Genomic DNA, 55,219 nt, shown 5'->3' with positions numbered 1-55,219 from the left:
GCAGCCATGAAGGCGAGGCGCACCGACTCCTTGGCGACGGCCGCCTCGGCCGGGTCGGCGGTCGTGGGCAGCACGCGGGCGTCCGGCATCGGCTCCAGCCAGGTGTGGTCGGGGCGGGGGGACAGAGCCGCCTGGGCGAGCGGCGTCGACTCGGAGAGATCCATCGGCCTGGCCCGCTTGTTGCCCGCGTTCAGCATGTCCAGGCAGACGTTCGTCGCGATCCGGTAGAGCCAGGAGCGGATGCTGGAGCGCCCCTCGAACTTGTCGAAGCTGCGCCAGGCACGGACCAGGGTGTCCTGCACCGCGTCCTCGGCCTCGAAGGAGGAGCCGAGCATGCGGTAGCAGTAGCCGGTCAGCTCGACTCGGTGCTTTTCCAGTGTGGCGTCGAGGTCCGTTGTCGTCGCCGTGCCGTTGCTCATGGTCCACCCACCCCTGTGGCCGTTCCTGTCCGTGCGCGCCTTTGCGCCCAGCACTTCGGAAGCTACAGCAGGCCACCGACAACGGCTCGCCGTCTGGGGAAAGGGCCAGGTCAGGGGCGTGCGGTCCGCAAGCGCTCAGCGGCGGCAGTTCTTCCGCCGCCGACCGAGCGTCTTCGGGGCCTCTTGCTACAGCAGGCCAGTCAACTGCCGCGACCGAGCGCCGTACGGCTTGCACAGCGCTCGCCACTGGGTGTGACGCCACGCTTGCGTCCAACTGCCCCGATGGGCAGTAGGGGCGATTGACTGCGCCCCGCGCCTACGTGGTCTGACGCCGCCATGCAACCGGGTCCACCGGCGAAGCCGGATCTGTGCCTTCAAGCGACTCCCACGTGGGGGCATCAACTTATCGTCACCGAACGGAGTTTGACAACCTCGCCGTGTGACTATGAGCCCGTGCCGCCCTGGACCCCAGCACCGTGATGCCCACTACACCCAGCACCGCCAGCAGCCCGACCCCAACGGTCCCGGCCCAGCCGCCCGCGTGGAAGGCCATGGCCCCCACCGTGCTGCCCGCGCTGGAGCCGATGTAGTAGGCGGACTGGTACAGCGCCGAGGCCTGGGCGCGGCCATGTGTCGCCGTCTTGCTGACCGCCGAGGACGCCGCCGCGTGCCCCGCGAAGAAGCCGCCGGTGATCAGGACCAGACCCAGCAGGACAAGCGGCAGCGATCCCGCCAGGGACAGCAGCAGACCCGTCGCCGTGGTGCCGCCCGCCAGATAGAGCGCGCCCCGGCGGCCGAGGCGGCCGACCAGCCGGCCCGCCGTCGACGCCGACACCGTACCGACCAGGTAGACCAGGAAGATCGAGCCGACGATGCCCTGGGGGAGCGAGAACGGGTCCTCGGTCAGGCGGTAGCCGATCACCGTGTAGACGCCGCCGAACACCGTCATGAACAGGGCGCCGATCGCGTACAGGCGGCGCAGCAGCGGGTCGGCGAGGTGGGCGCGGACCGTGCCGGCCAGGACGCGCGGGCGCAGCGAGCCCGGCGTGAAGTGCTTCGGAGCCGGGAGCAGGAGGCGGAAGGCGATCGCGCAGGCCACGGCGACCACTCCGAGGGCGCCGAGCGCGACCCGCCAGCCCCACTCCTGCGCCACCCAGCCGGTGATGACCCGGCCGCTCATCCCGCCGACGCTGTTGCCCGCGACGAACAGGCCGATCGCGGTGACCAGCGCCCTGGGCCGGACCTCCTCCGCGAGATACGCGGTCGCCGACGCCGGCAGCCCGGCCAGCGCCGCGCCCTGCACCGCCCGCAGTGTCACCAGCGCGCCCATCGAGGGAGCGAAGGGGACCAGCAGGGCGACCGTCACCGCGACCGCCAGCGACGCGGTCATGACCGTACGCCGCCCGAAGCGCTCCGACAGGGCGCTCATCGGGAGGACGAACAGCGCCAGAGCGCCGGTCGAGGCTGCCACCGTCCAGCTGGCCGCGCTCGCCGTCACGCCGAAGTCCTCCGACATCAGGGGGAGCAGAGCCTGCGTGGAGTAGAGGAGCGCGAAGGTCGCGACGCCCGCGAGGAAGAGGGCGAGGCTCATCCGGCGGTAGCCGGGCCCGCCGGGGGCCATACGGGAATCGGCAGCAGAGACGGCAGGAACAGCGGCAGCGGCGCCCACGATCGTGGACGCCCCGGTATCGGCGGGGTTCATGCCTCGAACCTAAGGACCCGACCATTCATCCGTCCAATGCATGGAATTGCCATAATCGTTCCCATGGAGCATCAGCAGAGGTCACAGGCGCGACTGTCACCAAGCAGTGACACAGAAGACATCGTCGCGCTGCTCGCGCCGCGCCTGGCTCACTTCGCCGGAGTCGCCCGCACCGAGCACGTCACCCGGGCCGCGCAGGAGATGAACGTCCCTCAGTCGACCCTCTCGCGCGCCATGGTGCGCCTCGAACAGGACCTGGGCGTCGACCTGTTCGCCCGGCGCGGCCGGACCGTGTCGCTGACGACCGCCGGCCGGACCTTCCTCGCCTCCGTCGAACGCGCCCTCGCCGAGATCGAGCGGGCCGCAGAGGAGGTGCGCGCCGACGCCGACCCGGCCACCGGGAAGGTCGCCTTCGGGTTCCTGCACACCATGGGCGCCGAGACCGTGCCCGGCCTGCTGCACGCCTTCCGGGCCGACCATCCGGGGGTCCGGTTCAGCCTCGTCCAGAACTACGGCGAGGCGATGCTGGAGCGGCTGCGCGCGGGGGAGCTGGACCTGTGTCTGACCTCGCCCGTCCCGGACGCCCCCGACCTGGTCGCCCGCCGCCTCGACGAACAGAAGCTGCGCCTCGTCGTCCCGGCCGACCACCGTCTGGCCGGCCGTCGGCGGATCCGGCTCGCCGAGGCCGCCGAGGAGATGTTCGTGACTCTGGAACCCGGCTACGGCATGCGCCGGATCACCGACGACCTGTGCCAGGAGGCCGGTTTCAAGCCGCGGATCGCCTTCGAGGGCGAGGAGGCGGAGACGCTGAGGGGGCTCGTCGCCGCCGGTCTCGGGGTCGCGCTGCTGCCGCCGCCGGCGGTGCCGCGTCCAGGCGTCGTCGAGCTGACGGTCACCGCGCCGCGCGCGGCGCGCGAGATCGGCGTCGCCTGGCTGGACGGCCGCCCGGACACACCCCCGGTGGCGGCGTTCAAGAAGTTTCTGCTGTCACGACGCGGGCATCTGCTGCCCGACTGAGCCGTCCTGTCACCCTCAGGCGAAGCAGGCGGACAGGCCCTATCGCCGCAGCGACCGGCCGAACCCCGCGGCCAGCGGCATCCGCAGCCCCAGCGGCGGCGGTGCGGCGAGCGCGTCCTGGACCGGACGGGAGAGGGGCTGCCCGAACAGCGCTCCCATGGTGAAGTCCTCGGCAAGGGCCAGTACTTCGTCGCGGTGCTGGTGCAACCCGTGCCGGTCGGAGTGGACTTCGAAGCGGCAGACGTCCCGGTTCACCTTCTTCGCGCGGGCCGCGTACCGGAAGGACAGCTCGGGGTCGGTGCGCTCGTCGTTGGTGCCGTGCACGATCAGCACCTGCCGACCGACGAGCTGTTTCACCGGTTCGGGTGGCGCCGCGACATCGTCCTCCGGCAGCCAAGGGGCGAGCGCCAGCACGGAGTTGACGGCCTCGTGGCCACCCGCGTGCAGCGCGGCCCGCCCGCCCATGTCGATGCCGGCCAGGCAGACCGGGACGTCGCCGTAGCGCCGTACCGCTTCGTCGGCCGCCCAGGAGGCGTCGCGGGCGAGATGGGCCTCGTTGCCGTTCCAGCCGCGGTAGCGGTAGTGCACGACGTGCGCGACCAGGCCCTCGTCATGGCCGGCGCGCACCAGGCGGCGCCCCAGCCCCCGTACGGACGCGGCCGCGAGCAGGGGGGACGGCCGGCGGGCGGAGACCTCGTCGCCGCCGGGGAGCAGCAGCACCACCCCGTTCACCGCCGTCGGTTCCGGACCGAGCGCCCGCCCCAGCCGGGGCGTGCGGACCGGCGTCACTTCCTGTGCCATGACAGAACAGTGTCAGAAGTGCCGGTGTACACCACCCGTCCGCACGGTCACCGTTACGTATCGACGGTTTCGTACAACCGGCGATCTACGCGCGTAGGAGTTAGAGTGCGGAAATGACGAGCCAGACTGACCGGATGAGGCACACCCCGAGCCCGGACCAGATCCGCCGGGCGCCCAAGGTTCTCCTGCACGACCACCTCGACGGCGGGCTGCGCCCCGGCACCATCGTCGAACTCGCCCAGAAGACGGGCTATCAGGGACTCCCCGAGTCCGACCCCGACAAGCTCGGCCTCTGGTTCCGCGAGGCCGCCGACTCCGGATCCCTGGAGCGGTACCTGGAGACCTTCTCCCACACCGTCGGCGTCATGCAGACCCGTGAGGCCCTCGTCCGGGTCGCCGCCGAGTGCGCCGAGGACCTCGCCGAGGACGGCGTCGTCTATGCCGAGGTGCGGTACGCCCCCGAGCAGCACCTGGAGGGCGGGCTCACCCTCGAGGAGGTCGTCGAGGCCGTCAACGAGGGCTTCCGGGAGGGCGAACGGATCGCCCGCGCGGGCGGCCACCGCAGCCGCGTCGGCGCCCTGCTCACCGCCATGCGGCACGCCGCCCGCGCCCTGGAGATCGCCGAACTCGCCAACCGCTACCGGGACTCGGGGGTTGTCGGCTTCGACATCGCGGGCGCCGAGGCCGGCTACCCGCCTACCCGGCACCTCGACGCCTTCGAGTACCTCAAACGCGAGAACAACCACTTCACCATTCACGCCGGCGAGGCCTTCGGGCTGCCGTCCATCTGGCAGGCCCTCCAGTGGTGCGGTGCCGACCGGCTCGGGCACGGGGTGCGGATCATCGACGACATCGAGGTCGCCGAGGACGGCTCCGTCAAGCTCGGCCGACTCGCCTCGTACGTCCGCGACAAGCGCATCCCGTTGGAGCTGTGCCCCAGCTCCAACCTCCAGACCGGCGCGGCCAACTCCTACGCCGAGCACCCCATCGGCCTGCTGCGCCGCCTGCACTTCCGCGCGACCGTGAACACCGACAACCGGTTGATGTCCCACACCAGCATGAGCCGGGAATTCGAGCACCTTGTCGATGCATTCGGTTACACGCTCGACGACCTGCAGTGGTTCTCGGTCAATGCTATGAAGTCAGCATTCATTCCTTTCGATGAACGACTGGGTATGATCAATGACGTGATCAAGCCCGGATATGCAGAGCTGAAGTCCGAATGGCTGTTCCAGCAGACGGCCTCCACCAGGAGTTCTGCATCCTAGAGGGCTGATCTGGGACGGGAAATGTGGGTGGGTGTTCACAACCCGTCCGCATTTCGATGTTTGCGGCGCCCGCCATCGCGTGTTTACGTTCATGGACCGCCCCCGAACACCGCCATCCCGTTATTCCATTTCCAGTCAGTCAAGGACGCAATTCACCATGAAGCAGTCTGCTGCCAAGTCCCTCGGTGTCGCCGCCCTCGGTGCCGCCTTCGCCGCTGCCGGTGCGGGCGCCGCCAACGCCGCTCCGGCCGTCCCCGACGCGACCCAGGCCCTGGGCACCGTCACCCACACGCTGCCGGCGCAGAACGTCTCTCAGGCGCTGCCGGGTGCCGGCAAGGCGCTGACGAAGGGGCAGCCCGCTCTCGGCAAGGGTCTGAACGCCGCCAAGCCCAACCCCACGAAGACGCTCCCCGGGGGCGCGACCGCGCCGGTCGGCGGGCTGCTCGGCGGACTGCCTACGAAGGGCGTGCCCGTGCAGGCCGCGCCGGTGAACGGCCTGCCGCTGGGCTGAGCACCCGCCTCGTACGTGCCGATGGGGCGCACCCTGGCAGGGGGTGCGCCCCATCGACTTTCCCGTGAGAGGGGCCTTTACCAGGCCGTCCGCGTCTTGCTCTCCGAAGGCAGCAGGATCCACAGCGCGATGTAGAGCAGGAACTGCGGGCCGGGCAGCAGGCAGGACAGCAGGAAAATCACGCGCATCGTCGTCGCGGAGGTGCCGAAGCGCCGTGCCAGCGCTGCGCACACTCCGCCGATCATCCGGCCGCTGGTGGGGCGGGCAAGGCGGGACATGGCGGCTCCTTGTGAGCGTCGGTGCGAGGCCTGCCCTCGTGGCTGCCTCATCTGCCTACAACGCTACGCAGACGAAGCGGGCAAAGCGTCGCTCTCCGGGGCGATGCCGACCCTGGGAATCGTCGGGGTCCGGCCCTGAGCCGACTCCTCCCGAGGGAGGGGCCGGCCCCTGCTAGTGCCGCGGCAGGCAACGTTCGCCCCGTCGCGACGCCCGGCACGCCCTCTCGCCGCACCGGCCGAAAGCCCAAGTACGTCCAGTACGAGGACTTCCGGCCGGCACGCCGAGAGCACGCACCGGACGCCGCTCCTTGACGGGCAAACGTTGCCTGCCGCGGCACTAGTTGGAGCGCGGGGGAGCATTCAGCCGTAAGCCGGAGGAGGATGGCGACGCCATGGGCGCCCCGGCGCTGGAGCGAAAACGAGCGCGGTGGAGTCGGCGACCGACGACAGCGCCGCTGGGGGCGGGCGTGCCGGCCCCCGCGACTCCGGCCGGGCCCGCCGGCCGGCCCCTACGGGAGGCCCGGCGTGGGGACTCCGGCCTGCGACGCAGCCAGTGGCGACCGGCCGGTACGACGAGGATGTGGGCGAGGGCCACACCCACGGTGTTCAGCAGCAACGAGTCGACGTCCACGACCTGCCCCGGCACCCCGGTCTGCAGCAGTTCGATGCCCATCGAGATCAGCGCCCCGGCGGCCACCGTACGGACCAGCGACCCCAGCGGCGACACGGCCAACCGCCCGCCGGCCAGCGGAAGCAGGACGCCCAGCGGTGCCAGCAGCGCGAGCCCCGCGCCGATGCTCCGCGCCGCCTCGGGCCAGCCGAGTGCCAGATCGGCCCGGATACCGGCGAGCGGACGCAGATTGGCGGGCATCACCCAGGGCACATCCAGCGGACGCAGCGCGAACCAGGCGACGAACGCGAGGTGCGCGACCAGGAGGACACCCCCTGTCACACGCATGCGGATCGCGGCGCTGCCGCCCACGGAGCCTTGACGCTGCACGCCCCTCAAGACGCGGCCTTCGGCACCATCGGTTCCGGGTTGTCACCCCCTACCCGGGTGAGGCCTGCGCCACACCCGGGTTCAGCCGCCTGTGACCTCCGTCGACGGCGGCTCCACCGAGCCCGGCCGGGAGCGCACCTCGTCCGTGCACTCGTAACGGCGGGGCTCCTCGGCGCTCGGGCCGCCGAGGATCACCGAACCGTCGCCCTCGGCCGCCGCCGAGTCGGAGAACGTACAGACGATCTGGGCGAGAGCGTACGAGGTGAGCGTCTCGGGGGCGGTGGTGAGGCGCAGCGTGTCCTCGGGGTCCCTGGGGCCCGGACCGCTCACGGTGATGCCGCCGCGTACGTCCGTGGAGTACCCGGCCTCCTTCTCACGGGCCGACGGCGCCTTGGCGAGCTCGTCCAGCAGCCCCTGCGCCACCGGCACCCGCCGCTCGGAGTCCGCCGCGCCCTCGGGGACGCGCACGGCCCGGTCGACGGGCACCAGCGACGAGCCGCACAGCAGGAACACCTGCACCGGCATCCCGCGCGAGGACTGGGTGGTGATGTCCGCCCCGGTGAGGGAGCAGTGCGCGCGCGACGGCGCGGGCCCGAAGTCCGTCGGCACCTCCGTGGCCCGGATCCCGCACCCGGCGAGCAGCCCCGCGAGCAGGGGAAGCGCCAGCAGACGTCCAGCTGCCTTCATCAGGCGTCCCCCTTCTCCGAGCGCTCCTCCTCGGCCGCCTGCGCGAGCGCCGAGGCGTCCCGCGGCAGCCGCAGCGTGAACACCGCGCCGCCCTCGGGGGAGTTGGCGGCGGTGATCTCGCCGCCGTGGATGTGCGCGTTCTCCAGGGCGATGGACAGGCCGAGCCCGCTGCCCTCGGAGCGCGGCCGGGAGGCGCTCGCCTTGTAGAACCGGTCGAAGACGTGCGGCAGGACGTCCTCGGGGATGCCGGGCCCGTGGTCCCGCACCCGGATCACGACCTCCTCGTCCGCCTCCCGCACGGACACCCGCACCGGCGAACCGCCGTGCTTGAGCGCGTTGCCGATCAGGTTGGCCATGATCACGTCCAGTCGGCGCGGGTCGAGCCGGGCGTGGATGCCACGTTCGGCGTCCAGCTCCACCGCGTCGAGCCAGGCCCGCGCGTCGATGCAGGCGGTGATCTGGTCGGCGACGTCGACGTCGTCCGCGACCAGCCGGGCGGTGCCCGCGTCGAAGCGGGTGACCTCCATCAGGTTCTCGACCAGGTCGTTCAGCCGCCGCGTCTCGCTCACCACCAGCCGCACCGCGGGCTCGATCATCGGGTCGATGCCGCCGCCCTCGGAGTCCAGCTCCTCCTCCAGCACCTCGGTCACGGCGGTGATCGCGGTGAGCGGCGTACGCAGCTCATGGCTCATGTCCGCCACGAACCGCCGGGACGCCTCGTCCCGCGCGGCCATGTCCGCGACCCGCTTCTCCAGCGCCTCGGCGGCCTGGTTGAACGTCCGGGACAGATCGGCCAGTTCATCGGTCCCGGACACCCTGAGCCGCGTGTCCAGCTTGCCCTCACCGAGCCGGCGCGCGGCGACAGCCAGCCGGTGCACCGGCTTCAGTACGGTCGTCGCGGCGGCCTGTGCGAGCAGCGCCGAGCCGATCAGCGCGAGACCGGTGGCGATCCCCAGCGACCAGGCCAGCGAGTTGAGGTCCTTCGCCTCCGGCTCCAGCGACTTGAGCATGTAGCCGGTCGGCCCGCCCCCGATCACCCGCGTACCGGCGACGAGATACGGCGTGCCGTCATCGACGACCCGCTGCCAGTACAGGTGGTACGGCGACTTGTTGTTCGAGGTCAGCGGCTGCTGCTTGTTGACGGCCTTGCGCAGCGACTTCGGTACGTCCTCCAGCGCGAAGCCGTCGTTGAGGCCGCCGGAACTGCCGTACACCGTCCTGCCGCTCGCGTCCTTCGCGACGAGCAGCACGCTGAAACGCTGGCTGCTGCTCGCCATCTGACCGGCGGTGCGTTGGAGTTCGTCCTGGCCTGGATGCTCGGGCAGCGCACCCGCGCGGTTCTCCATCTCCTGCTCGAAGTCCCGCAGCACCGCGTCCTGGGTACGGGTGAGCACGGCCTCGCGGTTGAGCCAGTACGCGATCCCGGACGCGGACACCGCGGCGGCCAGCGCCACCAGCCCGAACACCACGACCAGCCTGAACCGCAGACTGGTGAACCGCAGCGTCGACAGAACTCCCCTGCGTGCCGCGGCCCAGCCGCGCATTCCCCCTTGCCGGTCAGTCACTGAGGCGGATCCAGCCGGTAGCCGACACCACGCACGGTTCGGATCAGAGTCGGGGACGACGGCACGTCCTCGACCTTGGCACGCAGCCGCTGGACACAGGCGTCCACCAGCCGCGAGTCACCGAGATAGTCGTGCTCCCAGACGAGGCGCAGCAGCTGCTGGCGGGACAGCGCCTGACCCGGCCGCCGGCTCAGTTCGAGCAGCAGCCGCAGCTCGGTCGGGGTCAGCTGGAGGTCCTCGCCGTTCTTGGTCACGGTCATCGCCGCACGGTCGATGACGAGGCTGCCGAACGACGCCGCGTCGTTCGACTCCCGCTCGCCGCGTCGCAGCACCGCCCGGATTCGCGCGTCGAGCACCCGCCCCTGCACCGGCTTGACGACATAGTCGTCGGCCCCGGACTCCAGCCCGACGACCACATCGATGTCATCGCTGCGCGCGGTGAGCAGAATGATCGGCAACTGGTCCGTGCGCCGGATGCGCCGGCACACCTCGAACCCGTCGATGCCGGGCAGCATCACATCCAGCACGATCAGATCCGGTCGCTGCTCACGCAGCAGCTTCAGACCGTCCTCACCGCTGGCAGCGGTCGCCACGCGGTGTCCCTGGCGCGTCAGTGAGAGCTCCAGGGCCGTACGGATGGCGTCGTCGTCCTCGATCAGCAACAGGGAAGGCACGGGCTCATTCTGGCCCATGGTGGGGTGGCGTTTCGACACTCGGGCGACTGCGTAGCCGTACGGCTCTTCTCCGTGACCATGCTGTGCGTCTCGTACGCCACGCTGTGTGTCTCGTACGAACGACATACGACCGGCCCCTGTGACAGCTCTGTGACAGTTGGCGGACACGGTCATGAAGGTCCCCGGGCAAGCTTTTGGCACAGCACGGAAGCAAGACGGAGCAGGGCCGAACACCGGCAAGTCCACGACGGGGGGCGCGAGATGAACACGCTGCACGGCACCAGCACCAGCGCAGTGGTCACGCGTCTGCACGACGTGAGCACGCACCGGGGTTCCGAGAAGTCCGGTGCCGTGAGCGGGCGGGGGTGCGCTCGCGGCACCGGGCGTCAGCACACCGCGTATGCGCAGCAAGGGCTTCAGCCCTACATGGCGGTGGTTGACGGCTTCACGGGGGAAACGCACGGGGGAGCCGCGTACGGGGAGGAATCGGGGGAGCGGCGTCGCTCGCTGTCGGAGGCGGAGTTCACCGCCTACGTCCAGGAGCGCCGCGCCTCCCTGTACGCAACCGCCTACCACCTCACCGGTGACCGCTTCGAGGCCGAGGACCTTCTGCAGAGCGCCCTCTTCTCGACGTACAGGGCGTGGGACCGGATCAGTGACAAGGCGGCCGTCGGGGGATACCTCCGGCGGACGATGACCAACCTGCACATCAGCGCGTGGCGGCGCCGCAAGCTGAACGAGTACCCGACCGAGGAACTGCCGGAGACGCCCGGCGACACGGACGCGATGCGCGGCACCGAGCTGCGCGCGGTCCTGTGGCAGGCGCTGGCCCGGCTGCCCGAACTCCAGCGGACGATGCTGGTCCTCCGGTACTACGAGGGCCGCACCGACCCGGAGATCGCGGAGATCCTCGACATCAGTGTCGGCACGGTGAAGTCCAGCATCTGGCGGTCCCTCCGCCGGCTGCGCGAGGACGAGGTCCTCAGCTTCGGCCGTGACGAGGAGGACGCCTTCGGGGAGCTTGTTGCCTGAAGGTTGGGGGGATACGGGGGGTACCAGGGGGACACGGGGGAGCACCACGGGGGAGCGGGACTGGAGGGCCGGGGGGTCCGTCCAGTCCCGCTTTTGTGTGTGGGTGTCGCTGCAGGCGCGTGAGTTTCAGGCCGTCGTACGAGCCGTTGTGCACCGGCCTGCCGCCGCGGCCGCCAGCCGGCCCATCGCCTCGTCCTTGTCGCAGGCGTACGCCCCCTGCGCGGTCTGCCGGGCCACGATGGACCGCTCGGCGCGCATCAGACGCCAGCCGCGCCGCAGCAGGAAGGGGACCGACTTGCGTCCCTCCTTCAGGTCGCGCAGGAAGCGTCGGCGGAAGGTCCGCACCGGGCCACGGCTCAGGCACAGTGCGTCGGCGAGGACCCCGAGTTCCCGGCAGTGCGTCACGATCTCGGCGGCGAAGACGCCCTCTGCGACGAACAGCGGGGTCCGGCCGATGTCGACGGTGTCCTCGCCGGTGCGGGCGCTGAGCGAGATGTCGTACACCGGGACGTTCGTACGGCCCGTGCGGCACAGTTCCTCGATCGCGGCGACGGCCGCGTCCGCGTCCCACGACTCGGGGTGGTCCCAGTCGATGTCGGAGCTCCCCGCCACCAGCGGCAGCGTCGGGTCGGTGCCCTCCTTGTAGAAGTCGTCGAGCCGCAGCACCGGCAGGCCGGAGCGGGCGGAGAGGAGGGACTTTCCGGAGCCGGACGGGCCGCAGAGCAGCACGACCCGGGTGGGTATGGGTGGATGGGAACTCACGGGACACCAGTGTGAGGCATCGCCCGACTCCCGAACGACCCCGCGGGTCGCCTTTGATGCGTGCGTCACACCTCAACTACCCTCTGCATGGACCTGATTACCCCTGGTCGCCCTCGCGACCGTCGGCGTGGCCCTCGGGGCGGGCGCGACGAACGCTGCCGCCGCCGACGCCGAACCGGCCGGCCACCCCGTCTCCCTCGGCAGGACCGACCCCCAGGCGGGTTTCCAGGCCTTCCGCCACGCCACCGGCCCCGTCACCGGTCTCAAGCCCAACCCCCTCGCCGGCACCGGCGTCGACCCCCTTGACAACGGCGTCGGCACGCAGTGGCCGACTTCAAGCCGGTGATGTCCCGGGACCTCACGGGGCCGGTGGCGCAGGTGCCGTCGGTTGGGGGCGTGTCGCCACGCCAGGTGGGTTCGGCGGCTTGCGGGCGGTGGGGGGCTTGGGCGCGTCGGCAGGCTCAGGTGGCAGGAGGCCGTGTCCGTTCGGGCGCGTAAGCCGCGTGCAGGCGTCCCACGTGTGTCGGCAGCCGTCACCCCAACGCTGACAAGATCACCAACAGTGCCGCCCCCGCCACTGCCGGTGCCACCAGCTCATACGCCCAGCGGACCGTCACCTCGCCCTGTGCGGTCGCTGCCTTCTCCCGGGCCTCCAGTATCTGGCGCAGGTCGTGGATGATCTGGTCGCTTTCGGCGCGGACCGGTCCGTCCGGCATGGCGCCCCCGCCCCCGAGGCCTCGGACGACACCCCGGCCGCCGCCCCGGCCGCTCTGCTCCGCCTCGCGTCGGGCCTCCTTGCGTGCCGCGCGCTTTCGGCCCCGGAGTGAGACGGGGACGGCCCACAGCTGGTACTTGGTGCCGGACTTGGCGACGACCTCGTTGGTGTACCCCGACCGCAGCGAGGCGACCTCGCCCCAGGGCAGCACGATGGCGCGGAACGGGTTGCGCACCCGCAGTCTGTCTTCGCCCGCGAACACGGCGGGGCGGACGGTGAAGGCGACGACCAGCGGCACCACGACGAGCAGCGCGCCGAGCGCCAGCCAGGGCGTACGGCCCTCGCCCGACACCATCGCGTCGATGCCGAGCCAGGCGGCGAGGGCGAGCAGCAGGACACCGCCGACGAGGCCCATGGGCGACCGGTAGATACGGTCCCTGCTCGTGGGGCCGGGCGGCTGCGGCGCTGGTGACTGGTGGTCCGGGGTCGTCATGCCCCGATTCTGCACGACACCGTCGGCATCGCTCATGCGCGGTGGGTTCCTGCAGGAGGGGGTGGGCAGGAGGGGTGTACAGCCGCTACGCGCGTAGATATGCTCGTCTGGTGACCATGCCCACCTCTGCACACACCCTCACGGACGTGGCGGCCTCCGACAGCATGCTGCGCCGCTTCCTCCACGGGCTGCCCGGCGTCGACGCGGTCGGCCTGGAGGCGCGCGCCGCCTCGCTCGGCACCCGTTCCATCAAGACGACCGCCAAGGCGTACGCCATCGACCTCGCCATCTCGATGGTCGACCTGACGACGCTGGAAGGCGCGGACACCCCGGGCAAGGTCCGGGCGCTCGGCGCCAAGGCGGTCCACCCGGACCCGACGGACCGTACGACCCCGGCGACCGCGGCTGTCTGCGTCTACCCCGACATGGTGCCCCACGCCAAGGAGGCCGTCGCCGGCTCCACCGTCAAGGTCGCCTCGGTCGCCACCGCGTTCCCGGCCGGCCGCGCCCCGCTCGCCGTGAAGCTGGCGGACGTGCGCGACGCCGTGGCCGCGGGCGCCGACGAGATCGACATGGTCATCGACCGGGGGGCGTTCCTCTCGGGCCGGTACATGAAGGTGTACGACGAGATCGTCGCCGTGAAGGAGGCCTGCGGGACGTCCGCCCGTCTGAAGGTCATCTTCGAGACGGGTGAGCTGTCGACGTACGACAACATCCGCCGGGCCAGCTGGCTCGGCATGCTGGCGGGCGCCGACTTCATCAAGACGTCGACCGGCAAGGTGGCGGTGAACGCGACCCCGGCGAACACCCTGCTCATGCTGGAGGCCGTACGGGACTTCCGTGCGCAGACCGGCGTCCAGGTCGGCGTGAAGCCCGCCGGTGGCATCCGCACCAGCAAGGACGCCGTCAAGTTCCTGGTCCTGGTCAACGAGACCGTCGGCGAGGACTGGCTGGACAACCACTGGTTCCGCTTCGGCGCCTCCTCGCTCCTGAACGACCTGCTGATGCAGCGTCAGAAGCTGGCCACCGGCCGCTACTCCGGCCCCGACTACGTGACGGTGGACTGATCACCATGGCATCCGCATTCGAGTACGCACCCGCGCCCGAGTCCCGCGCCATCGTCGACATCGCGCCCTCCTACGGCCTGTTCATCGACGGCGAGTTCACCGAGGCGGCGGACGGCAAGGTCTTCAAGACGATCAGCCCGTCGACCGAGGAGGTCCTCTCGGAGGTCGCCCAGGCGGGCGAGGCGGACGTCGACCGGGCGGTGAAGGCTGCCCGGAAGGCCTTCGAGAAATGGTCGGCGCTGCCCGGTGCCGAGCGCGCCAAGTACCTGTTCCGCATCGCCCGCATCATCCAGGAGCGCGCCCGCGAGCTGGCGGTCCTGGAAACCCTGGACAACGGCAAGCCGATCAAGGAGACGAGGGACGCCGACCTGCCTCTCGTAGCGGCGCACTTCTTCTACTACGCGGGCTGGGCCGACAAGCTCGGCCACGCCGGCTTCGGACCGTCGCCGAAGCCGCTGGGCGTGGCGGGCCAGGTCATCCCCTGGAACTTTCCCCTGCTGATGCTGGCGTGGAAGATCGCCCCGGCGTTGGCGACCGGCAACACGGTCGTCCTCAAGCCGGCGGAGACGACTCCGCTCTCCGCGCTCTTCTTCGCGGACATCTGCCGCCAGGCGGGTCTGCCGAAGGGCGTCGTCAACATCCTCCCCGGCTACGGCGACACAGGCGCCGCGATCGTCGCGCATCCGGACGTCAACAAGGTCGCCTTCACCGGCTCCACAGCGGTCGGCAAGGAGATCGCCCGTACGGTTGCCGGCACGAACAAGAAGCTCACGCTCGAACTGGGCGGCAAGGGCGCGAACATCGTCTTCGACGACGCCCCGATCGACCAGGCCGTCGAGGGCATCGTGAACGGCATCTTCTTCAACCAGGGGCAGGTCTGCTGCGCAGGCAGCCGTCTCCTGGTGCAGGAGTCGATCCAGGACGAGCTGCTCGAGTCGCTGAAGCGTCGCCTGTCGACGCTCCGCCTGGGCGACCCCCTGGACAAGAACACGGACATCGGCGCGATCAACTCCGCCGAGCAGCTGGCCCGTATCACCGCACTCGCCGAGCAGGGCGAGGCCGAAGGCGCCGAGCGCTGGTCCCCGGCCTGCGAACTGCCGGAGAGCGGCTACTGGTTCGCCCCGACGCTGTTCACGAACGTCACCCAGGCGCACACGGTCGCCCGGGACGAGATCTTCGGCCCGGTGCTGTCGGTGCTGACGTTCCGCACCCCGGACGAGGCGGTCGCCAAGGCCAACAACACCCCGTACGGACTGTCGGCGGGCATCTGGACGGAGAAGGGCTCGCGCATCCTGGCGGTCGCGAACAAGCTCCGCGCGGGTGTCGTCTGGTCCAACACGTTCAACAAGTTCGACCCGACCTCGCCGTTCGGCGGCTACAAGGAGTCGGGCTTCGGCCGCGAGGGCGGCCGCCACGGCCTGGAGGCGTACCTCGATGTCTGACGCGACCCGACTCTCCGTCTTCAAGACCTACAAGCTGTACGTCGGGGGCAAGTTCCCCCGCTCCGAAAGCGGCCGGGTGTACGAAGTGACCGACTCCAAGGGCAACTGGCTGGCCAACGCTCCGCTGTCCTCCCGCAAGGACGCCCGTGACGCGGTGGTCGCCGCCCGCAAGGCGTTCGGCGCGTGGTCCGGGGCGACGGCCTACAACCGCGGCCAGATCCTCTACCGCATCGCCGAGATGCTGGAGGGCCGGCGCGAGCAGTTCGTGCGCGAGGTCGCCGATGCCGAGGGACTGTCGAAGTCGAAGGCGGCCGCGCAGGTCGACGCGGCGATCGACCGCTGGGTCTGGTACGCGGGCTGGACGGACAAGATCGCCCAGGTGGTGGGTGGCGGGAACCCGGTCGCGGGGCCCTACTTCAACCTCTCCTCCCCGGAACCGACGGGCGTGGTCGCGGTCCTGGCCCCCCAGGAGTCCTCCTTCCTGGGCCTGGTCTCCGTGGTGGCCCCGGTGATCGCAACCGGCAACACCGCGATCGTGGTCGCCTCCGAGAAGTCGCCCCTCCCGGCGCTCTCCCTGGGCGAGGTCCTGGCCACCTCGGACCTCCCCGGCGGCGTCGTGAACGTCCTCTCCGGCCGTACGGCGGAGATCGCGGCCCCGCTGGCCGCGCACCAGGACGTCAACGCGATCGACCTCGCGGGCGCGGACGCCGACCTGGCGAAGGAGCTGGAGATCGCCGCCGCGGACAACCTCAAGCGCGTCCTGCGTCCACAGGCTGTGGATTACGCGGAGACGCCGGGCATCGACCGCATGACGGCGTTCCTGGAGACCAAGACGGTCTGGCACCCGACAGGGTCGCTGGGCGCGTCCGGCTCCTCCTACTGAAACGACGGCGGACCGGGGCCCTCGAGGGCCCCGGTCCGCCGTCGTTTCAGATGCCGGACGCTGCCGACAGGTCCCGCCTGATCGCCGCCAGCAGCTGCGCCGCCTTCGTCCGGGCGGCCGGGAGGCCGGCGTGGGTGGCGACCGGGACCACGACCTCCAGGTAGCACTTCAGCTTCGGCTCCGTGCCGCTCGGACGGACGATCACGCGGGCGCCGTCGAGCGTGTAGCGCAGGCCGTCCGTGGGCGGGAGCTTCTCGGTGCCCTGGGTGAGGTCCTCGGACTTCGTGATCGTCAGGCCCGCCAGATGGGTGGGCGGCTGCTCGCGCAGGCGGCGCATGGCGTTCGCGATGACCGACAGGTCCTCGACGCGGACCGAGAGCTGGTCGGTGGCGTGCAGGCCGTGCTCCACGGCGAGATCGTCCAGCAGGTCGAGAAGGGTGCGGTTCTCGGCCTTGAGCTGCGAGGCGAGTTCCGTGATGAGGAGGGCCGCGGTGATGCCGTCCTTGTCGCGTACGCCGTCGGGGTCGACGCAGTAGCCGAGGGCCTCCTCGTAGCCGTAGCGCAGGCCCTCGACGCGGGCGATCCACTTGAAGCCGGTGAGGGTCTCCTCGTAGGGGAGCCCCGCCTTCTCGGCGATCCGGCCGAGGAGGGAGGACGAGACGATCGACTCGGCGAAGGTGCCCTGTACGCCGCGGTGCACGAGGTGCGCGCCGAGCAGCGCGCCGACCTCGTCGCCGCGGAGCATGCGCCAGTCGGCGCCGTCCTTCACCGCGGCTGCGCAGCGGTCGGCGTCCGGGTCGTTGGCGATGATCAGGTCCGGCTCCGTCTCGCGGGCCTTCGCGAAGGCCAGGTCCATCGCGCCGGGCTCTTCCGGGTTGGGGAAGGCGACGGTGGGGAAGTCCGGGTCCGGGTCGGCCTGTTCCGCGACGAGGACGGGCTCCGGGAAGCCGGCGCGGGCGAAGGCGGCGAGAAGGGTGTCCCTGCCGACGCCGTGCATCGCCGTGTAGACGGTCCGGGCGGTGCGGGGGGACCCGGGGGCCAGGACCGCGTCCGTGCGGGCCAGGTAGGCGTCCAGGACGCCGTCGTCGAGGGTCTCCCAGCCGGCGGCGGGGCGGGGGACGTCGTTCAGGGACCGTACGGCGGCGATCTCGGCGGCGATCTCGGTGTCGGCGGGCGGCACGATCTGGGAGCCGTCGCCGAGGTACACCTTGTAGCCGTTGTCGCGGGGCGGGTTGTGGCTGGCGGTGACCTCGACCCCGGCGACCGCGCCCAGGTGCCTTATCGCGAACGCCAGCACGGGGGTGGGCAGCGGCCGCGGCAGGACGGCGGCGCGCAGACCGGCGCCGGTCATCACCGCGGCGGTGTCGCGGGCGAAGTCCTCCGACTTGTGCCGGGCGTCGTAGCCGATGACGACGAGGCCGGCGCCTCCGTCCCGCTGGGACTGCCCCTGCTTCTTGAGGTACGCGGCGAGACCGGCGGCGGCGCGGATGACCACCGACCGGTTCATCCGCATCGGCCCGGCACCGAGCTCGCCCCGCAGACCCGCCGTGCCGAACTGCAGCGTGCCGCTGAACCGCGCGGCCAGCTCGGCGACGTCCTTGGCGTCGATCAGCGCGGCGAGTTCCGCACGGGTGTCCGCGTCGGGGTCCTCGGCCAGCCACGCCTGGGCCCGTGCGAGGAGATCGTCGTGCACGTCGGGTCAACCTCTCGTTGTGTTCGTACGGTGTGGGCGCTGCGGTCATCCACCGGCGGGTGATCCACCGGCAGTGATCTACAGCCGGTCGAGCACCTGACCCAGCAGGGCGCCCATCCGCGCCGCCGAGTCCCGGCCCGCCTGCAGAACCTCCTCGTGGTTCAGCGGCTCGCCGGTCATGCCCGCCGCGAGGTTGGTCACCAGGGAGATGCCCAGCACCTCGGCGCCCGCCTCGCGCGCGGCGATGGCCTCGAGGACCGTCGACATGCCCACCAGGTCCGCGCCGATGACGCGAGCCATGCGGATCTCGGCCGGCGTCTCGTAGTGCGGGCCGGGGAACTGCGCGTAGACGCCCTCCTCCAGGGTGGGGTCGATCTCCTTGCACAGGGCGCGCAGCCGCGGGGAGTACAGGTCGGTGAGGTCGACGAAGTTCGCGCCGACGATCGGGGACGTGGCGGTGAGGTTGATGTGGTCGCTGATCAGGACCGGCTGGCCCGGCCGCATGCCCTCGCGCAGGCCGCCGCAGCCGTTGGTGAGCACGACGGTCTTGCAGCCGGCGGCGACGGCGGTGCGCACGCCGTGCGCCACGGCGGCGACGCCGCGGCCCTCGTAGTAGTGGGTGCGGCCGAGGAAGACCAGGGCACGCTTGTCGCCGATCCGGTACGTGCGGATCTTGCCGCCGTGGCCCGCGACGGCCGGCGGCGGGAATCCGGGCAGCTCGGTGACCTGGAACTCGACCTCGGGAGCGCCGAGCGCGTCCACGGCCGGAGCCCAGCCGGAGCCCATCACGAGAGCGACGTCGTGGGACTCGGCGCCGGTGAGTTCGCGCAGGCGCGCGGCGGCGGCGTCGGCGGCGGCGTACGGGTCGCCCTGGATGTCGTCCGGAAGAAGAGATGCGTTCACGCGCACGAGGGTAGCCGGTCTCGGCCTACGCGCGTAGATGACGGAGGTCACGGGATGGCGATCGTTGTCTTGTCGTTTCCGACGAAGGCTGCCGCGCGGAGGGGCGGCAAGCCCTCAGCAGGGCCTCTTGCGCAGCTCCATCACGTAATCGTGTGGCGCCCCGGCCGATTCCGCCGCGTCCGCGATCTCGCCCAGGTAGCGGGCCGACGGCAGGCCGCCCTCGTAGGCGTTCAGAACGTACGCCCAGGCCGTCTCCTCGCCGTCGAGGGTGTGTACGCGGATCCGCATCCGGCGGTAGACCTCGAGGCCGACGCCGACCCACCGGTCGAGTGACTCCTCGTCCATCGGTGCGATGTCGTACAGCGCCACGAAGACCTGGGAGCCGGGCGACTCGACGACGGTCGCCAGCGCCCCCTCCCACCCCATGTGCTCGCCGCCGAACGTCAGCCGCCAGCCGTTCAGCCACCCTGTGGCCCGCATCGGCGAGTGCGGGGCGCGGCGCGACATCAGCCGCGCGTCGAGATGGGCGGCGTACGCGGCGTGGAGGGACATGGGTCGAGCGTACGGCAGTCGGCTCGAGTGTCACTTCCGTCCCAGGGGTACCTGTGGTAGCCGGAGTGGGCCCCGGGGCGGTCGCACGTTGAAGGGTGCGGGACAATGGAGTACGTGACTCGGATCGTGATCATCGGCGGCGGACCCGGCGGATACGAAGCGGCGCTGGTCGCCGCACAACTCGGCGCGGAGGTGACCGTCGTCGACTGCGACGGTCTGGGCGGAGCGTCGGTACTGACCGACTGCGTGCCGTCCAAGACCCTCATCGCCACGGCCGAGGTGATGACCACCTTCGACTCCTCCTACGAGGAGCTGGGGATCATCGTCGCGGACGACACCCCGCCCGAGGAGATGGCCGCCCGCATCATCGGCGTCGACCTCGGCAAGGTCAACCGACGGGTCAAGCGGCTCGCGCTCGCCCAGTCCCACGACATCACCGCCTCCGTCACCCGGGCCGGTGCCCGGGTGCTGCGCGGCCGCGGCCGGCTGGAGGGCATGCAGGCCCTCGACGGCTCGCGCAAGGTCGTCGTGCGCGCCGCCGACGGCACCGAGGAGACCCTCATCGCCGACGCCGTCCTCATCGCCACCGGCGGTCACCCGCGCGAGCTGCCCGACGCCAGGCCGGACGGTGAGCGCATCCTCAACTGGACCCAGGTCTACGACCTCGACGAGCTCCCCGAGGAGCTCATCGTGGTCGGCTCCGGTGTCACCGGCGCCGAGTTCGCCGGCGCCTACCAGGCCCTCGGCTCCAAGGTCACCCTCGTCTCCTCCCGCGACCGCGTGCTGCCCGGCGAGGACCCGGACGCGGCCGGCGTGCTGGAGGACGTCTTCCGGCGCCGCGGCATGAACGTCATGGCCCGCTCCCGCGCCGCCGCCGCCAAGCGGGTCGGCGACCGGGTCGAGATCACCCTCGCCGACGGGCGGGTCATCGTCGGCTCGCACTGTCTGATGGCCGTCGGCGCCGTCCCCAACTCCGCGGGCATGGGCCTGGAGGAGGCGGGCGTCAAGCTGCGCGACTCCGGGCACATCTGGACCGACAAGGTCTCCCGCACGACCGCTCCGGGCGTGTACGCGGCCGGTGACGTCACCGGCGTCTTCGCCCTCGCGTCCGTCGCCGCCATGCAGGGCCGTATCGCCATGTACCACTTCCTCGGTGAGACGGTGGCCCCGCTCAACCTCAAGACGGTCTCCTCGAACGTCTTCACCGACCCCGAGATCGCCACCGTCGGCTACACCCAGGCCGACGTGGACGGCGGCATCATCGACGCCCGGGTCGTGAAGCTGCCGCTGCTGCGCAACCCACGCGCCAAGATGCAGGGCATCCGGGACGGCTTCGTCAAGATCTTCTGCCGGCCGGGGACCGGGATCGTGGTCGGCGGTGTGGTCGTGTCGCCGCGCGCCTCGGAACTGATCCACCCCATCTCGATCGCCGTCGACAACAACCTGACGGTCGAACAGATCGCGAACGCGTTCACCGTGTACCCCTCCCTTTCGGGGTCGATCGCCGAGGTGGCCCGACAGCTCCACACCCGCAAGGCGACCGCCGAGAGCTGACGGCCGAAACCGACTCCCCGCTGGTCACGGGGAGTTGCCGACCATGCGGACGGCATAGGCAACGGGAGTACACCCCTATACCACTTCCCGCTGTTGTGTGCGAACAACTTCTGTTATTCGGCGCAAACTGCTGAAACCAGACGGTCGTTGGGGTTACTGTCAGTTTCGTGTTCGCTGCAGAACGTCGCCAGTTGATCCTCGAAATGGTGCGAGCGAACGGAGCCGTGTCGCTCCGTGAGCTCGCCCGCGTCGTCCAGACCTCCGAAGTGACCGTACGGCGGGACGTGCGCGCACTGGAGGCAGAAGGACTCCTCGACCGCCGGCACGGCGGTGCGGTACTGCCGGGCGGATTCACGCGGGAGTCCGGCTTTCCGCAGAAGTCACATCTCGCGACCGCCGAGAAGACGGCCATCGCCGACCTCGCCGCGGGCCTGGTCGAAGAGGGCGAGGCCATCGTCGTCGGGGCGGGTACGACCACGCAGGAGCTGGCCCGCCGGCTCGCGCGGGTGCCCGGCCTGACCGTCGTCACCAACTCCCTCCTGGTGGCCCAGGCCTTGGCCCACGCCAACCGGGTGGAGGTCGTGATGACGGGCGGGACACTCCGCGGTTCCAACTACGCCCTCGTCGGCTCCGGCGCCGAGCAGTCCCTCCAGGGGCTGCGGGTGTCGAGGGCCTTCCTCTCCGGGAGCGGGCTGACCGCCGAACGCGGTCTGTCCACGTCCAACATGCTCTCGGCGTCCGTCGACCGGGCCCTCGTCCAGGCCGCCGCGGAGGTCGTGGTCCTCGCGGACCACACCAAGCTCGGCACGGACACGATGTTCCAGACGGTCCCGACCGACGTGATCACCCGCCTGGTGACGGACGAGCCCCCGCCGCACGACGACCGCGCGGCCACCGAGTTGCAGGCCCTGGCCGACCAGGGCGTCCAGATCGCCGTGGCGGGGACGGGCGCGTCGGGAAACGGAAGCGTGGGGGGTGATGCCGCCCCGGCGCGTCAGCAGCGCCGGGACGTACCTCTCCCGGGCCCGCGCCGCGGCCAGGTCCCCGGTGGCCCGACCCTGCGCACGGCCGCGGTCCTGGGCGACCAGACACCGGGGACGGACCGGGCACGGGTGGCGGACCTGCGGCGACGCTGAACCGTCGGCGGGCAGGCCCGCCGACGGTCGTGTCAGTCATCAGATCCGCGGTTCGCCGCGCCGGACGTGACCGACCCGTCGATCCTGTGTCGGCCGGGTCAGTCCGCGATCCGCCGCGCCGGACGTGACGCCCGACCCTGGGTCAGCCGTGTCAGTCCGCGGTCCGTGGATCGACGCGTCGCATCTGGCCGACGCGCCGATCCCGTGTCAGCCCTGTCAGTCCTTGATCTCGCAGATCGCCGCGCCCGACGTGACCGACGCGCCGACCTCCGCGCTCAGGCCCTTGATGGTGCCGGACTTGTGGGCGTTGAGGGGCTGCTCCATCTTCATCGCCTCCAGGACGACGACCAGGTCGCCTTCCTTGACCTCCTGGCCCTCCTCGACGGCGATCTTGACGATGGTGCCCTGCATGGGCGAGGCGAGGGTGTCGCCGGAGGCCATGGGGCCGGACTTCTTCGCGGCGCGTCGCTTGGGCTTGGCGCCGGCGGCGAGGCCGGTGCGGGCCAGGGACATGCCGAGGGAGGACGGCAGGGAGACCTCCAGACGCTTGCCGCCGACCTCGACGACGACCGTCTCGCGACCCGGCTCCTCCTCCGCCTCCCCGACGGCGGGGGCCGTGAAGGGCTTGATCTCGTTGACGAACTCGGTCTCGATCCACCGGGTGTGGACCGTGAACGGCTCGGTGGAACCGGTGAGTTCGGGGGCGAACGCCGGGTCCGTGACCACCGCGCGGTGGAACGGGATGGCCGTGGCCATGCCCTCCACCTGGAACTCCTCCAGCGCACGGGCGGCCCGCTGCAGGGCCTGCTGACGGGTGGCACCGGTGACGATCAGCTTGGCGAGCAGGGAGTCCCAGGCCGGGCCGATCACGCTGCCGGACTCCACACCGGCGTCCAGCCGCACGCCGGGGCCAGACGGCGGGGCGAACGTGGTCACCGTGCCGGGGGCGGGCAGGAAGTTGCGGCCGGGGTCCTCGCCGTTGATGCGGAACTCGAAGGAGTGGCCGCGGATGACGGGGTCGCCGTAGCCGAGCTCCTCGCCGTCGGCGATGCGGAACATCTCGCGGACGAGGTCGATGCCGGTGACCTCCTCGGTGACCGGGTGCTCGACCTGGAGGCGGGTGTTGACCTCCAGGAAGGAGATCGTGCCGTCGAGGCCGACGAGGAACTCCACGGTGCCCGCGCCGACGTACCCGGCCTCCTTGAGGATGGCCTTCGACGCCCGGTACAGCTCGGAGACCTGCTTGTCCGACAGGAACGGCGCCGGGGCCTCCTCGACCAGCTTCTGGTGCCGCCGCTGCAGCGAGCAGTCACGCGTCGACACGACGACCACGTTGCCGTGCTGGTCGGCCAGGCACTGGGTCTCCACGTGCCGGGGCTTGTCCAGGTAGCGCTCGACGAAGCACTCCCCGCGCCCGAACGCGGCCACCGCCTCACGCACGGCGGAGTCGTACAGCTCGGGCACCTCTTCGAGGGTCCGCGCGACCTTCAGGCCGCGGCCACCGCCACCGAAGGCGGCCTTGATCGCGATGGGCAGGCCGTGCTCCTCGGCGAACGCGACGACCTCGTCGGCGCCGGACACCGGGTCCGGCGTGCCGGCGACCAGCGGGGCCCCGGCGCGCTGGGCGATGTGCCGGGCGGCGACCTTGTCGCCCAGGTCCCGGATCGCCTGCGGCGGCGGGCCGATCCAGATCAGGCCCGCGTCCAGGACCGCCTGCGCGAACTCGGCGTTCTCGGAGAGGAAGCCGTAGCCCGGATGGATGGCGTCCGCACCGGACTCGCGAGCGGCCTTGAGGACCTTCTCGATGTCGAGATAGCTGGTGGCGGGGGTGTCACCGCCCAGGGCGAACGCCTCATCCGCGGCACGGACATGCAGAGCGTCCCGGTCCGGGTCGGCGTAGACGGCCACGCTCGCGATACCGGCGTCCCGGCAGGCCCGGGCAACGCGGACAGCGATTTCGCCACGGTTGGCGATGAGCACCTTGCGCACGATGAGGCTCCCTCCTTGAAACAAGCCGAGTTTAGGGACTGCCGACACGGCACTTCGACCCGTCCCCAATGGTGAGCTTGCCCACACGGAGCGTGATTCGAGGCTCGCTCGACCCGCGAAATCCCTTGTGGCACGGCGGTACGCAGGATTCCTCCGGAAAACCCTAGCCCTCCAATGTGGTCAAGGTCTCTGTGAGAGCGTGCTGCGCCCCACTCCATTTCTTTGTCGAGTCCCTACGAATGGCCCAACGCATCTTTGCTCTCCGCAGAACCCTTGTCCCGACGTTTACCCGTTAGTAGCGTTCGCGATGGCTCGAACGTACTTGGGGTAACAGCAGTGCTGATCGGATGACGCTCGACAGCTCGACGGCTCGGGAAGTGGGTGGGGACCGGTGGTGCGCAGGCCGGTGGCGTGGATCGTGGCGGTCTTGCTCTTCGTGGAGGCGCTCGGCGTAGCGGCACTGAACTGGTTCCTGGGGGTCGTGGTCGACCGGCAGGACATGTCCCTGGCGGGGCTCGACCCGGACATGATGTCCGTGTCCTCGAAGATCGGCGGGATCGTCTTCGGTCTCTACTTCGCCCTGTGCGGCCTGGTCGCGCTCCTGGTCGCCCTGCGCGACCGCGCCCCCGCCGGGCTCGGCCGGGTCCTGCTGATCAGCGCCGCGGTGGTGCACGGTCTGCTGGGCGCGTTCACGTGGGGGCTGGTGGGCTGGACGGCGTTCCTGTTCATGATGGTCGTGCTCGGGCTCATCGTGCTGCTGCTCATGACGTACGACGCCCAGGCGGAGCCGGCCGACGCCGTACCCGAGGGCGGCAAGGGGGACGACGGCTCCCCGGTCACTCCTCCGCCTGCGCCCACAACTCCGTGATTCCGACGCCCAGTTCGGCCAGCAGCCGGCGGACCAGCGGCAGGCTGATGCCGATCACGTTGCCGTGGTCGCCGTCGATGCCGTCGATGAACGGGGCCGAGCGGCCGTCGAGGGTGAAGGCCCCGGCGACGTAGAGGGGCTCGCCGGAGGCGACGTACGCGGCGATCTCCTCGTCGGTGGGGTCGCCGAAGTGGACGACGGTGGAGGCGGTGCCGGAGGCGTACCGCCCGCTGAGCGTGTCGTAGATGCAGTGGCCGGTCTGGAGCGTCCCGGCCCGTCCGCGCATCGCCTTCCAGCGTGCGGTGGCCTCCTCGGCGTCCGCGGGCTTGCCCAGGGCCTGGCCGTCCAGTTCGAGCACCGAGTCGCAGCCGATCACCAGGGCGCCCTGGACCTCGGGCTTGGCGGCCACCACGGAGGCCTTCGCCTCGGCGAGGGCGAGCGCCAACTCGGCAGGGGTCGGTGCGGTGACCGCGTCCTCGTCGACGCCGCTCACGATGACCTCGGGGTCGAGTCCGGCCTGGCGCAGCAGCCCGAGCCGGGCGGGGGACTGGGAGGCGAGGACGAGTCGGCGGCGCGGCTGATCAGTCATGCGGTCAGCGTAACGGCGTCGCCCGGGCGGCTCATCCCAGCCCGATCACGATCATCACGAGCACCATGGCCAGCGCCACGAGGACGCCCAGTCGCCGCACCATCGCCTGCGTCTCACGCAGTTCCTCGGGCGGCTCGTTCTCCGGGTCGGACCACAGCATGCCCTCGATCGTCGGGCGGTGACGTCGGGCGGCGCCTGAGTACGCGTACTCAACTTTTGCACGACTTCGGCGACCACCTGCAGGTGGTCGCCGAAGTCGTCGCGGACGTGCTTCAGGCGGGCCAGTACGTACGTGCCCAGACCGCCGGGCCCGGTTGGGGCAGGCGGCGGGCGGCGATGCGGGACGGGTCCGACCAGGAGTCCCTCGGGCCGGGCGCGCCGGGCGGTGTGGTGGATGCCGCCGCGGCGCGGGCCCTGACCACCGCCAGGGCGGCGGCGAGCTCCTCAGGGGTCGGATTGCCCCGTACGACCTTGATCGTCATCTCGGCTCCCAGCAGGCCTAGAGGGGGATGTTGCCGTGCTTCTTCGGAGGCAGGGATTCCCGCTTCGTCCGCAGCTGACGCAGCCCGCGCACGATGTGGCCCCGGGTGTCCGACGGCATGATCACCGCGTCGATGTAGCCGCGCTCGGCCGCGATGTACGGGTTGAGGAGGGTGTCCTCGTACTCCTGCATGAGCCGCGCCCGGGTGGCCTCCACGTCATCCGCCTCGGCGATGGTGCGGCGGTGCAGGATGTTGACCGCGCCCTGGGCGCCCATCACGGCGATCTGGGCGGTCGGCCAGGCGAGGTTGAGGTCGGCGCCCAGGTGCTTGGAGCCCATGACGTCGTACGCCCCGCCGAAGGCCTTGCGGGTGATGACCGTGATGAGCGGGACGGTCGCCTCGGCGTAGGCGTAGATCAGCTTGGCGCCGCGGCGGATGATGCCGTCGTGCTCCTGGTCGACGCCGGGCAGGAAGCCGGGGACGTCGACGAAGGTGATGACCGGGACGTTGAAGGCGTCGCAGGTGCGCACGAAGCGGGCCGCCTTCTCGCTGGCCTTGATGTCCAGGCACCCGGCGAACTGCATCGGCTGGTTGGCGACGATGCCGACCGGGCGGCCCTCGACGCGGCCGAAGCCGGTGACGATGTTCGGCGCGAACAGCGGCTGCGTCTCGAAGAACTCGGCGTCGTCCAGCACGTGTTCGATCACCGTGTGCATGTCGTACGGCTGGTTCGCGCTGTCCGGGACGAGCGTGTCCAGCTCGCGGTCCTCGTCCGTGACGGTGAGGTCCGCCTCTTCCGGGAACGCGGGCGGTTCGGTGAGGTTGTTGGACGGCAGGTACGACAGCAGCTGCTTGACGTACTCGATGGCGTCCTTCTCGTCCCCGGCCATGTGGTGGGCCACACCGGAGGCGGAGTTGTGGGTCCGGGCGCCGCCCAGCTCCTCGAAGCCGACGTCCTCGCCGGTGACCGTCTTGATGACGTCCGGGCCGGTGATGAACATGTGCGAGGTCTGGTCGACCATGACGGTGAAATCGGTGATCGCCGGTGAGTAGACCGCACCGCCCGCGCAGGGGCCGACCACCAGGCTGATCTGCGGGATCACCCCGGAGGCGTGGGTGTTGCGGCGGAAGATCTCGCCGTACGCCCCCAGCGAGGCGACGCCCTCCTGGATGCGGGCCCCGCCGGAGTCGTTGATGCCGATGACCGGGCAGCCGGTCTTCAGCGCGAAGTCCATCACCTTGACGATCTTCTGCCCGTAGACCTCGCCCAGCGCACCGCCGAACACGGTGAAGTCCTGGGAGAAGACGGCGACCGGACGCCCGTCGACGGTCCCGTACCCGGTGACGACCCCGTCCCCGTACGGCCGGTTCTTCTCCAGTCCGAAGTTGGTGGAGCGGTGCCGGGCGAACTCGTCCAGTTCGACGAAGGACTCCTCGTCGAGCAGCAGCTCGATGCGCTCACGGGCCGTCAGCTTGCCCTTGGCGTGCTGCTTTTCGACGGCTCGTTCCGAACCGGCGTGGGTCGCCTCCTGGATGCGGCGCTGGAGATCCGCGAGCTTCCCGGCGGTGGTGTGAATGTCGATCTCTTCCGGCTCGGACATCGGGATGCGGCTCCCTGCCTGCTCAAAAGGGGGGACGGTTACTCATCCGTAGCGTAGTGCGGGGCCCTCAGATCGGCAGTGCGGTGTTTACCACACCTAGGGTGGCTTGTATGAAGCCGCACGATGCTGCAGAGCCGAACAACAGCCGGTGGTCCGACCTGGAGCGGCCGCCCCTCAACGCCGTGGCCCTGCGCCGCGCCCTGGTGCGGGAGGGGGGCCTGTGGTCGGAGGTGGACGTGGTGCAGCGCACCGGCTCCACCAACACCGACCTGGTGGCCCGCGCCGTAGAGGGCAAGGTCAGGGAGGGGACGGTGCTGATCGCCGAGGAGCAGACCGCCGCGCGGGGCCGGCTCGACCGCCAGTGGACGGCACCGGCCCGCTCCGGCCTGTTCTTCTCCGTGCTGCTGCGCCCGGCCGAGATCCCGGTGGCCCGCTGGGGCTGGCTGCCGCTGCTCACCGGCGTCGCCGTGGCGACGGGACTGTCCCGGGCGGCAGGCGTCGACACGGCACTCAAGTGGCCCAACGACCTCCTGGTGACCGTCGGCGGCGAGGAGCGCAAGGCCGGCGGCATCCTGGCGGAACGGGCGGGCGACGACGGCGTCGTCATCGGCGTCGGCATCAACGTGACTCTGCGCGAGCCGGAACTGCCGGTACCGACCGCGGGCTCGCTGGCGCTGGCCGGAGCGGTGAGCACGGACCGGGATCCGCTGCTCAGGGCCGTACTGCGGTCGCTGGAGGACTGGTACGGACGCTGGCGGGCCGCCGGCGGCGATGCGGCGGCCAGTGGTCTGCAGGAGACGTACGCGGCGGGGTGCGCGACGCTGGGAAGGGCGGTGCGTGCCGAGCTGCCGGGGAATCGGTCGATCACCGGAGAGGCGGTTGCGGTGGACGGCGACGGGCGGCTGGTGGTGGCGACGGAAGAGGGAGTGCGGGAGCCGGTGGGGGCTGGGGACATCGTCCACTTGAGGCCGACGTGAGTTCGCCGGTGTGCGGCCCCAGGAGTACGGAGAGGCTGCGCAGGCCCGCGAAGAGTGAGCTGGCCCACAGCTGACGTAAAGTTGGGGCCGGTCGATACCTGACCGCGGCAGATCGGAAGGGCAGCAGGCGTGACCGTCGACGACACGGGCTCCGGCACGGGCGCGCACGGCCGAGTGGATCAGTCCCCGCTCTCGGCTTCGCTCGAGCGGGGGGACTCCCATGCCGGCGACTCCGGCGAGGATCCGCTCGCCCTGCGCCTCGAACAGCTCATCCTCGGCGCCGAACGGCGCTACACCCCCTTCCAGGCGGCCCGCAGCGCCGGTGTCTCCATGGAACTGGCGTCCCGTTTCTGGCGGGCGATGGGCTTCGCCGACATCGGGCAGGCCAAGGCGCTCACCGAGGCGGACGTCCTCGCGCTGCGCCGCCTGGCCGGTCTTGTCGAGGCCGGGCTGCTGAGCGAGGCGATGGCCGTGCAGGTGGCCCGCTCCACCGGGCAGACGACCGCCCGGCTGGCCGAGTGGCAGATGGACTCCTTCCTGGAGGGCCTGACCGAGCCGCCCGAGCCCGGCATGACCCGCACCGAGGTGACGTACCCGATCATCGAGCTGCTCCTGCCCGAGCTGGAGGAGTTCCTCGTCTACGTCTGGCGGCGCCAGCTCGCCGCCTCGGCCGGCCGCGTCATCCAGACCGGGGACGACGAGGAGATGGTCGACCGTCGTCTCGCCGTCGGGTTCGCGGACCTCGTCGGGTTCACGCGACTGACCCGCCGTATGGAGGAGGAGGAACTCGGCGAACTCGTCGAGGCCTTCGAGACCACGTCCGCCGACCTGGTCGCCGCGCGCGGCGGGCGGCTCATCAAGACCCTCGGCGACGAGGTGCTCTACGCCGCCGACGACGCGGGCGTCGCCGCGGAGATCGCGCTGCTGCTCGTCGAGACCATGGCGAACGACAACACGATGCCGGAGCTGCGCGTCGGCATGGCCTTCGGCACGGTGACCACCCGGATGGGTGATGTCTTCGGTACGACGGTGAACCTGGCCTCCAGGCTGACGTCGATAGCCCCGCGTGACGCCGTCCTGGTCGACAGCGCGTTCGCGGAGGAACTGATCCGCACCGGTGAGGCTCCCGCTTCCGAGGCGGAGGCCGCCGAGGCCGCGGCCGCCGCGGAGAAGCAGGGTGAGGAGCCGCCGACGTACCGCTTCGCGCTCCAGCCGATGTGGCAACGTCCGGTGCGTGGCCTCGGCGTGGTCGAGCCATGGCTGCTCACCCGGCGGGACGGGGCGTCGTAGGCCCCCGCGTTCAGTCGCTCAGCGGATCCACGCACAGGCCGATGATCGGCACACACAGTCCGGGCTGGTCCGGCTGCGGGGCAGGCGACGGGCTGCTGGGCGTGGGTGTCGGGGCCGGCTGAGGGGCGGAGTTCGTCGGCGCCGGTGGCCGGGGCGGTTCCGTGGTGCCGGGCGCGGACGGGGCGCTGGACGTGGCTGAAGCCGCGGGCGGGGTGGCCGGGGGCGTCGGAGAGGTGGTCGCGGGCAGGAGCGGAGCCGGTCCCGTGCCGGTGCTCGGCGTCGCGTCGGCCCCGCCGAGGGCAACGCCGGCCGAGGGGCCGGCGTCCGGGACGTCCGCGACGGTGGCGGACGCGGTCGTCGCCCGGTCGGAGCCGATCACCGGATCCCGGCTGGGGGCCGCCTGTGCGGTGCCGAGGTCGTCGCCGCCGGACTCCGACGTCATCCGTACGAGGCTCAGCGCACCGGCGGCCAGCGCAAGCCCACCGACGGCGAACAGGGCCTTACGGGGGCGCGGACGCCGGTGCCGGCCCCGCCCGCGCGCGCTCTGCTGCCGGACGCCTGGGTCCTCGCTGTGCGGGTCGGCGCCGACTGGGTTGTTGCTCGCCGAGGTGTGCGTCGTCGTGTCGGTCGTCATGGCGGTTCCTCCCCGGTGCCGTTGCGCCCCCGTTGCGCCCCGATGAGCCCGGCGGTGCGCACGTTATGCGTTCGCGCGGGGGACGGGGCGGGAGTCGCCGGGATGTCACTCGAACGGGGTGTCGGGTAGCGGTCACCCGCTCTTTCCCCGGAGGGGCGCGGCTGCGATGATCGGGACGAGTGCTGTTAACCGTCGTTAACCGGGAGGGTGTCGTGAGCGAGGAACGGTTCGGGGAGTTCGTGCTGGTGCGTCGGCACGAACAGGGGCATGTCGCGGAGCTGGCCCTCGACCGGCCCAAGGCCATGAACGCCGTCTCGACCGAGATGGCCCGGTCCGTCGCCGCGGCATGCGCGGCGCTGGGCGACGACCGGGACGTACGGGTCGTCGTTCTGACGTCGACGCATGAGCGGGCGTTCTGCGTAGGCGCCGACCTCAAGGAGCGCAACTCCCTGAGCGACGCCGAGCTGGTGCGGCAGCGTCCGGTTGCGCGTGGTGCATACACCGGAGTGCTCGAGCTGCCGGTGCCGACGGTCGCGGCGGTGCACGGCTTCGCGCTCGGCGGCGGCTTCGAGCTGGCGCTGTCATGCGACGTGATCGTGGCCGACCGCACGGCCGTCGTCGGGCTGCCGGAGGTGTCCGTGGGGGTGATTCCGGGTGGCGGCGGCACGCAGCTGCTGCCCCGGCGGGTGGGGGCCGCGCGGGCAGCCGAGCTGATCTTCACCGCGCGGCGGGTCGAGGCGGCCGAGGCGCGGGGGCTGGGGCTGGTGGACTTCCTGGTGGACGAGGGGCGGGACCGGGAGGAGGCGCTGGCGCTGGCGTCTCGGATCGCCGGGAACTCGCCGGTTGGGTTGCGGGCCGCGAAGCGGGCGTTGCGGGTGGGGCACGGGCTGGATCTGCGGGCCGGGCTGGAGGTTGAGGACGCGGCGTGGCGTTCGGTGGCGTTCTCGGGGGATCGGGCGGAGGGGGTGGCGGCGTTCAACGAGAAACGGAAGCCGGAGTGGCCGGGAGAGTGAGTCCGGCGTTGCGGTGGGGGCGGGGTGGGTTGCGCGGCCCGGCGCTGATGGGGTGCCGCCCGCGCCCACCCGTGCCGCCCTGGGGGTCCCCCCTTTGGGGGAGGCACGACTGCCCGCGGACTCACGCGCGGCTGCCCGTGGGCTGACGTGGGAAACCGGTCACCCCAGCGCCCCGCAAACCTCCCGCTTCCCCTCAAACCTCCCTAGCCTGGAGTGATGGGTGAGGACAATCGCCTCGCGGCCGTTGTGGCGCTGGCGCAGGGGATGGCCGCGGCGCACACCCCGCGCGAGTCGTGGCGGGCCGCCGCGCTCGGTGCGTGCCGGGCGCTGGACGCGAGCTTTGCCGCGCTGTCGGTGTGGGAGCGGGACCTCGGGCGCCTTCGGGTCCTGGTCAACGTGGGGGAGCGGGCGCCGGACGAGGAGGAGTTCCCGGAGGACGAGGCCTACCCGGTGCACCAGTTCGCCGAGATCACGGAGTTCCTGCACGAACAGTGGGCCGGGGGCGGCGAGCCCGACGCCTGGGTCGAGACCGCGGAGGGGCCGACGGCGGGCCGCGCCGGTTACTGTCACCAGCGGGTCGCCGCCCTGCGTCGCCGCGGCCGCAGCAGCTGCGTCGTCGCGCCGGTCGTCCTGCACGGCCGGGCCTGGGGCGAGCTGTATGTCGCGCGCCCGATCGGTGTCCCCGTCTTCGACCGGGGCGACGCCGACTTCGCCACCGTCCTGGCCGCCGTGGTGGCCGCCGGGATCGCACAGACCGAGCGGCTGGAGGAGGCCAGGCGGCTGGCCTTCACCGACTCCCTGACCGGGCTCGCCAACCGCCGTGCCGTCGACATGCGCCTGGACGAGGCGATCGAACGGCACCGCCGGGAGGGCGTCGTCGTCAGCCTGGTCGTCTGCGACGTCAACGGGCTCAAGCGGGTCAACGACACCCGGGGGCACGCGGTCGGCGACCGGCTCCTGGAACGGTTCGGCTCTGTGCTGTCGCTGTGCGGGGCCATGCTCCCCGGGGCGCTCGCGGCCCGGCTCGGGGGCGACGAGTTCTGTCTGCTCGCGGTCGGGCCGCCCGCCGACGACGTGGTGAAGGTGGCCGACGAACTGTGCCGCCGGGCCGCCGAGTTGGAGCTGGGCGACGGTGTCGCCTGCGGGGTCGCCTCCACCCAGGATCCGGTCGGGCCGGTGCGCTCCGCCCGTCGGCTGTTCCGGCTCGCCGACGCCGCCCAGTACCGGGCCAAGGGGGTTCGCGCCGTCCGGGCGGTCGTCGCCGGGCGCGAGGGGTCCGACGACCCGGTGGTGCGCCTCGCCGACGCACCGACCGACGAGCACACCCCGGAGCGGCGCCGCTTCCGTGGCCGCCGGTGAGCAACGCCGTACCTCAGCGGCAACAGCGGTAAGGGCCACATCGCGCACCCACCCGTGACATCTTCGAATTCACTGCGTACGCTCCTGAATATGGATATGCACACTGTGGTGGATGGGAAAGGCGCGAAGCGCGGCCTTGAAAGGGTGGTGGTGGGCGACGGGCGGGCGTCCGGTGTCACCGCGTCCGACGTCCTCGCCGTGGCGCGCGCCGGCGCCCGGGTCGAGCTCTCCGGCGAGGCGGTGGCCGCCCTCACCGCGGCCCGCGGGATCGTGGACGCGCTGGCGGCCAAGCCCGACCCCGTCTACGGCGTCTCCACCGGCTTCGGCGCCCTCGCGACCCGGCACATCGGCCAGGAACTGCGCACCCAGCTCCAGCGCAACATCGTCCGCTCGCACGCCGCCGGCATGGGGCCGCGGGTGGAGCGGGAGGTCGTACGGGCCCTGATGTTCCTGCGGCTGAAGACCGTCTGCTCGGGACACACCGGCGTACGGCCCGAGGTGGCGCAGACCATGGCCGACGTCCTCAACGCCGGTATCACCCCGGTCGTGCACGAGTACGGCTCCCTCGGCTGCTCCGGCGACCTCGCCCCGCTGTCCCACTGCGCCCTGACGCTGATGGGGGAGGGGGAGGCCGAAGGGCCCGACGGGACCGTACGCCCCGCCGGCGAACTCCTCGCCGCGCACGGCATCCAGCCCGTCGAGCTGCGCGAGAAGGAAGGCCTCGCCCTCCTCAACGGCACCGACGGCATGCTCGGCATGCTGCTGATGGCCCTCGCCGACCTGGACACCCTCTACAAGTCCGCCGACGTCACCGCGGCCCTGTCGCTGGAGGCCCTGCTCGGCACCGACCGGGTTCTCGCTCCCGAGCTGCACGCCATCCGCCCGCACCCCGGCCAGGCCGCCAGCGCCGCCAACATGCTGGCCGTACTGAAGGGTTCGGGCCTGACCGGCCATCACCAGGGCGATGCCCCCCGCGTCCAGGACGCCTACTCCGTGCGCTGTGCTCCGCAGGTGGCCGGCGCCGGACGGGACACGATCGCGCACGCACGCCTGGTCGCCGAGCGCGAACTGGCGTCGGCCGTCGACAATCCCGTCGTACTCCCCGACGGACGCGTCGAATCCAACGGCAACTTCCACGGCGCCCCCGTCGCCTACGTCCTCGACTTCCTCGCCATCGCCGCCGCGGACCTCGCCTCCATCGCCGAGCGGCGCACCGACCGGCTGCTGGACAAGAACCGCAGCCACGGTCTGCCGCCGTTCCTCGCCGACGACGCCGGAGTGGACAGCGGGCTCATGATCGCCCAGTACACGCAGGCCGCGCTGGTGAGCGAGATGAAGCGGCTCGCCGTACCGGCGTCCGCGGACTCGATTCCGTCCTCCGCGATGCAGGAGGACCATGTCTCCATGGGCTGGTCGGCGGCGCGCAAGCTGCGTACGGCCGTGGACAACCTCACGCGGGTCGTGGCCATCGAGCTGTACGCCGCCACGCGCGCGATAGAGCTGCGCGAGGGGCTGACGCCGGCGCCCGCGTCCCAGGCCGTCATCGACGCCATACGGGCGGCGGGGGTCGAGGGTCCCGGTCCCGACCGGTTCCTGGCGCCCGACCTCGCGGCGGCGGACGCGTTCGTGCGGGACGGGCGGCTGCTGGCGGCGGTGGAGACGGTCACCGGACCGCTCCAGTAGGACGGTTGAGGGGCCCTGCCGTACGACCGGCAGGGCCCCGGAGATCACTTGAGCTTGGCGACCTGCGCCTCGACCACGGCCGCCGGGATTTCGGCCGCCTCGCCGGTGCCGAGCGCGGCGAAGTTCACCGTGTAGAACGTGGCGATGGTGTTGCCCTTACGGACGACCTCGGTCTGGAAGGTGGCCGTGCCCTCGCCGTCCATGTCGACGTCCTGGGTGAACGCCACCGACTCGTCACCGCCTCCGGAGCCCTGCGCCGCGGCGACCTTGGTGACCTTCGTCTTCTCGGTGTCGGCCGTGAGGCCGTACCCGCCGGCACAGGCCGACACGCCGTCGGAAACGGCCTTCATGGCCTTCTCGGCGCCGTCGCCCTCGTACGAGGACAGGCCCACGAACGTCATGGCGACGTTGAAGGCGTCCGCGATGTCCTCCGGCTGCGCGGTGGCGGTCGACGCCTTGTCCTCCGCGACGGTGTTGCTGGCGCTCGCGTCCGTGTCGCCCGGGGCGAGACCGGCCGTGGCCCAGGCGAGCGGGTCGCACTCCGCCTTGTCGGTCTTCACCTCGGTCTTGGACTTCGGGAGGGTGTCGTCGCCGGAGGCGACCTTGTAACCCTTGACTTCGCCCTGAGCGAGCAGCAGCTTCTCCAACTCGGCCGCGCTGAGCGCCTTGGCGGCCTGAGTCTGCGAGGAGGAGGACTCCGTGTCCTTGGAGTCGCCGGAACCGTCCGACTCCCCGCCACAACCGGTGATGAGGGCGAGCGACAGCACGCTCACGGCGACCGTGGCGCCTGTGCGCGCCCTCGATGATCTCTTCATGAGCGGACTATGAAGGTCAGGTCAAGGACACGTCAAGCCAGATTTTCCGAACCTTTTCAGAACCCAAGTCGTTCCCGGCGCACCGAATACACCACAAACCCGGCGCCCAGTGTCAGACAGAGCGTGCCGCCGACGACGTACGGGGTGCTGTCGAAGCTGCCGGTGTCGGCGAGCCGGGTGCCGTCGGTCTGAACGCCGGTCGTGTCGGTGGTCGTTGCCGCCGCTCTGGCCTGCGTCGTCTGCGTCACCGTGGGCTGCTCCTGCGCCGGGTCGTCCGCGGTCGCGTTCGCGGAGGGAACGAACCACAGGGCGCCGAGCAGGGTGCCTGCGGCGGTGGTGGTCAGCAACGGACGACGAGCGGATGACACGGAATATCGATCCCCTTGTGATGCTGGCTAATTGGCCGTGTGGGGCGATGTTAGTGAAAGGCGCGGGTCACGGGAAAGTCACGGGGGCCACGGGCCGTACTCTCCGAGCATGAGCACTCCAGAGACATCGCGTTTTGTACGGGTTCGCGTCGAACTCGTCCTTGAGGTCGACGACAACGACGCCCTGACGCAGGCGGCACTGCGGCGGATTTCCGACGACGCGGACATGCCGGCCGAGGAACGGGCGCACGCGCAGAGCGCTGTGACGGAAGACACCGCGGAGGCCCTCGCGTATCTCGTGGACCCGTTCGACCTGGTCAGCGAAGTCCCGGGGGTCGAGCTCCAGCAGGCCTCCTGGAGCAGTGAGCAGGTCGACTACGACCCGGACTCGCCGGAATGGGACCTCGCCGAGGATGATGTCGACGACCAGGAAGACGGAGAGCGGGTCGGCTGACGCGGCTTGGGGAAATCGTGACCCCGGGCGGCAACCGCCGCCCGGGGTTTCCTCGTCTCAAGGGGCGCACAGACCGACACCTGCACCACCGGCTCATCAAAACGTGGTGTGCCCCACACAAGCAAGGTATGTGGAACGGGACGAACCGGTCGTAGCGTTGAAAGTTCTTAACGGGGACTCTCGGGGTTTTCGGGGAATCGGCAACGATGGAGAAGCGTGTGATAACGGTCAGTAAGCGGCGCAAGGGCCTGAGGGCCGCGTCCGCACTGCTCGGCAGTGTTCTGGTGCTCTCGGCGTGTTCCGGCGGTAACGAGGCCTCCGGAAGCGACAGCGGCAACGACACCTCGCAGGCCAAGGTCGACGAGGCGGCGGCCCAGAAGAGCTCCGAGGCCCAGATCAAGATCACGCCGAAGGACGGCTCGGCCAACGCCTCCATCAACAACTCCGCCGCCGTCACCGTGAGCAAGGGCACGCTCACCGAGGTGACGATGACCACGTCCGACGGCACCGCCGTCGAGGGCGAGATTTCCGCCGACAAGAAGAGCTGGAAGCCCACCGTCCAGCTGGAGCGCTCCACCACCTACAAGGTCGCGGCGACCGCGCAGGACTCCGAGGGCCGGGAGGCCCACGAGAACGCCTCCTTCACCACGGTCTCGCCGGACAACAGCTTCATAGGCACCTTCACGCCGGACGACGGCGCCACCGTAGGTGTGGGCATGCCCGTGTCGATCAACTTCGACAAGGCGATCACCAACAAGGTGGACGTCCAGAAGGGCATCACCGTCTCCACCAGCAGCGGCCAGGAGGTCGTCGGCCACTGGTTCAACGCCAACCGGCTCGACTTCCGGCCCGAGGACTACTGGAAGGAAGGCTCCACCGTCACGCTGGAGCTGGCGCTCGACGGCGTCGAGGGCGCCGAAGGTGTCTACGGCGTCCAGCAGAAGACGGTCACCTTCACCATCGGCCGCAACCAGGTCTCCTACGTCGACGCGAACACCAAGCAGATGAAGGTCACGCAGGACGGCAAGGTCGTCAAGACCATCCCGATCTCCGCCGGCTCGCCCGAGAACAAGACGTACGAGGGCCAGATGGTGATCTCCGAGAAGTTCAAGGAGACCCGGATGAACGGCGCGACGGTCGGCTTCACCGACGACGACGGCAAGGGCGAGTACGACATCAAGGACGTCCCGCACGCCATGCGCCTGTCCACGTCCGGCACCTTCATCCACGGCAACTACTGGGGCGCCGACTCCGTCTTCGGCAACGTCAACACCAGCCACGGGTGTGTCGGTCTGAACGACACCAAGGGTGCCAACGACCCGAAGACCGAGGGCGCCTGGTTCTACAACAACTCGATCGTCGGTGACGTCGTGGTCGTCCAGAACACCGGCGACAAGATGATCGCGCCGGACAACGGCCTGAACGGCTGGAACATGGACTGGGCGCAGTGGAAGGCGGGCTCCGCCATCTGACGCGCCCTCTGATTCTCGCGAATGCCGCCTCTTGGAGGCGGCATTCGTGTTTTCACAGGCTTACGGACCCGTTTCCGAGGATCGGACGCACCCTTCTCATCCTTCTCTTATGCCGGCCTTATGCGGCCATCACGGTGCGTCCCTAGCTTGCGGCGCATGTTCTTCACCTACCTGAGGCGCGAACTGCGCCGCCGCAGAAAGGCGGCCCTCGTCGTCGCCTCCGGACTGGCGCTCGGTATCGCGCTGGTCATCGTGGTCAGCTCGGTGACCTCCGGCATGGGCAAGGCCCAGGACAAGGTCCTGCAGTCCCTGTACGGGCTCGGCACCGACATGACCGTCACCAAGGCGGCCGCCGCCCAGGAGGAGGGCCAGGCACAGCGGCCCCGCTTCCGGTTCGACGCGCAGGACAGCGATTCCGACGAGGAGCAGAGCAGCGACCGGGTCATGGTCCAGGGCTTCGAGACGCTGTCGAGCTCCACCGTGAGCAAGGTCGGCGCGCAGGACGGCGTGTCGGACGCCGTCGGCGGACTGAGCCTGCAGGTCATCAAGGTCAGCGGCCAGTTCACCCGCGGTCAGTTCCAGCAGGACGGCGGCGGCGAGCAGCCGGGCGGCGGCACCGGGCAGCCCGAGGGCCGCGTCCAGGGCGGCGGCGCCGACTTCGACGTCAACAACTACTCCGTCTACGGCACCGACGTCAGCAAGCCCGAGCTCGGCCCGTTGACCTCCTCGAAGATCACCAGCGGCCGTACCTTCAAGGCGTCCGAGACCAACGCCAAGGTGGTCGTCGCCGACGCGTCCTACGCCAAGGAGAAGAAGCTCGCCCTCGGCGACACCGTCACCATCAAGGGCGTCAAGTACGAGGTCATCGGCATCGCCACGCCGGAGAGCGGGGACGCGGCGGCCAACCTCTACATCCCGCTGAAGCAGGCACAGACGCTCAGCGACTCGGCGGACAAGGTCACCACGATCTACGTCAAGGCGACCGACTCGCAGCGGATCGACGCCGTCAAGTCGGCGATCCAGAAGAACATCTCCGGTACGACCGTGACGACCTCCGCGGACCTTGCGGAGACCGTGTCCGGCTCGCTGTCCACCGCGTCCGATCTCGCAACGAGCGTGGGCAAGTGGCTGTCGGTCGTGGTGCTTGCGGCGGCGTTCCTGGTGGCCGGGCTGCTGACGTCGTCGGCGGTGTCCCGGCGGGTGCGGGAGTTCGGCACGCTGAAGGCGCTGGGCTGGCGGTCCGGGCGGGTGACCCGGCAGGTGGTCGGGGAGGCCGTCGTCAACGGGCTGGTGGGCGGTGCGCTCGGTATCGGGCTCGGGCTGGCGGGGGCGTATGTCGTGACCGCGGTCAGTCCTACGTTGCAGGCGGAGCTCGGCGCGGCGGGTGGGGGCATGACCGGCGGGGGCCCCGGGGGATTCGGTGGCGGGCCCGCGCGTGAGGCCGCGTCGCGGACGCTCGATGTCGCGCTCACTGCGCCGGTGAGCGTCACGACGATTGCCCTTGCGGTTGGGCTTGCCGTCACCGGTGGGCTGATTGCTGGTGCGTTCGGTGGTTGGCGTGCGTCTCGGCTCCGTCCGGCGGATGCGTTGCGACGCGTTGAGTAGCTGACGTCGGCTGGGGCTGGGCGGGGGTGGGTCGCGCAGCCCGGCGCTAGCGGGGCGCCTCCCCCACTCTCGACTTCGCTCGAGCGGGGGACCCCCACCGCCCACCCGTGCCGCCCCAGGCGGCACGCATGCCCGCGGCCTGAGCCAGCCCGGCCCTTACAAGTACCAGGAGTTGCACTCACCATGTACGAACTCAGAAGCGTCACCAAGTACTACACCCGCGGCAAGGAGACCGTCCACGCACTCGACGGGATTGACCTCACCATCGCCGACGGCGACCGGCTCGTCATCCAGGGCCCCACCGGAGGCGGCAAGTCCACGTTGCTGCAGATGCTCGGGGGGCTCGACCGACCCGGTTCCGGTGAGGTGGTGCTGGACGGGGTCGATCTGGCGCGGCTGTCCGAGGCCAGGCTCACCACCGTGCGCAGTGAGAACATCGGGTTCGTCTTCCAGAGCTTCAACCTCATCCCGACGCTCACCGCTCAGGAGAACGTCGAAACCGCCCTCGTGCCCCTCGGTGTGAAGGGGAAGGAGCGGCGCGAACGAGCCGCCGAGGCGCTGAAGTCGGTCGGACTCGGCGAGCGGCTCGGGCATCTGCCCGGTGAGATGTCCGGCGGTCAGCAGCAGCGCGTGGCGATCGCCCGTGCGCTGGTGAAGCAGCCGAAGGTCCTGCTCGCCGACGAACCCACGGGAAACCTCGACGAGTCGATGCGCGACGAGATCATGGACGTACTGGAGCGCATGTGGAAGGAGTTGGGGGTGACGTTCATCATGGTCACCCACGACTCCTCCATCGCCAGGAAGGCCCCGCGACTGGCGACGATCCGCAAGGGGCGGATCAGCGTAAAGGAGAACGCCAACTCCTGACCGCTTCCGCGCCTATGGCGAAATCGTAACGGAACGTTCTATTGAGGTGCCTGATCACCCCCCGGCATACTGCGTGTCTCCGGGGGGTGCACGCGCAGGTGTGCGGAACGGCCCCCGGCCGGGTGAATCGGGAATTCGCCCGGTTCCTCAACTCCAGGGGGAGTTTTGCGCAGACAAGTGAAGAGAGCCGGTGCCGCCGCGGTCGCCACCGCGGCCGCCGTCGCCCTCGCCGCGGGACTGACCAGCCCGGCGTCGGCGAAGCCGGAGCAGCGCGTGACCGGCGCTGCGAAGCTCACGTCCCACCACCGCATCACCCTGATCACCGGTGACCGGGTCAGCGTGGACGCCAAGGGGCGGGTCGTAGGCCTGGAACGGGCCGAAGGGCGCGAGCACATACCCGTACAGATCCGCAAGGCCGAGGGGCACACCCTCGTCATACCCGCGGACGCGGCCCGTCTGGTCGCCACCGGCAAGCTGGACCAGCGGCTGCTCGACATCACCGAGTTGAACAAGTCCACGACCCGCAAGGCCCAGAAGAACGGCCTGAAGGTCATCGTCGGCTACAAGGGCGCCGCCACCGCCGCGAAGGCCGACGTCCGTGACGCCGGCACCCTCCGCCAGAGCCTCGAGTCCCTCAACGCGGACGCCGTGCAGACCGCGCACAAGGACGCACCCGAGCTGTGGGACGCCGTCACCAACGGCGACAGGACCGTCTCCGGCATCGCGCACATCTGGCTCGACGGCGTCCGCAAGGTCACCCTCGACACATCCGTGCCGCAGATCGGCGCCCCCAAGGCATGGGCCGCCGGCTACGACGGCAGGGGCGTGAAGATCGCCGTGCTGGACACAGGCGTGGACGCCACCCACCCGGACCTGAAGTCCCAGGTGACCGCGTCCAAGAACTTCACCACCGCCGCCGACGCGAGCGACAAGTACGGCCACGGCACGCATGTCGCGTCCATCGCGGCCGGCACCGGCGCCAAGTCGGGAGGCAAGTTCAAGGGCGTCGCGCCCGGGGCCGAGATCCTCAACGGCAAGGTCCTCGACGACAGCGGCTTCGGCGACGACTCCGGCATCCTCGCCGGCATGGAGTGGGCGGCCGAGCAGGGCGCCGACGTCGTCAACCTCAGCCTCGGCGGCATGGACACACCGGATGTCGACCCGCTGGAGGCGGCCGTCAACCGGCTCTCCACCGAGAAGGGCATCCTCTTCGCCATCGCGGCCGGCAACTCCGGCCCGGAGACGGTCGGTTCGCCGGGCTCGGCCGATGCCGCGCTCACCGTCGGTGCCGTGGACGACCAGGACAAGCTGGCCGGCTTCTCCAGCACCGGCCCGCGCGTCGGCGACGGCGCCATCAAGCCGGACGTCACCGCGCCCGGCGTGGACATCACCGCGGCCTCCGCCAAGGGCAGCGTCATCGAGCAGGAGGTCGGCGAGAACCCGGCCGGGTACCTGACCATTTCGGGTACGTCGATGGCGACCCCGCATGTGGCGGGCGCCGCCGCGATCCTCAAGCAGCAGCACCCGGACTGGACGTACACCGAGATCAAGGGCGCGCTGACCGGTTCCACCAAGGGCGGCGCCTACACGCCGTTCCAGCAGGGCTCCGGCCGGATCCAGGTCGACAAGGCCGTCAAGCAGACGGTGATCGCCGACCCGGTCTCGGTGAGCTTCGGCGTCCAGCAGTGGCCGCACACCGACGACACCCCGGTCACCGAGCAGTTGACGTACCGCAACCTCGGCACGAGCGACGTCACGCTGGATCTGAAGGCGACCGCCACCAACCCCAAGGGTGAGGCGGCCCCGGCCGGTTTCTTCAAGCTCGGCGCAACCAAGGTGACCGTCCCGGCGGGCGGCAAGGCCTCCGTCGACCTGACCGTCAACACCAAGCTGGGCGGCACCCTCGACGGCTCCTACTCCGCGTACGTCACCGCGACGGGCGGCGGGCAGAGCGTCCGTACGGCCGCCGCCGTGCAGCGTGAGGTGGAGTCGTACGACGTCACGGTCAAGCACATCGGCCGGGACGGGCAGCCGACCGATGACTACAACACCGCGCTGATGGGCTACTCGGGCCTCGGCGACGGCCGCGGCTACCAGGTTCCGCTCGCCGCGTCCGGCACGACGACCCTGCGCATCCCCAAGGGCACGTACCTGCTGGACGCCTGGATCGCCAAGGACTTCGTGAACCTGGAGGGCGGCCTCGACTGGCTGGTCCAGCCCCGGCTGACCGTCACCAAGAACACCTCGGTGACGATCGACGCGCGCAAGACCAAGACGGCCGACATCACGGTGCCGGACGCCACCGCCAAGCCCCAGTCCGCGATGATCAGCTACGTCTACGACACCGCGGGCGTCGGCTTCGGCTTCGGCGCCACCTCCTTCGCCGACCTGCGCATGGGCCACCTGGGCGGCGAGATCGCGAGCGGTCTCACCCAGACCTGGCACGGCCAGTGGACCAAGGGTGCCACCGCCGAGTACGACGTGGCGACCATCGCCCCGGTCAAGAAGATCCAGGGCGACAAGGTCCGCCACTTCAAGGCGAGCGAGCTGGCCACGGTGAAGAACAACCTCGGTGCCGCCACCTCCGGCAAGACCGGCGCGCTCACCCCGTGGGGCCTCTTCCCCGAGGAGTTCGTGGTGGGCACCCCGGTGGAGCAGAAGCTGCCGAGCTCACGCACGGTGTACCTGTCGACGGTCGACGGCATCGAGTGGTCGTTCGACTTCGAGCAGCTCGGCGGCAAGGACGCGAACGGCTACCCGATCTCTGAGGCGTACTACACGCTGAGCGACCTGAAGAAGTTCACGGCGGGCAAGTCGTACTCGCAGACCTTCAACAAGGCGGTCTTCGGCCCGTACCTGAACAGCGAGTTCGGCCTGTTCCGCGAGGGCAACGACATCTACGGCTATGTGCCGTTGTTCGCCGACGGCTCCCAGCACCCGGGCTCGTCGCTGTTCACCTCGGTGAACACGACCCTGTACCGCAACGGCACCAAGGTCGGCACGCACGACGACCCGCTCTTCGGCGAGAAGGCGTTCAGGGTCCCGGCCGGCGACGCCGAGTACAAGCTGACCACCTCGGTCAAGCGGACCGTCAAGGTCGCCGCCGCGTCCACCCGGATCGACGCGAGCTGGACGTTCCGCTCGAAGAAGCCGACCACCGACGTGGCCAAGCTCCCGGCGTCCACCGTCCGCTTCAACGCCACGACCGACCTGGCCAGCAAGGTCACGGCCGGCCGCACGGCCACCGTCCCGGTCACCGTCCAGGGCGCCGCCAAGGGCAGCAACCTCAAGGCGCTGGGCGTGTGGGTGTCGTACGACTACGGGCAGACCTGGAAGAAGGTCACCGTGAAGAACGGCAAGATCACCTTCAAGAACCCGGCAAAGGGCAAGGCGATCTCCTTCCACGCCAAGATCACCGACAAGCAGAACAACAAGTCGACGATCTCGATCTACAACGCGTACTACGGCAAGTGAGCCGATAGCGAAAGCCCGCCGGAAGACACAGCTTCCGGCGGGCTTTCCGCTTCTCCGTTGAGGACGAGCCTGTTCAGGCCCGCTGCCTAACCCGTCGACGGCGCAGAAGCCGCCCCGCCCGCCCGAGTCGCATCCGCACCCCAACTCGCCAGCAGGCGCAGCGCCTCCGCCGAGGGCGAGCCCGGCTCCGCGTGGTAGGTGATCAGCGACTGCTCGGCGTCGTCGACCAGGCGGAACCTCTCGAAGGACAGCGTCAGCTCACCGACCAGCGGATGCCTCAGGCGCTTGACGCCGTGGCTCTTCTCCTTGACGTCATGCCTGGCCCACAGCCGCCGGAACTCCTCGCTCTTGAGGGAGAGTTCGCCGACCAGGGCGGACAGCCGCGGGTCGTCCGGATGGCAGCCGGCGTCCATACGCAGAAAGCCGACCATGTCAGACTGCTTCTGGTCCCACTCCACGAACAGCTCGCGGTATGCGGGGTCCAGGAACACCAGCCGCGCCCAGTTCCGCTCCTGCGGAGGCAGCTCCGCCCAGTCGCCGAAGACCGCCGCGGCCATCCGGTTCCAGGCCAGGATGTCCGAGCGGCGCCCCACGATGTACGCCGGGACACCGTCGATCGAGTCCAGCAGCTGCCGCAGCGCGACCCGCACCTGCTGGGCCCGCGCGGCCGGCTTCTTCTTGTGCTGCTTCGGCTTCGCCAGGTGCGTGAGGTGCGCGTGCTCGGCGTCGGTCAGGCGCAGGGCGCGCGCGATGGAGTCGAGCACCTCCGCCGAGACGTTCTGTCCGTGGCCCTGCTCCAGGCGCGTGTAGTACGCCACGGACACTCCGGCGAGCTGCGCCAGCTCCTCGCGGCGCAGTCCCGGCACCCGGCGGTGCCGCCCGAAGTCGGGCAGTCCCATGTCCTCCGGCTTCAGCCGGGCACGCCGGGTGCGCAGAAACTCGCTGAGCTCGGCGCGCCGGTCCAGGCCCGTGCCGGGCTCGTGTGCGGGGTCGCGCTGTTCGTCCATGCGTCCAGTATTCCCGGTCGTACGCACAGGAGCCTGACCCCGTCAGTGGTAGGAACAGCAAGCGTACGCAAAGCCGTGGCCTGGGTGAATGCGGAAAACGGCGGCACGCTGGATCCCGTGCCCGGTCGGAAGGCAGCCGGGCACGGAACCCCCTTAGGAGAACCCCGGCATGACCACTGTTGCTGCGTACGCCGCACCCGCCGCCAAGGCTCCGCTGGAGCGCACCACCATCGAGCGTCGGCCGGTCGGCGAGTTCGACGTCCTGATCGACATCAAGTTCGCCGGCATCTGTCACTCCGACATCCATCAGGCCCAGGAGGGCTGGGGCGAGGCGATCTTCCCGATGGTCCCCGGCCACGAGATCGCCGGCGTTGTCGCCGAGGTCGGCTCCGGTGTCACCAAGTTCGCCGTCGGCGACCGCGTGGGCGTCGGCTGCATGGTCGATTCCTGCCGCGAGTGCGACAACTGCAAGGCCGGCCTGGAGCAGTACTGCACCGGCGGCGGCATGATCGGCACGTACAACGCCCTGGACAAGAACGGCGAGCCCACCTACGGCGGCTACTCGCAGAAGATCGTCGTGGACGAGAACTACGTCGTCCGCATCCCCGACGGCCTGTCCCTCGACGTCGCCGCGCCGCTGCTGTGCGCCGGCATCACCCTCTACTCCCCGCTGAAGCGCTGGAACGCCGGCCCCGGCAAGAAGGTCGCCATCCTCGGCATGGGCGGCCTCGGCCACATGGGCGTGAAGATCGCGCACGCGCTGGGCGCCGAGGTGACGGTGCTGTCGCAGTCCCTGCGCAAGAAGGACGACGGCCTGAAGCTGGGCGCCGACCACTACTACGCCACCAGCGACCCGAAGACCTTCCAGGAACTGCAGGGCACCTTCGACCTGATCGTCTCGACGGTCTCGGCCCCGCTGGACTTCAACGCCTACCTGACGCTGCTGAAGACGGAGGGCGCGCTGGTGAACGTGGGCGCCCCCGAGGAGCCGATCTCCCTCAACCTCTTCTCGGTGATCGGCGGCGGCAAGACCCTCGCCGGTTCCATGATCGGCGGCATCGCGGAGACCCAGGAGATGCTCGACTTCTGCGCCGAGCACGGCTTCGGCGCCGAGATCGAACTGATCCGCGCCGACCAGATCAACGAGGCGTACGAGCGGGTGCAGGCGAGCGACGTCCGGTACCGGTTCGTGATCGACACTGCGACGATCTGATCGTTCACCTCGTCGGCCGGCGGCCCAGCAGCCACAGCAGACACGGGCCGCCGACCAGCGGGGGAAACACCCACTGTGTGCCCGAGCGGACAGGCCCTAGCGTGGAAGTGACCGCTTTTGAACCCTGGACGCAGGAGGCGCACCGTGACGATCCAGCTGAACCACACCATCGTCGCCGCCCACGACAAGGAGGCGTCGGCCCGCTTCCTCGCCGATATGCTCGGCCTCGAGGTGAGTCCGCCGTTCGGCCCCTTCGCCCCCGTCGAGATACCGAACGGCGTGACCCTCGACTACATGGACACCCCCGGCGACATAACCCCCCAGCACTACGCCTTCCTGGTCTCGGAGTCCGACTTCGACACGATCTTCGCCCGCATCCGACGCGCAGGCCTGACCTACTGGGCGGACCCGGCCCACTCCCGCCCCGGCGAGATCAACCACAACGACGGCGGCCGAGGCACCTACTTCGACGACCCGAACGGCCACAACCTGGAGATCATCACGCGGCCGTACGGGAGCGGGGGCTGAGCTGCCGTCGGCCCGTGGCGGAGCCGTCGGTCACCGGGCGGAGCTGGAGGACCTGGGCTGTGGAACTCACCGACTGGCTGCTGACCTCGAGCGAACGCGGCAACAGCGCGACACGTCTGGACACCCGCCGACCGGACCGAGCGGCCTGGTCGCGCGGAAACCTGGTGCGGCCCCTGATCCACGGCGCGACGTACTTCCGGGAACTCCTCGACGCGATCCGCGCGCAGCGCGCCGGAGATCTGCTCCTGTTCACCGACTGGCGGGGCGACCCCGACGAGCGCCTCGCCGGTCCCGGCAGCGAAATCGGCACCGTCCTGTGCGAGGCGGCCGAGCGGGGCGTGATCGTCAAAGGGCTGGTCTGGCGGTCCCACCTGGACCGGTTCCAGTTCAGCGAGGCCGAGAACCGCCACCTCGGCGAAGAAGTCGAAGCGGCGGGCGGCGAGTGCCTGCTCGACATGCGGGTACGTCCCGGCGGCTCGCACCACCAGAAGTTCGTCGTACTCCGGCATTCCGACCGCCCCGAGCTCGACATCGCGTTCGTCGGCGGCATCGACCTGTGCCACAACCGCCATGACGATGCGACACACCGCGGCGACCCGCAGTCACAGCCCATCGCCGCCGCGTACGGACAGCACCCACCGTGGCACGACATCCAGCTCGCGATACGCGGACCGGCCGTCGGCGACATCGAGGCCGTCTTCCGGGAACGCTGGGAGGACCCGGCACCGCTCACCCGCAGCCCGCTCGTCCGCCTGCGAGAGCTCGCACACCGCGAGGACACCCGCGCGGACCCCCTGCCACCCCAGGCACCCGACCCCCAGCCCTGCGGTACCCACACCGTCCAGGTCCTGCGCACCTACCCCAACCGACTGCTGCGCGGCTACGAGTTCGCCCCCGACGGCGAGCGCAGCATCGCGCGCGGCTACCGCAAAGCGCTGCGGCGGGCCCGGGCCCTGATCTACCTGGAGGACCAGTACCTGTGGTCTCCGCACGTGGTGGAACGCTTCGCCGAGGCACTGACCGCCAACACCGGCCTGCGCCTGATCGCGGTCATCCCGTCCCTCCCCGAGCAGGACGGCCGACTCACCCTGCCGATGAACCTGATCGGCCGGATCGCGGCCCTGGACAGGCTGCGCCGCGCCGGTGGTGGGCGCGTCGCGGTGTACGGGCTGGAGAACCACGCCGGGACACCGGTGTACGTGCACGCCAAGGCCTGCGTGATCGACGACGTGTGGGCCTCGGTCGGATCCGACAACATCAACCTCCGCTCGTGGACCCACGACTCCGAACTCAGCTGCGCCGTCCTGGACGAGCGCCCAGACCCACGCGAGCCGCGCGACCCCGGCGGCCTCGGGGACGGCGCGCGCAGCTACGCCAGAAACCTGCGCCTGGAACTCTCCCACGAGCACCTGGACACGCAAGCCCCCCGGACTTCGCACGCACCCGACCCGCTCTGCGATCCCACGACCGCCTTCGACGCCTTCGCGGCGAGTGCCGCCGCACTGGACTCCTGGCACGCAGGCGACCACCGCGGCCCCAGACCCCCCGGCCGCCTGCGCACCTACCGCCCACCGACCCTTTCCCGTACGGCCACGACGCTCTGCACGCCCCTGCACCGCCTCCTCGTCGACCCGGACGGCCGCCCCCTCGGACTGCGCCGCCGCAACGCGTACTGACGACCGCTTGCCATCAGCGACGCGGCGACCGCCCGGCGGCCGGCACGGTCTACTTGTCCGCGGCTTCCGGCGCAGGCGCGATGCCGATCGGGCAGGAGAGCCCTGTCCCGCCGATCCCGCAGTATCCCGCCGGGTTCTTGTCGAGGTACTGCTGGTGATATGCCTCGGCCGGGTAGAAGGTGCGTCCCTCGGCCGGGAGGATTTCCGTGGTGATCCTGCCGTAGCCCGAGGACGTCAGGACCTTCTGGTACGCCTCGCGGGAGGACTCGGCCGCGGCTGCCTGGGCCGGGGTGTGGGTGTAGATCGCCGAGCGGTACTGGGTGCCGACGTCGTTGCCCTGGCGGAAGCCCTGGGTCGGGTCGTGGGCCTCCCAGAAGGTCTGCAGGAGCTTCTCGTACGAGATCAGCTTCGGGTCGTAGACCACGCGGACCGCCTCCGTGTGGCCGGTCAGGCCCGAGCAGACCTCCTCGTAGGTGGGGTGCTCCGTGTAGCCGCCCTGGTAGCCGACCAGGGTCGTCCACACGCCCGTCGGGAGCTGCCAGAACTTGCGCTCGGCGCCCCAGAAGCAGCCCAGGCCGAAGTCGGCGACCTCCAGGCCCTCGGGGTAGGGGCCGAGCAGGGGGTTGCCGAGGACCGTGTGGCGGTCGGGGACCGTGAAGGCCGGCTCGGGGCGGCCCTTCAGCGCCTGCTCGGGGGTGGGCAGGGTGGGCGTACGGCCGAACAGCATGTCGCAGGCTCCTTCGTCTCCTCGCCGGGTTCCCTCGTGGAGTTCCGGGGTTCGCCCTGGACGGGGCGGCAGGTGGTGAACGCATGCGGGCCGTCCCGCATTCCGGTACTCGGCCCGCCTGCCGCCACGGACTGCGATCAGGGCGTACGGCAGGTTCAGTGCAGCAGTGTCGCCGGGCTGCCGCCGTTCGCCTCGTAGCCCGCCACGGCCAGCGCCCGGTAGACCGCGAACTCCGCGGCCGGGTCGGGCGACAGCGTCCAGGGCAGGGCGCCCACATGGCCGTCGATGTGTATCAGCTGGCTCATGGCCTCCGACCAGCGCTCGGAGCGGACCAGGAAGAACACCAGCAGATGGCGGACGTGCGCCAGCATCGGGTCGTCGGGGCGGGCCGAGTGCACCGCGTGCAGGGCGCCGTGGATCGCCTTGGTCACGACCTCGCTCTGGTAGAAACTGGCGACCAGATTGACCTCGGGCAGATGCTCGAAGACCGCGAACAGCGGCATCGCCGCCAGCAGCGAGCCCTGCGGGGCACGGGCCGCCGCGGCCTCCGCGAACTGGGACGCCAGCTCGCGCGAGCCGTGCCACTTCTCGCACCAGTAGTGCAGCGCGGCGAGGTGCGCTCCCATGTGGTTCGGCGCGCGGTCCAGGATCTTCAGCCAGAGCTGTTCGAACTCCGCGCGCGGATAGGCCAGGCCCCGGGCCACCGACAGCTCGATGATGTACGGGATCGGGTCACCGGGGGCGAGCAGCGCCGCGTCGCCGCAGGCCGCCTTCGCCTCCTCCATGATGATCCGGAACTCGTCCGTGCCGGGCGTCGCCGTCCGCCACGCCTGCTGCACCAGGAACTCGGCGTGCACCGCCGCGCCGCCCGCGTCCTTGGGCGCCTCGGCCCGCCACACCCGCAGCCACTGCCCGCCCGGCGTCTCACTGACGCCGCCCGGCCGCTGCTGGAGCTCCAGCGACGCCGCGCCCGCGAAGGCCTGCACGCGCTGCCAGCGCAGCTCGCCCTCCGCCTCCGTACCGGCCAGGAGCTGGGCGGCGGCGCGGTGGTCCTGGGTGCGCTGCACCAGGTCCAGCACGTCCACCAGGTCCTGGTCGGGGCCGGGCATGCGGACGTCCAGCTCCTCCTGCCGTACGAATCCGTAGTTCGCGGGGTCCGCGGCGTCCGGGTGGCCCGGCGTGACCAGCTCTATCCCCCTGCGCCTGCGCATCACGAACGGACCCAGCACGAAACCGATCATGAGCAGACCCATCAGGACCCAGAGAATTTCCATGCATCAAGCGAACCAGACGCCGCCGACAATTGGCCAACCCCCTCCCTCCGCCTGTGGAAAACCGCGTCCGACGGCAGGCGGGCGCCTGCGCCGCGCCGTGGCGGCGGCATGGGGAGGGCGAGCGCACTACGCTCGGTTCTCATGAGCGACAGGCACATCAGTCAGCACTTCGAGACGCTCGCCATCCACGCGGGCAACACGGCCGACCCCCTCACCGGTGCGGTCGTCCCGCCGATCTACCAGGTGTCCACCTACAAGCAGGACGGGGTGGGCGGTCTGCGCGGCGGCTACGAGTACAGCCGCAGCGCCAACCCGACCAGGACCGCCCTGGAGGAGAACCTCGCCGCCCTGGAGGGCGGGCGCCGTGGACTCGCGTTCGCGTCCGGACTGGCGGCCGAGGACTGCCTGTTGCGTACGCTGCTCAGCCCCGGCGACCACGTGGTCATCCCCAATGACGCGTACGGCGGCACGTTCCGCCTGTTCGCGAAGGTCGTCGCCCGGTGGGGCGTGGAATGGTCGGTCGCCGACACGAGCGATCCCGCAGCCGTACGGGCCGCCATCACCCCCAAGACCAAGGTCGTGTGGGTGGAGACCCCCTCCAACCCGCTGCTCGGCATCACCGACATCGCCGCCGTCGCGCAGATCGCCCGGGACGCGGGCGCCCGGCTCGTCGTCGACAACACGTTCGCCACGCCCTACCTCCAGCAGCCGCTGTCGCTCGGCGCGGACGTCGTGGTGCACTCCCTGACCAAGTACATGGGCGGCCACTCGGACGTCGTGGGCGGCGCGCTGATCGTGGGCGACGAGGGGCTGGGCGAGGAGCTGGCGTTCCACCAGAACGCGATGGGCGCGGTCGCCGGGCCCTTCGACTCCTGGCTGGTGCTGCGCGGCACCAAGACCCTCTCCGTGCGCATGGACCGGCACAGTGAGAACGCGGCCAGGGTCGCCGACATGCTCACCCGGCACGCGCGCGTGACGCGGGTGCTGTACCCGGGACTGCCGGATCACCCTGGTCATGAGATCGCCGCCAAGCAGATGCGGTCCTTCGGCGGCATGGTCTCCTTCCAGGTCGAGGGCGGCGAGGAGGCGGCCGTCGAGGTCTGCAACCGCGCCAAGGTGTTCACCCTGGGTGAGTCCCTCGGCGGTGTCGAGTCGCTGATCGAGCATCCGGGGCGCATGACGCACGCCTCCGCGGCCGGTTCTGCCCTGGAGGTACCCGCCGACCTCGTACGCCTCTCCGTGGGCATCGAGAACGCGGACGACCTGCTGGAGGACCTCCAGCAGGCGCTCGGCTAGCCCCGCGCGCCGCTCACCAGCCCGTCAGCGGTGGGGTCGTCTCTGACGGCGGCTCCACCCAGGGGCGGGCCGTGAGCGCCCACACGGTGAACGCCACGGTCGCGGCGAACAGCAGCAGCCAGCCCAGGCGCAGGGCGAGGGCCCTGCGTCGCAGCAGGCGGTTGCCGCGGCGCACGGCGTCGGCGCAGAGGTCCGGCGGTACCCGCGGCGGCGTCCGCTCCATGATCCGCCGCGCGGCAGCCTCCCGTTCCAACCGGTTCATTGCAGACCCCCGATCACGACGCCGCCACCTTCGCCTCCGTCACCGCCGGTGCAGGCCCCCGGGGCGGGTGGAGGACCGTCGCCGTCGCCCGGTCGCACAGGGCGCGGACGCGTTCCGTGGGCAGCCCGAGCAGCGCAGCCGTCTGTTCCTCGGCGACCCCTTCGTAGAGCCTGAGGACCAGGATCAGGCGCTCCTGCGGGGTGAGGTGGGCGAGTGCGCCGGTGGGGTGCGGGCGGGCCCGGCCGAAGGCGCCGTACTGGTGCCAGGCGCCGTGCGCGAAGCGGGTGGCGAGGTACCGGCGGGTGCGGTCGTACGGGTCCTCGCCGCGCAGTCGGTCCCAGCAGGCGTAGGTGTGGGCGAGGGCGAGGGTCAGCAGGCGCCGCGCGCGCGGGTTGTCGTCCGGGGCCTCGGCCGTGAGCAGCGTGGCGGTGTGCAGCAGCCGCCCCGCCGCGCCGGCGACGAACGCCTCGAACTCCCGGGCCCCGCGGGCACCTTGGGACGCTTGCCGTTCTCGCACCGCGCCTCCCGCCTGAGGCCGACCTGAGGATACGGATCCCGGTGGCGTACCCGGCCCACCGGATGTGAATCCGCGTACGACCACGAGGACCCGGTCTCATATGAGGCCAGCGGTGGGCTTTCGGTCAAGAGCCCGCGCACCGCGCGGCATGCCTCGGCTGCCGTGGAAGATCGCGCTCCACGCGGCGGGCCGGGGGGGAGGAGGAGGAGGGGCTGGTGAAGGGCGGTGGAGTCCCGGCACCACGCGCGCGTGTCCGCCCCCGGCCCGGAGCGGCACGCGGCGTCTCGTAACTCCCGCCGCACGCGCACGTGTCTCACCCGCGGCTCAGGAAGCCGACTGCTGCTCCATCCCCGGCACGCCCTGCGCCGACATCCGTGCGGAGAGCGCCAGGTTGAAGCGGGTGAGGAGTGTGCAGAACGCCTCGCGCTCCTCGGGTGCCCAGTCGTGTGTGAGCTCGGCCATCAGCTGACGCCGGGACGAGCGCACTTCCTCCAGCCGGGACAGCCCGCGCGGGGACAGCTGGAGCACCACGGCACGCCCGTCCTCGGGGTGCGAGGTCCGCTTGACCAGGCCCGTGTCGACGAGGGGAGCCACCTGCCGGGTGACCGTCGACGAGTCGATGCCCATGCTCGCGGCGAGCGCCTTGACGCCCATCGGCCCTTCCTTGTCGAGCCGGTTGAGCAGCAGGTATGCGGCGCGGTCCATGGAGTTGCGCACCTGTCCGACCCCGCCGAGCCGGGTCTGTTCGGCACGCCGGGCGAACACCGCCACCTCGTGCTGCAGCGCGTCGAGGAGGCCGGTGTCACCGACGGTCGTCATGTCCATCGACATTTCAGGTGTTGTGGGCATGGCCGGGGGCTCACTTCATACTGGGTGCTGGGTTGGGGGACAGGGTACGCGGATGGAAGGCGGGCCGTACCGGCGCTGCGCAAACCAGTCTCGGACGTTGGTCACTACGGCTGTTGCGGCAGGTGAACTGCGAGACTTGAGCCATGAACTACCGCAAGGCCGCCCCCTTGCCCCCGGTCACCCTCGACGACGTACGCGGCGCGCAGAAGATGCTCACCGGCGTCGCACGTGTCACCGCGATGGAGGGCAGCAGGTACCTGACCCAGCTGGTCGGCGCTCCTGTGCACCTCAAGTGCGAGAATCTCCAGCGGACCGGTTCGTTCAAGCTGCGCGGCGCCTACGTCCGGATCGCCGGTCTGCTGCCCGAGGAGCGGGCCGCCGGTGTGGTCGCCGCGAGCGCGGGCAACCACGCACAGGGCGTCGCCCTGGCGTCCTCGCTGCTCGGCGTGCACTCGACGGTGTTCATGCCGAAGGGCGCGCCGCTGCCGAAGATAAGTGCGACGCGTGACTACGGCGCCGAGGTGCGTCTGCACGGTCACGTGGTCGACGAGACCCTGGCCGCCGCGCAGGAGTACGCCGCCGAGACGGGCGCGGTGTTCATCCATCCCTTCGACCATCCGGACGTCATCGCGGGCCAGGGCACGGTCGGCCTGGAGATTCTGGAGCAGTGCCCGGAGGTGCGCACGATCGTCGTCGGTATCGGCGGCGGCGGTCTCGCGGCGGGGATCGCGGTCGCGGTGAAGGCCCTGCGGCCCGATGTGCGGATCGTCGGTGTGCAGGCGGCGGGTTCGGCGGCGTATCCGCCCTCTCTGGCGGCGGGGCGTCCGGTGTCGATCGAGAACCCGGCGACGATGGCCGACGGCATCAGGGTCGGTCGGCCCGGTGACGTACCGTTCGCGATCGTCGGTGATCTGGTGGACGAGGTACGCACGGTCAGTGAGGACGAGCTGTCCGCCGCGCTGCTGCTGTGTCTGGAGCGGGCCAAGCTGGTCGTCGAGCCGGCCGGGGCCAGCCCGGTCGCGGCGCTGCTGAGCGATCCGGGCGCGTTCGAGGGGCCGGTCGTTGCGGTGCTGTCCGGCGGCAACGTCGACCCGGTGCTGATGCAGCGCGTTCTGCGGCACGGCATGGCGGCGCAGGGCCGCTACCTGGCCGTTCGGCTGCGGCTGACGGACCGGCCGGGCGCCCTCGCGACGCTTCTCGGGGTGTTGTCAGTGGTCGACGCTAACGTCCTCGATGTGAGCCACGTGCGGACCGACCCACGGCTCGGGCTCACGGAGGCGGAGGTCGAGCTGCACCTGGAGACGAAGGGCCCGGCCCACTGCGCCGAGGTCGGCGAGGCCCTGCGACAGGCGGGGTATCTCGTCATCGACTGAGGCACCGGGGTCGTAGGACAGTAAAGGCCGAGGTCAGGCCAAGATCACGGGCTCCTCGTCACTCGATCGGGTAAATCCCGTAGCGAGACGCGATACATCGCGTTATGGTGTGTCTCGTGCCACTTCTCAGGCAGAACCGAACCCACCAACCCACGCTTCTCGAAGCGACCCGACGACGTGGAGACTCATATGCCAGGCGCCATCTATGCCGAAGGCCTGGTCAAAACCTTCGGTGACGTAAGGGCTCTGGACGGCGTCGACCTCGATGTCCCTGAGGGCACGGTCCTCGGCCTGCTCGGGCCCAACGGTGCGGGCAAGACGACGGCCGTCCGCTGTCTGACGACCCTGTTGCGCCCCGACAGGGGCCGGGCCGTCGTCGCGGGCATCGACGTGCTCGCCCACCCCGACCAGGTCCGGCGCTCCATCGGTCTGTCCGGCCAGTTCGCCGCGGTCGACGAGTACCTGACCGGCCGGGAGAACCTCCAGATGGTCGGCCAGCTCTACCAGATGACGGCGAAGGCAGCCAAGGCCCGCGCCGGTGAGCTGCTCGACCAGTTCAACCTCGCGGACGCCGCCGACCGGCCCGCCAAGACCTACTCCGGAGGCATGCGCCGCCGGCTCGACCTTGCCGCGGCCCTGGTCGTCTCCCCGCCCGTGATGTTCATGGACGAGCCGACGACCGGCCTCGACCCGCGCAACCGCCAGCAGCTGTGGGAGGTCATCAAGCAGCTGGTCTCCGGCGGCACGACCCTGCTGCTGACCACGCAGTACCTGGAAGAGGCCGACCACCTCGCGCACGACAT

53 protein-coding genes and 1 pseudogene (2 of these 54 only partly in view) are annotated in these 55,219 nt (G+C 70.7%); 27 read left to right on the top strand and 27 right to left on the bottom strand.

Annotated elements, in window-relative coordinates; all coding sequences use genetic code 11:
• Both ACKTSN_RS17905 and ACKTSN_RS17900 read right to left on the bottom strand, forming a co-directional pair.
• On the bottom strand, window positions 1-419 hold the start of the coding sequence (locus ACKTSN_RS17905; RefSeq protein WP_224737228.1) for a sigma-70 family RNA polymerase sigma factor. It extends 598 nt beyond the left edge of the window; the window shows 419 of its 1,017 coding nt (coding positions 1-419); the start codon lies at window positions 417-419; the stop codon falls past the left edge of the window.
• Between the two features lie 409 nt (window positions 420-828).
• Entirely contained in the window at window positions 829-2,121 is a 1,293-nt protein-coding gene (locus tag ACKTSN_RS17900; RefSeq protein WP_409470045.1) for an MFS transporter, read from the bottom strand.
• A 63-nt stretch (window positions 2,122-2,184) separates the two neighbouring features.
• Between ACKTSN_RS17900 and ACKTSN_RS17895 the strand changes: the two genes are divergently transcribed.
• Window positions 2,185-3,138, top strand: coding sequence for a LysR family transcriptional regulator (locus ACKTSN_RS17895; RefSeq protein ID WP_409470044.1), 954 nt, complete (start codon window positions 2,185-2,187; stop codon window positions 3,136-3,138).
• Between the two features lie 39 nt (window positions 3,139-3,177).
• On the opposite strand, the gene ACKTSN_RS17890 is transcribed toward ACKTSN_RS17895, so the two are convergent.
• On the bottom strand, window positions 3,178-3,939 hold the full coding sequence (locus ACKTSN_RS17890) for an alpha/beta hydrolase (RefSeq protein ID WP_409470043.1): 762 nt from the start codon (window positions 3,937-3,939) through the stop codon (window positions 3,178-3,180).
• A 113-nt stretch (window positions 3,940-4,052) separates the two neighbouring features.
• On the opposite strand from ACKTSN_RS17890, the gene ACKTSN_RS17885 reads away from it, so the two are divergent.
• Together ACKTSN_RS17885 and ACKTSN_RS17880 are read left to right on the top strand one after the other, a co-directional pair.
• A complete protein-coding gene (locus tag ACKTSN_RS17885) occupies window positions 4,053-5,207 on the top strand; it encodes an adenosine deaminase (RefSeq protein WP_409470042.1) in 1,155 nt (384 codons plus the stop codon).
• 157 nt (window positions 5,208-5,364) lie between these two features.
• A complete protein-coding gene (locus ACKTSN_RS17880) occupies window positions 5,365-5,718 on the top strand; it encodes an ATP-binding protein (RefSeq protein ID WP_409470041.1) in 354 nt (117 codons plus the stop codon).
• A 77-nt stretch (window positions 5,719-5,795) separates the two neighbouring features.
• Here the strand turns inward: ACKTSN_RS17880 and ACKTSN_RS17875 are convergent, their stop codons facing one another.
• The 5 genes from ACKTSN_RS17875 to afsQ1 form a co-directional block, all read right to left on the bottom strand.
• Window positions 5,796-5,996 (bottom strand): PspC domain-containing protein, encoded by a 201-nt coding sequence (locus ACKTSN_RS17875; protein ID WP_409470040.1) that lies wholly within the window; start codon window positions 5,994-5,996, stop codon window positions 5,796-5,798.
• 337 nt (window positions 5,997-6,333) lie between these two features.
• Window positions 6,334-6,996 (bottom strand): VanZ family protein, encoded by a 663-nt coding sequence (locus tag ACKTSN_RS17870; protein WP_409470039.1) that lies wholly within the window; start codon window positions 6,994-6,996, stop codon window positions 6,334-6,336.
• A gap of 81 nt (window positions 6,997-7,077) precedes the next feature.
• Window positions 7,078-7,683, bottom strand: coding sequence for a hypothetical protein (locus ACKTSN_RS17865; protein WP_409470038.1), 606 nt, complete (start codon window positions 7,681-7,683; stop codon window positions 7,078-7,080).
• Window positions 7,683-9,227 carry an ATP-binding protein gene (locus ACKTSN_RS17860; protein WP_409474855.1) on the bottom strand — a complete coding sequence of 515 codons (1,545 nt, stop codon included), beginning with the start codon at window positions 9,225-9,227 and terminating at the stop codon, window positions 7,683-7,685. The genes ACKTSN_RS17865 and ACKTSN_RS17860 overlap by 1 nt, the downstream gene beginning before the upstream one ends.
• A gap of 17 nt (window positions 9,228-9,244) precedes the next feature.
• Window positions 9,245-9,922 carry a two-component system response regulator AfsQ1 gene (gene afsQ1, locus ACKTSN_RS17855; RefSeq protein ID WP_043503601.1) on the bottom strand — a complete coding sequence of 226 codons (678 nt, stop codon included), beginning with the start codon at window positions 9,920-9,922 and terminating at the stop codon, window positions 9,245-9,247.
• A 261-nt stretch (window positions 9,923-10,183) separates the two neighbouring features.
• Between afsQ1 and ACKTSN_RS17850 the strand changes: the two genes are divergently transcribed.
• Entirely contained in the window at window positions 10,184-10,954 is a 771-nt protein-coding gene (locus tag ACKTSN_RS17850; RefSeq protein WP_409470037.1) for a SigE family RNA polymerase sigma factor, read from the top strand.
• Between the two features lie 126 nt (window positions 10,955-11,080).
• Here ACKTSN_RS17850 and ACKTSN_RS17845 read toward each other — a convergent pair whose 3' ends face one another.
• Window positions 11,081-11,785 carry a uridine kinase family protein gene (locus tag ACKTSN_RS17845; RefSeq protein WP_409470036.1) on the bottom strand — a complete coding sequence of 235 codons (705 nt, stop codon included), beginning with the start codon at window positions 11,783-11,785 and terminating at the stop codon, window positions 11,081-11,083.
• A 34-nt stretch (window positions 11,786-11,819) separates the two neighbouring features.
• Here ACKTSN_RS17845 and ACKTSN_RS17840 point away from each other — a divergent pair.
• Window positions 11,820-12,214: pseudogene (locus tag ACKTSN_RS17840) on the top strand (hypothetical protein).
• A gap of 35 nt (window positions 12,215-12,249) precedes the next feature.
• On the opposite strand, the gene ACKTSN_RS17835 reads toward ACKTSN_RS17840, so the two are convergent.
• On the bottom strand, window positions 12,250-12,924 hold the full coding sequence (locus ACKTSN_RS17835; protein ID WP_409474854.1) for a PH domain-containing protein: 675 nt from the start codon (window positions 12,922-12,924) through the stop codon (window positions 12,250-12,252).
• A 116-nt stretch (window positions 12,925-13,040) separates the two neighbouring features.
• Between ACKTSN_RS17835 and deoC the strand changes: the two genes are divergently transcribed.
• From deoC to ACKTSN_RS17820, 3 genes are read left to right on the top strand one after another with little or no spacing between them, the layout of a single operon-like run.
• Window positions 13,041-13,991: a deoxyribose-phosphate aldolase gene (gene deoC, locus ACKTSN_RS17830; RefSeq protein WP_409470035.1), complete on the top strand. Its 951-nt coding sequence runs from the start codon at window positions 13,041-13,043 to the stop codon at window positions 13,989-13,991.
• A 5-nt stretch (window positions 13,992-13,996) separates the two neighbouring features.
• Window positions 13,997-15,433: an aldehyde dehydrogenase family protein gene (locus ACKTSN_RS17825; RefSeq protein WP_409470034.1), complete on the top strand. Its 1,437-nt coding sequence runs from the start codon at window positions 13,997-13,999 to the stop codon at window positions 15,431-15,433.
• Window positions 15,426-16,316 carry an aldehyde dehydrogenase family protein gene (locus ACKTSN_RS17820; RefSeq protein ID WP_409470033.1) on the top strand — a complete coding sequence of 297 codons (891 nt, stop codon included), beginning with the start codon at window positions 15,426-15,428 and terminating at the stop codon, window positions 16,314-16,316. Before ACKTSN_RS17825 ends, ACKTSN_RS17820 begins: the two co-directional genes overlap by 8 nt.
• Window positions 16,317-16,362: 46 nt before the next feature.
• Here ACKTSN_RS17820 and ACKTSN_RS17815 read toward each other — a convergent pair whose 3' ends face one another.
• From ACKTSN_RS17815 to ACKTSN_RS17805, 3 genes are all read right to left on the bottom strand, one after another.
• Entirely contained in the window at window positions 16,363-18,009 is a 1,647-nt protein-coding gene (locus ACKTSN_RS17815) for a phospho-sugar mutase (protein WP_409470032.1), read from the bottom strand.
• 78 nt (window positions 18,010-18,087) lie between these two features.
• The gene (locus ACKTSN_RS17810; protein WP_409470031.1) at window positions 18,088-18,912 is read right to left on the bottom strand and encodes a purine-nucleoside phosphorylase; all 825 of its coding nucleotides are present in this window, start codon (window positions 18,910-18,912) and stop codon (window positions 18,088-18,090) included.
• Window positions 18,913-19,026: 114 nt separating this feature from the next.
• Window positions 19,027-19,464: a gamma-glutamylcyclotransferase gene (locus ACKTSN_RS17805; RefSeq protein WP_224734967.1), complete on the bottom strand. Its 438-nt coding sequence runs from the start codon at window positions 19,462-19,464 to the stop codon at window positions 19,027-19,029.
• Between the two features lie 105 nt (window positions 19,465-19,569).
• On the opposite strand from ACKTSN_RS17805, the gene ACKTSN_RS17800 reads away from it, so the two are divergent.
• Together ACKTSN_RS17800 and ACKTSN_RS17795 are read left to right on the top strand one after the other, a co-directional pair.
• Window positions 19,570-21,018 carry an NAD(P)H-quinone dehydrogenase gene (locus ACKTSN_RS17800; protein ID WP_409470030.1) on the top strand — a complete coding sequence of 483 codons (1,449 nt, stop codon included), beginning with the start codon at window positions 19,570-19,572 and terminating at the stop codon, window positions 21,016-21,018.
• 167 nt (window positions 21,019-21,185) lie between these two features.
• Entirely contained in the window at window positions 21,186-22,154 is a 969-nt protein-coding gene (locus tag ACKTSN_RS17795; RefSeq protein WP_409470029.1) for a DeoR/GlpR family DNA-binding transcription regulator, read from the top strand.
• A 216-nt stretch (window positions 22,155-22,370) separates the two neighbouring features.
• On the opposite strand, the gene ACKTSN_RS17790 is transcribed toward ACKTSN_RS17795, so the two are convergent.
• Window positions 22,371-24,143, bottom strand: coding sequence for an acetyl/propionyl/methylcrotonyl-CoA carboxylase subunit alpha (locus tag ACKTSN_RS17790; RefSeq protein ID WP_409470028.1), 1,773 nt, complete (start codon window positions 24,141-24,143; stop codon window positions 22,371-22,373).
• Between the two features lie 391 nt (window positions 24,144-24,534).
• On the opposite strand from ACKTSN_RS17790, the gene ACKTSN_RS17785 reads away from it, so the two are divergent.
• Window positions 24,535-25,011 carry a hypothetical protein gene (locus tag ACKTSN_RS17785; protein WP_409470027.1) on the top strand — a complete coding sequence of 159 codons (477 nt, stop codon included), beginning with the start codon at window positions 24,535-24,537 and terminating at the stop codon, window positions 25,009-25,011.
• Here ACKTSN_RS17785 and ACKTSN_RS17780 read toward each other — a convergent pair.
• From ACKTSN_RS17780 to ACKTSN_RS17765, 4 genes are all read right to left on the bottom strand, one after another.
• On the bottom strand, window positions 24,980-25,600 hold the full coding sequence (locus tag ACKTSN_RS17780; protein WP_409470026.1) for a Maf family protein: 621 nt from the start codon (window positions 25,598-25,600) through the stop codon (window positions 24,980-24,982). The two genes, ACKTSN_RS17785 and ACKTSN_RS17780, sit on opposite strands and share 32 nt — an antisense overlap.
• Before the next feature lie 31 nt (window positions 25,601-25,631).
• Window positions 25,632-25,760, bottom strand: a complete 129-nt coding sequence (gene mmpB / locus ACKTSN_RS17775; protein WP_409470025.1) for a morphogenic membrane protein MmpB — start codon at window positions 25,758-25,760, stop codon at window positions 25,632-25,634.
• Between the two features lie 112 nt (window positions 25,761-25,872).
• On the bottom strand, window positions 25,873-26,082 hold the full coding sequence (locus ACKTSN_RS17770) for an acyl-CoA carboxylase epsilon subunit (protein WP_224734961.1): 210 nt from the start codon (window positions 26,080-26,082) through the stop codon (window positions 25,873-25,875).
• Window positions 26,083-26,099: 17 nt separating this feature from the next.
• A complete protein-coding gene (locus tag ACKTSN_RS17765; protein WP_409470024.1) occupies window positions 26,100-27,683 on the bottom strand; it encodes an acyl-CoA carboxylase subunit beta in 1,584 nt (527 codons plus the stop codon).
• A 110-nt stretch (window positions 27,684-27,793) separates the two neighbouring features.
• Here ACKTSN_RS17765 and ACKTSN_RS17760 point away from each other — a divergent pair, with 110 nt between their 5' ends.
• Window positions 27,794-28,660, top strand: a complete 867-nt coding sequence (locus ACKTSN_RS17760; protein WP_409470023.1) for a biotin--[acetyl-CoA-carboxylase] ligase — start codon at window positions 27,794-27,796, stop codon at window positions 28,658-28,660.
• Between the two features lie 129 nt (window positions 28,661-28,789).
• Window positions 28,790-29,950, top strand: a complete 1,161-nt coding sequence (locus ACKTSN_RS17755; RefSeq protein ID WP_409470022.1) for an adenylate/guanylate cyclase domain-containing protein — start codon at window positions 28,790-28,792, stop codon at window positions 29,948-29,950.
• Between the two features lie 10 nt (window positions 29,951-29,960).
• Here the strand turns inward: ACKTSN_RS17755 and ACKTSN_RS17750 are convergent, their stop codons facing one another.
• Window positions 29,961-30,584 (bottom strand): hypothetical protein, encoded by a 624-nt coding sequence (locus ACKTSN_RS17750; RefSeq protein WP_409470021.1) that lies wholly within the window; start codon window positions 30,582-30,584, stop codon window positions 29,961-29,963.
• A 212-nt stretch (window positions 30,585-30,796) separates the two neighbouring features.
• Between ACKTSN_RS17750 and ACKTSN_RS17745 the strand changes: the two genes are divergently transcribed.
• The 3 genes from ACKTSN_RS17745 to hutH all read left to right on the top strand — a co-directional run bounded on the left by ACKTSN_RS17745 (window position 30,797) and on the right by hutH (window position 34,639).
• Window positions 30,797-31,597: an enoyl-CoA hydratase/isomerase family protein gene (locus ACKTSN_RS17745; RefSeq protein ID WP_409470020.1), complete on the top strand. Its 801-nt coding sequence runs from the start codon at window positions 30,797-30,799 to the stop codon at window positions 31,595-31,597.
• Window positions 31,598-31,813: 216 nt separating this feature from the next.
• Complete coding sequence (locus tag ACKTSN_RS17740; RefSeq protein ID WP_409470019.1) at window positions 31,814-32,956, top strand: GGDEF domain-containing protein; 1,143 nt, start codon at window positions 31,814-31,816, stop codon at window positions 32,954-32,956.
• Window positions 32,957-33,046: 90 nt separating this feature from the next.
• Window positions 33,047-34,639 carry a histidine ammonia-lyase gene (gene hutH, locus ACKTSN_RS17735; RefSeq protein WP_409470018.1) on the top strand — a complete coding sequence of 531 codons (1,593 nt, stop codon included), beginning with the start codon at window positions 33,047-33,049 and terminating at the stop codon, window positions 34,637-34,639.
• A gap of 44 nt (window positions 34,640-34,683) precedes the next feature.
• Here hutH and ACKTSN_RS17730 read toward each other — a convergent pair whose 3' ends face one another.
• Entirely contained in the window at window positions 34,684-35,454 is a 771-nt protein-coding gene (locus ACKTSN_RS17730; RefSeq protein ID WP_409470017.1) for a hypothetical protein, read from the bottom strand.
• Between the two features lie 56 nt (window positions 35,455-35,510).
• Complete coding sequence (locus ACKTSN_RS17725) at window positions 35,511-35,822, bottom strand: hypothetical protein (RefSeq protein ID WP_409470016.1); 312 nt, start codon at window positions 35,820-35,822, stop codon at window positions 35,511-35,513.
• Between the two features lie 109 nt (window positions 35,823-35,931).
• On the opposite strand from ACKTSN_RS17725, the gene ACKTSN_RS17720 reads away from it, so the two are divergent.
• The 5 genes from ACKTSN_RS17720 (at window position 35,932) to ACKTSN_RS17700 (ending at window position 43,694) form a co-directional block, all read left to right on the top strand.
• Window positions 35,932-36,276, top strand: a complete 345-nt coding sequence (locus ACKTSN_RS17720) for a hypothetical protein (RefSeq protein WP_409470015.1) — start codon at window positions 35,932-35,934, stop codon at window positions 36,274-36,276.
• A 206-nt stretch (window positions 36,277-36,482) separates the two neighbouring features.
• Window positions 36,483-37,748 carry a L,D-transpeptidase gene (locus tag ACKTSN_RS17715; protein ID WP_409470014.1) on the top strand — a complete coding sequence of 422 codons (1,266 nt, stop codon included), beginning with the start codon at window positions 36,483-36,485 and terminating at the stop codon, window positions 37,746-37,748.
• A gap of 156 nt (window positions 37,749-37,904) precedes the next feature.
• Window positions 37,905-39,353: an ABC transporter permease gene (locus ACKTSN_RS17710; protein WP_409470013.1), complete on the top strand. Its 1,449-nt coding sequence runs from the start codon at window positions 37,905-37,907 to the stop codon at window positions 39,351-39,353.
• 183 nt (window positions 39,354-39,536) lie between these two features.
• Window positions 39,537-40,220: an ABC transporter ATP-binding protein gene (locus tag ACKTSN_RS17705; protein WP_409470012.1), complete on the top strand. Its 684-nt coding sequence runs from the start codon at window positions 39,537-39,539 to the stop codon at window positions 40,218-40,220.
• A gap of 177 nt (window positions 40,221-40,397) precedes the next feature.
• On the top strand, window positions 40,398-43,694 hold the full coding sequence (locus ACKTSN_RS17700) for a S8 family peptidase (RefSeq protein ID WP_409470011.1): 3,297 nt from the start codon (window positions 40,398-40,400) through the stop codon (window positions 43,692-43,694).
• 86 nt (window positions 43,695-43,780) lie between these two features.
• Here ACKTSN_RS17700 and ACKTSN_RS17695 read toward each other — a convergent pair whose 3' ends face one another.
• On the bottom strand, window positions 43,781-44,701 hold the full coding sequence (locus tag ACKTSN_RS17695; RefSeq protein WP_409470010.1) for a helix-turn-helix domain-containing protein: 921 nt from the start codon (window positions 44,699-44,701) through the stop codon (window positions 43,781-43,783).
• Between the two features lie 169 nt (window positions 44,702-44,870).
• On the opposite strand from ACKTSN_RS17695, the gene ACKTSN_RS17690 reads away from it, so the two are divergent.
• The 3 genes from ACKTSN_RS17690 to ACKTSN_RS17680 all read left to right on the top strand — a co-directional run bounded on the left by ACKTSN_RS17690 (window position 44,871) and on the right by ACKTSN_RS17680 (window position 48,118).
• A complete protein-coding gene (locus ACKTSN_RS17690; protein WP_409470009.1) occupies window positions 44,871-45,914 on the top strand; it encodes an NAD(P)-dependent alcohol dehydrogenase in 1,044 nt (347 codons plus the stop codon).
• A 144-nt stretch (window positions 45,915-46,058) separates the two neighbouring features.
• Complete coding sequence (locus tag ACKTSN_RS17685; RefSeq protein ID WP_385510935.1) at window positions 46,059-46,442, top strand: VOC family protein; 384 nt, start codon at window positions 46,059-46,061, stop codon at window positions 46,440-46,442.
• A 59-nt stretch (window positions 46,443-46,501) separates the two neighbouring features.
• On the top strand, window positions 46,502-48,118 hold the full coding sequence (locus tag ACKTSN_RS17680; RefSeq protein ID WP_409470008.1) for a phospholipase D family protein: 1,617 nt from the start codon (window positions 46,502-46,504) through the stop codon (window positions 48,116-48,118).
• Window positions 48,119-48,167: 49 nt separating this feature from the next.
• On the opposite strand, the gene msrA is transcribed toward ACKTSN_RS17680, so the two are convergent.
• Window positions 48,168-48,845: a peptide-methionine (S)-S-oxide reductase MsrA gene (gene msrA, locus ACKTSN_RS17675; RefSeq protein ID WP_409470007.1), complete on the bottom strand. Its 678-nt coding sequence runs from the start codon at window positions 48,843-48,845 to the stop codon at window positions 48,168-48,170.
• Between the two features lie 155 nt (window positions 48,846-49,000).
• Window positions 49,001-50,119 carry a hypothetical protein gene (locus ACKTSN_RS17670; protein WP_224735497.1) on the bottom strand — a complete coding sequence of 373 codons (1,119 nt, stop codon included), beginning with the start codon at window positions 50,117-50,119 and terminating at the stop codon, window positions 49,001-49,003.
• 141 nt (window positions 50,120-50,260) lie between these two features.
• Here ACKTSN_RS17670 and ACKTSN_RS17665 point away from each other — a divergent pair, with 141 nt between their 5' ends.
• Entirely contained in the window at window positions 50,261-51,415 is a 1,155-nt protein-coding gene (locus tag ACKTSN_RS17665) for a cystathionine gamma-synthase (protein ID WP_385780695.1), read from the top strand.
• A gap of 13 nt (window positions 51,416-51,428) precedes the next feature.
• On the opposite strand, the gene ACKTSN_RS17660 is transcribed toward ACKTSN_RS17665, so the two are convergent.
• From ACKTSN_RS17660 to ACKTSN_RS17650, 3 genes are all read right to left on the bottom strand, one after another.
• Window positions 51,429-51,677: a hypothetical protein gene (locus ACKTSN_RS17660; RefSeq protein WP_385510926.1), complete on the bottom strand. Its 249-nt coding sequence runs from the start codon at window positions 51,675-51,677 to the stop codon at window positions 51,429-51,431.
• 13 nt (window positions 51,678-51,690) lie between these two features.
• Complete coding sequence (locus tag ACKTSN_RS17655; RefSeq protein ID WP_409470006.1) at window positions 51,691-52,194, bottom strand: sigma factor-like helix-turn-helix DNA-binding protein; 504 nt, start codon at window positions 52,192-52,194, stop codon at window positions 51,691-51,693.
• 324 nt (window positions 52,195-52,518) lie between these two features.
• Complete coding sequence (locus ACKTSN_RS17650) at window positions 52,519-53,025, bottom strand: MarR family winged helix-turn-helix transcriptional regulator (RefSeq protein ID WP_409474853.1); 507 nt, start codon at window positions 53,023-53,025, stop codon at window positions 52,519-52,521.
• A 161-nt stretch (window positions 53,026-53,186) separates the two neighbouring features.
• On the opposite strand from ACKTSN_RS17650, the gene ilvA reads away from it, so the two are divergent.
• Both ilvA and ACKTSN_RS17640 read left to right on the top strand, forming a co-directional pair.
• On the top strand, window positions 53,187-54,416 hold the full coding sequence (gene ilvA, locus ACKTSN_RS17645) for a threonine ammonia-lyase (RefSeq protein ID WP_409470005.1): 1,230 nt from the start codon (window positions 53,187-53,189) through the stop codon (window positions 54,414-54,416).
• A gap of 189 nt (window positions 54,417-54,605) precedes the next feature.
• A protein-coding gene (locus ACKTSN_RS17640; RefSeq protein WP_409470004.1) for an ATP-binding cassette domain-containing protein crosses the window boundary here: on the top strand, window positions 54,606-55,219 show its 5' portion. It continues 415 nt past the right edge of the window; the window shows 614 of its 1,029 coding nt (coding positions 1-614); it begins with the start codon at window positions 54,606-54,608; its stop codon lies off the right edge, out of view.

This window comes from Streptomyces flavusporus, assembly GCF_046267975.1.
Lineage (GTDB): Bacteria > Actinomycetota > Actinomycetes > Streptomycetales > Streptomycetaceae > Streptomyces > Streptomyces flavusporus.
The sequence above is the reverse complement of the archived record's forward strand: the minus strand, read 5'-3'. Positions and strand labels throughout refer to the sequence as shown.

What these genes read in the sequence shown, in the direction of transcription:
- ACKTSN_RS17800 (WP_409470030.1), top strand. Translation starts at nt 19,570, where the DNA reads ATGGAGTACGTGACTCGGATCGTGATCATCGGCGGCGGACCCGGCGGA.
- ACKTSN_RS17780 (WP_409470026.1), bottom strand. Translation starts at nt 25,600, where the DNA reads ATGACTGATCAGCCGCGCCGCCGACTCGTCCTCGCCTCCCAGTCCCCC.
- ACKTSN_RS17705 (WP_409470012.1), top strand. Translation starts at nt 39,537, where the DNA reads ATGTACGAACTCAGAAGCGTCACCAAGTACTACACCCGCGGCAAGGAG.
- ACKTSN_RS17865 (WP_409470038.1), bottom strand. Translation starts at nt 7,683, where the DNA reads ATGAAGGCAGCTGGACGTCTGCTGGCGCTTCCCCTGCTCGCGGGGCTG.
- ACKTSN_RS17900 (WP_409470045.1), bottom strand. Translation starts at nt 2,121, where the DNA reads ATGAACCCCGCCGATACCGGGGCGTCCACGATCGTGGGCGCCGCTGCC.
- ACKTSN_RS17710 (WP_409470013.1), top strand. Translation starts at nt 37,905, where the DNA reads ATGTTCTTCACCTACCTGAGGCGCGAACTGCGCCGCCGCAGAAAGGCG.
- ACKTSN_RS17890 (WP_409470043.1), bottom strand. Translation starts at nt 3,939, where the DNA reads ATGGCACAGGAAGTGACGCCGGTCCGCACGCCCCGGCTGGGGCGGGCG.
- ACKTSN_RS17850 (WP_409470037.1), top strand. Translation starts at nt 10,184, where the DNA reads ATGAACACGCTGCACGGCACCAGCACCAGCGCAGTGGTCACGCGTCTG.
- ACKTSN_RS17860 (WP_409474855.1), bottom strand. Translation starts at nt 9,227, where the DNA reads ATGCGCGGCTGGGCCGCGGCACGCAGGGGAGTTCTGTCGACGCTGCGG.
- ACKTSN_RS17670 (WP_224735497.1), bottom strand. Translation starts at nt 50,119, where the DNA reads ATGGAAATTCTCTGGGTCCTGATGGGTCTGCTCATGATCGGTTTCGTG.
- ACKTSN_RS17730 (WP_409470017.1), bottom strand. Translation starts at nt 35,454, where the DNA reads ATGAAGAGATCATCGAGGGCGCGCACAGGCGCCACGGTCGCCGTGAGC.
- ACKTSN_RS17820 (WP_409470033.1), top strand. Translation starts at nt 15,426, where the DNA reads ATGTCTGACGCGACCCGACTCTCCGTCTTCAAGACCTACAAGCTGTAC.
- ACKTSN_RS17765 (WP_409470024.1), bottom strand. Translation starts at nt 27,683, where the DNA reads ATGTCCGAGCCGGAAGAGATCGACATTCACACCACCGCCGGGAAGCTC.
- ACKTSN_RS17740 (WP_409470019.1), top strand. Translation starts at nt 31,814, where the DNA reads ATGGGTGAGGACAATCGCCTCGCGGCCGTTGTGGCGCTGGCGCAGGGG.
- hutH (WP_409470018.1), top strand. Translation starts at nt 33,047, where the DNA reads ATGGATATGCACACTGTGGTGGATGGGAAAGGCGCGAAGCGCGGCCTT.
- ACKTSN_RS17715 (WP_409470014.1), top strand. Translation starts at nt 36,483, where the DNA reads ATGGAGAAGCGTGTGATAACGGTCAGTAAGCGGCGCAAGGGCCTGAGG.
- mmpB (WP_409470025.1), bottom strand. Translation starts at nt 25,760, where the DNA reads ATGCTGTGGTCCGACCCGGAGAACGAGCCGCCCGAGGAACTGCGTGAG.
- ACKTSN_RS17660 (WP_385510926.1), bottom strand. Translation starts at nt 51,677, where the DNA reads ATGAACCGGTTGGAACGGGAGGCTGCCGCGCGGCGGATCATGGAGCGG.
- ACKTSN_RS17875 (WP_409470040.1), bottom strand. Translation starts at nt 5,996, where the DNA reads ATGTCCCGCCTTGCCCGCCCCACCAGCGGCCGGATGATCGGCGGAGTG.
- deoC (WP_409470035.1), top strand. Translation starts at nt 13,041, where the DNA reads ATGCCCACCTCTGCACACACCCTCACGGACGTGGCGGCCTCCGACAGC.
- ACKTSN_RS17835 (WP_409474854.1), bottom strand. Translation starts at nt 12,924, where the DNA reads ATGACGACCCCGGACCACCAGTCACCAGCGCCGCAGCCGCCCGGCCCC.
- ACKTSN_RS17665 (WP_385780695.1), top strand. Translation starts at nt 50,261, where the DNA reads ATGAGCGACAGGCACATCAGTCAGCACTTCGAGACGCTCGCCATCCAC.
- ACKTSN_RS17650 (WP_409474853.1), bottom strand. Translation starts at nt 53,025, where the DNA reads ATGTCGATGGACATGACGACCGTCGGTGACACCGGCCTCCTCGACGCG.
- ACKTSN_RS17760 (WP_409470023.1), top strand. Translation starts at nt 27,794, where the DNA reads ATGAAGCCGCACGATGCTGCAGAGCCGAACAACAGCCGGTGGTCCGAC.
- ACKTSN_RS17720 (WP_409470015.1), top strand. Translation starts at nt 35,932, where the DNA reads ATGAGCACTCCAGAGACATCGCGTTTTGTACGGGTTCGCGTCGAACTC.
- ACKTSN_RS17750 (WP_409470021.1), bottom strand. Translation starts at nt 30,584, where the DNA reads ATGACGACCGACACGACGACGCACACCTCGGCGAGCAACAACCCAGTC.
- ACKTSN_RS17690 (WP_409470009.1), top strand. Translation starts at nt 44,871, where the DNA reads ATGACCACTGTTGCTGCGTACGCCGCACCCGCCGCCAAGGCTCCGCTG.
- ACKTSN_RS17880 (WP_409470041.1), top strand. Translation starts at nt 5,365, where the DNA reads ATGAAGCAGTCTGCTGCCAAGTCCCTCGGTGTCGCCGCCCTCGGTGCC.
- msrA (WP_409470007.1), bottom strand. Translation starts at nt 48,845, where the DNA reads ATGCTGTTCGGCCGTACGCCCACCCTGCCCACCCCCGAGCAGGCGCTG.
- ACKTSN_RS17885 (WP_409470042.1), top strand. Translation starts at nt 4,053, where the DNA reads ATGACGAGCCAGACTGACCGGATGAGGCACACCCCGAGCCCGGACCAG.
- ACKTSN_RS17770 (WP_224734961.1), bottom strand. Translation starts at nt 26,082, where the DNA reads ATGACGATCAAGGTCGTACGGGGCAATCCGACCCCTGAGGAGCTCGCC.
- ACKTSN_RS17695 (WP_409470010.1), bottom strand. Translation starts at nt 44,701, where the DNA reads ATGGACGAACAGCGCGACCCCGCACACGAGCCCGGCACGGGCCTGGAC.
- ACKTSN_RS17895 (WP_409470044.1), top strand. Translation starts at nt 2,185, where the DNA reads ATGGAGCATCAGCAGAGGTCACAGGCGCGACTGTCACCAAGCAGTGAC.
- ilvA (WP_409470005.1), top strand. Translation starts at nt 53,187, where the DNA reads ATGAACTACCGCAAGGCCGCCCCCTTGCCCCCGGTCACCCTCGACGAC.
- ACKTSN_RS17825 (WP_409470034.1), top strand. Translation starts at nt 13,997, where the DNA reads ATGGCATCCGCATTCGAGTACGCACCCGCGCCCGAGTCCCGCGCCATC.
- ACKTSN_RS17805 (WP_224734967.1), bottom strand. Translation starts at nt 19,464, where the DNA reads ATGTCCCTCCACGCCGCGTACGCCGCCCATCTCGACGCGCGGCTGATG.